Raw genomic sequence first — 55,538 nt, 5'->3', positions numbered from 1 at the left:
CTGGCGAAGGAAGCCAAAGAGAGTTCCCCAAAGGGCGACGTTCCAAAGGGCCTGATCCGGCTATTCGACGCTCTGATCGGCGAATTCGCAGAATAGGGTGCGGTATATCCGCCGATGTGTTGGGCAGAGTGGTTCGAAGAAGTGCTGCCATCCATGTACGACCCCAACTGCGAGCGGTGCTCAGAAAGGGTCCGCTGGTTGATCTCTGAATATTATGGAGAACTCGTCAACCGCCGCGCACGGCTCGAACCCGACTATTTCATAAAGAAGTTGGTATTGCAGGTTCTGCCGAGGGGAGCAGTCGATATCATGAGGCAGAACGGGCAGGTCAAGGTTTCGAGCTCTGAGATGTTCGATCTTGAGCACGGATTCAAAGTTCGAGTGATCGTCAGTGAGCCCAAATCCCGCGACGCTAAAATAACTTCCCGTTGGCTGCAGGAGCTTTAGCGCTTCGATCAGGAGCGCGAAACTCACGTTCAAGGGCTCCACCGAGCGGCCAAAAAACCGCTTGGTGGGCATCGACACTGGCTGGGGCCCACTGCCGTCTAGCTTGTGAAAAAGGGGGGCATCGACGGGACGTCACGCTGCCGCTGGTGGCTGATTTAAAGCGGGGGTCTTGACAATAGGTATATAGTCCTATATGCTATGCCGCATTCGGTCGGGCAATTTTGACCCTTAAAACCGCCGAAAGGTGAGCTGTTGGGCACTTTCGAAATGGGGCGTTATGCCCGGCTTTTGCCAGCAGTGGCCTCAGGCCCACACCGCCGATCATCATCTGAAATCGAAACCAAGGGCCCCATCTGGGGCCCTTTCCTTTTGGAGATCTGAAATGACTCATTTCGCAGGTTCCACCGGCGCGCCCGCTGCCGCTTTGCCCGCCCTTATCGTGCTAGGCCTCGATGAGGGGGGCAAGGCGCACGCGTCGTGGTTTGGCGAGGCCGAAGTCGGCTTGGCGGAGAAAGCCGCAGGGATGATGGGAATGGCTGCCCTGCCTGTTGCCGATGCCAGCGACTTGAAAGGTCTGGCCGATAAGCTGCCGCAGGGCCGCGTGTTCGAGAGCGGCCGCGCCTTTGTGCCGTTCGTGAAGCGCACGGTGTACGACGCCATCGCTACGCACCTGCCGCCCGGCTACCGCTTTCCAACCCGCGCCGCCGATGATCGGCCCGCGCCCGGCAAATCGAAGAAGGCCTCCGGCGGAGCCGCGCCAGAGGGCGGCCCAAAGCGACCTGAACCGCATCGGCCGACCGACTGGGACAAGATCGAGGTCGGCAGCCTTGTCCTAGCCACCGAGGGCGCGTTTCAGGGATGGTACGAGGCCACCGTCACCAAGATCAGCCCCGAAGATCTCACGCTGCGCTGGCGCGATTGGCTCGAAATGCCTGCCTTCACCCGCAAGCCGAACCACATCGCCTTGCTTCACCCAGATCACCGGGATTGAGCTATCGACCGGGCGGCATCGCTTAGGCTGCCGCCCACCCTCCCAACATTCATCGGCAGGAACACGGTCGCGGCAGCGGCCAGGATGAAGGATTCGCTTGATGGCAGCGGAATGCAATTTCAGCGGGACATGTGGACTGGGCAACCGGCAACAGCGTATCGCTGGCTTGAACGACAGCCTGCGTAAAACAGGGCAAGGCGGTCGCGTCGTGTTGACCGTCGGCATCACCGGCCTTCGCGCAGAGATCCGTGCCGCCATCATCGCGGCGGTCGCCAGCTTTGATCACTTCGACCAGAACAACGACCCCCACGGCGAGCACGACTGCGCCGTGATCGAAGTCGGCGGCAAGACGGTCATCTGGAAGATCGACTACTACGATAAATCCATGCAGTTCGGCTCGGATGACCCAGCCGACCCGGCAGTCACCACTCGCGTTTTGACCATCATGCTCTCGGAGGAATACTGATGCGCAGCCGCCTGTTGTCACGTCGGGCGTTAATCAGAGCATTATCGGCACTGGGGCTCGCGCCCGCTCTGCCCTTGATGCGCAGCCAAGCAAGCGAAGCTGCTACCAGCACCTTCGAGGAACGCTGGCAAGATGTGGCTCCGGCCCTAATGAAAGCCATGTGCGAGCACTGCGCCGCTTTCTCCGACCTCGCCCGAGTCAGCCGTGAAACCGACCCTGTCAAACTCCGGCGCGCTGCCACCTTGGATGAAATCCGGCGCTTGGATGCAGCAAGCGATCTTGAGGGAAAACTGTTGCTGGCAGTTTGTCGGTATCCAGCTGGTAACGACGCCGAGCAACACGACAAGGCGACATACTTGCTCGGGGTTTTCGACGGCAACGCGCCTGAGGCCGACTCGGTAACGGCTATTCTTTGGTCGATGACTCGGGAGGCGGCTCGGTCAACGAACCGGCCTGATCAATCGGTCTGACGAGTTCGACATGGCTAACGCCAAGCGCGCTCGCGATGGCCTGCAGAGTTTCGATGGTCGGGTTCCGCTCACCCCGCTCGAGGCCGCTCACATACTGCTGGCTGACATTGGCGCGCTCAGCAACCTGCTCCTGCGTGAGGCCACTGGCTGCGCGCAGGCGCGCGAAATTCTCCCCGACCAGTTTTCGCATCTCCATGCGGCCACCAATCGAGGAATTCGAGCGTTGAGTTTATCAATTATAATATGTAAATGGACCGAGGGCACAGTACGGGGATGGGAATGACTGAATGGTACTATGAGCAGGACGGCACTCATGTTGGGCCGGTGAGCGAGACAGACCTCAACCTGATGCTTGCGAACCGGTTGATCGATGCAGGTACGAGAGTTTGGACGGCGAGTTTTGGGCAGCAGTGGAAGCCCGCGAATGAGACGCAATTGCAGATACCCCAGCCGACTCCGCCACCGCCGCTCCCGCCGGTCTCGGGGCCGCCTCAATTGCCGGGCACGGCCGAAAAGAGACGTGCAGGGCCTAGTGCATCGGCAATACCAGAGCCAACTAAGGCCTATGCTTACCTCTTGGCGTTTCTTCCCCTCCTCGGCGCGGTCCTGGTCACCGCGATGGCCGTCGCAGGTGGCTCCGGTGACCTGCCTAGGATGATCAACGTAGTCCGATTTGCTACCTTGATTGTGTCGCTGCTGCTGGTTTTCCTCGACGCCAAAGAGCTGCGGCGGGTGAACATCGTCAGCCCTACCAAGGTTATGGTGCCATTTCTGCTCCTGATCCCAGTGGGCTATTTGCTTCATCGCAGTTTCGTGATGCGCCTGTCCTGGACACCCCTTTGGATTTGGCTGGGTAGTTTCGTGGTTTTGCTTGGCGTCACTAGGGCGCAGATGGGATCATGAACTTCAGAGGTATCTTCCCGCGCAAGGCAATCCTGCCCGCTGTTGTTCTAGCGGTCGCAACATCGACCCCCGTCTACGCGGCCGACGACAACCTCGATGCAGGAATCGCGTTTATCATTTTCTTCCTCATACTGGCAATCGTTTATGAGCTACCAGCGATCATCGCGTTCGTGCGGGGCCACCCGAATAGGTGGCTGATCCTAGTCCTCTGCACAACGCTCTCTGGCACCGGCATTGTCTGGCTGGGTTGCCTCATCTGGGCGTTTATGGCCGTCCACATCAGCAAAGACCCCGGCTGGTCCAATGGCGGCGAGTCTGGACTCAACCTTGTCGCCAACGATGTTCAACGGGTTCGGATTGAGAACCTTTCAGGCATCCAGCGATCAATCGTTCAGCCAGCGCACCTTGATCCAGTCGACAAACTGGAGCGCTTGAAAAAGCTCCTCGATGATGGCGTCATTGACGACGCCCAGTTTCGGCGCATGCGCGACCTAATCGCCGGGGGCTGACGCGCAAGGTTGTAATATGCATCAAGGCACGTGAAGGTTGCAAGCGTTGAAAGGCGAAAAATCACCCCCGGCTTAGCGCCTCGATAGGTGTTTTTCAGGCCGTACAGGGGCCGCCAGTGCGCGAAACGGCCTCAGGGGGTGTTCGGTTAGTCGAGCCGAAGCGCTCGCTGGGTCACGCCTCGCCATCGCTAATCGAAAGTGAGCCAAATTGCAGCCTTGGGCAGGCCCTAGTTGACCGGCCTGCCTAGAGGTTTGCATGCTGTTAGTTGGGGTCCGAAGCTCATTTGACAATCTCTGGCCAGCCGGTTTCGGCACCCGCCGTCCTGCAGATCAGTTCTCTTTGATTGCCCACAGCTCGCGTGCGTTCCGCCGATGTGCCCACCCGAGAGGCCGAGACTGATAGGTGGCCCATATTGACCCCTCTAGAATCTCATGATATTAGAGGGCCTAAATTTCGCACCTAAAGGAGATCGCCCAATGCCTCAACCGAAGTTTCGCCTTGGAAGGGACCCTCTCGGCAAAATGACTTGGATCGAAGTCATTTCACGGCTTCATGAATTGTCGGGGACGTACGCCGATCACGTGCTTGACGACGATGACATTGCTCCCGCTCGTGTTCAGGTTTGGGTAGTGTCAATGGGCATGGCAGGCAGGACCGAGTTTGCCTCGGCGAAGATGCTTGGGTATGGCTCCAGTGTTGCAAAGTACCTCAAAGCGAGAGAGCGTGGCGACGCGATGACGGGCGTGGATGCCGTCACAGCATTGCGGATGAGGGGCTTTGTCGATTGCGAGCATGCTGCCTTTCCGAAACTCGATAAGCAGTTGAGAAACTGGTTGGGCAGAATGAATAGCCATCCTCGCTCCGCTTACCGGTTCATGATCCACCGCGTTGATCTTGCTCGCATGTCGAAACGACTTCCGAAGATCTGCACTCTTGTCGAGGCGCTAGACGGGGCCGAGAAAAAGGTGTTTGCGGACCTGCTTGCCAACGACGAGGTCTCAAGCGTTCTGGAAACGTATCCCATCCTTTAGGTCGTATCTTCACCAGAGCGCAATCTGCCCGGCTTCAACGCGCAGATGGGAGTGGATCGACGATGGTCAGACTGCTCGGGGAACGTTCTCGGCAAAAGCCACCCTTCCGTCGTCGCTCACCTGAAATACTGAAATGCTGAGGTAGTCCAGCGCTGGCAGTATCCGACCAACGTGTATGTCAACCACCGAGAGGATGGGATGCCGATAGCAAAACGGTCGCCGGGAATGTCTTTCTGAAACCGCCATTCGGCGGTCATTTGGAACGCTGCACCGGTCCTTGACCAAGCGTCGTTCGAGCTATCGGCTCCCGAGTACGCGCCGCCCTTTGCCTCAATCAGCCAACGCTCACCTGTGGCCGTACGCTTAGCAGCTATATCATAAACCACGAGCTCCGGCCTTGAGAGCTTTCAGGTCCGAGAGCCGTTTCCCCGCAAGCATGTCTCAATAGCGTCGACGACGCCCTGTTCCTTTAGCGGCATCTCTTCCCCTTTTGCCTTTTAGAACCTCTGATAGAACCCGGCACTCACAGCCGCTTTGAACTACGGCCGAGCCTAAAACCGACACCTTACCGAGACGCGTCGATCAGCTTTTGCAACTGCTCAATGGTCAGAATTGGTTCTCGACGGTGAATCATTGCGTGGCAGTTCGCACACACCGGACGCAAATCCTTCGTGGGCCTCACTTGATACTCGCGACCTATCTTTTTCAGGGGCACTAGATGATGGACATGGATGAACCCCTGTCCGTGCGCTCCGTATTTCTTGCCGAAATCCTCCCCACACGCGACGCAAGCCAGACCAAAATGCCGCAGACACGCAGCCCGAGCCTCAGGGTTTCGTTCGTAGGCGTTTACAAACACCTTTGTTCGAGCGCCCTCCCAAAACTCATCATCATCGCCTACCTCATTGGGGAAGAGCTGGCCGTCAGACCCAAAATGGGTTGTCCAATAGCGGATCACGGGGCTACCGTAGCCTCTCGGAGCCGGTCGGTAATCCAATTTTTCGAGGAGTCCCTTGCGAGCAAACTTCGCCAGCGTGTGCGCTATCCGAGAATAGGCACTGAAGTGAGTTTTAGCGCCGACGCCACCAGCGCCATACCGTTGCTCAATCTCTTGCCAAGTCGCAGGGTGGTGCTGACCCAGCTTACGAATAAATTCGAGCGTCGAGAACGGCCGGGGCGTAAGATGGTCGAGTACGTCGTGAAATTCGTTTTCGGTCATGTCAGCGGCCAAGGTGCGTCCCTCTCCAGACTCGAGCGAAGCGCCGTTCCTGACGGTGCCTGAATGCCGCCAGCATTGTTGGGAATTAGATCGCAACTACCACACAACAGGATCGAACGTGATCCCGCGGCGTTCCAATTCGGCTTCGATTTCGTCGCGGATCTGTGCCCAATCGGCATACTCCGACACCCCGTAGTACGGATCGCTCTTCTGCGGGTTCGCTGCGTCGGCTTCGGCTACTTTCTGAACAGACAGATGAAACGACTTCAGACCGTTCTCACTGAGTTTTGTAATATCCACTGGCACACTCCCGCTGAAACCCAGCCGAAAGTAAACACACATGGAGCCGGACCACAAGCCGCGCAGGTGGCAGAATTTACAAGAATTTTGCTTTCAATAATACCGTAAACTTATCGTACTTCGAGCATTGTTTGAGCTTGCCCGCTTGTCTCCCATGTGCATACCTTCAATGGCATGTACTCAATAGGAGCACACGGATGGCTAAAGAACCAAAGAACAATGGCAAACCATGGTCCCAGGAAGACATAAGAGAGCTCAAGCAGTTCGTAAAGGAAAACACACCGACGCGCGTCATTGGGATTAAGCTCGGTCGATCACCCGACGCGGTCTACAGCAAATCTGCCAGCGAAGGCATCTCGCTAAAGCCGACTAACCAACGGCCTTATGGAAGCAAGAAAAGATAGGTGCTGATGCGAGCCGACAACATTGTGGCGCGGCCAGAAGGTGGTGGCCGCCACTTTCAGCCCCTTACCTAGGCCATTCGCGCTGAAGCCACTGGGTGGCCCCGATGACTACAGGCTTCGCCCGGGCCGGGTCGAGGCTGGCCGGGCGCAAAGTGGCGCTTTTAATCAAATTCGTGTAGCATGGTTGGGATATCTTTAACGGAGAATCGCTATGCGATTGACTGTTTCGGCAAGTGTGAATGGTCGTTGGGAAATCAGAGAGGCGGCGAGCTTTACACAGGCAGCCCAGATTGCCGACCACTGGCACAGTCTCGGTGCCATGCCAGTGCGCTTCAAGCGCGATGGCGTCGTGATGGACGATGCGGACGAGTTGGATCGTCTCATCGCAGAAGAAGCCGAAGCGGACGCTGCCTAACCTCGAGCCGCTATCAGGCGGCGTAGTGTGCGAACACAGCCTCCATTATGTCTGCGGCGTGTCCCTTCTGCTTGTCGGTGGCAGGCCTCGCATCCTTGAAGTCGATTTGGCTCGATAGTCCGTCTTTGTTGACCACCAAGAACGTTATGTCGGGCGTCTCTTCCCGGCTAATTTCATCAAGAAGTGACTTCCAAGGTCCTTGTGCAGGGATACCCACAGCCTTTCCAAGCACCCCGTACCGAACTGTCTGATGTTGCATCGCACAATATTTGAGAACGGCTCGAACCGCCTCTTTCCGATCAGCATAAGAAACCATGCTCAACCCCCTATTATTGGATTAGCTCCCACCCTGCGTGCTCAAAATCTTTGAGCGAGCTGACCGGATGACCGCGACAATGCACGGCATATCGGAAAGCTGCAGGTCATCCATGCCTATAACGAGCTAGTGCAATTCGGTCTTCAGCGTCGATGCGAATCGTAATCCCGTTGTGTCCGCCGTCCGAAATCGCCCCTCGGACGACCTCGACGCTTACGCCGAGGTCACGAGCAATGTTGGCGAAGAAATACTGCTGAAGCTCACGAGGATCATCGGCGATGAGCTTGTTAACATGCTCGGCTACGCGCTGAGCAAGTGCGTTGGCTTGGGCGTTCTTGAGCTGAAGGTCGCGCTTGCCGCCTCGGTACCTACTCACGTGCGGAACTAATGGCAGGATTGGCATTGTCCTTTGCCCCCAGTCCTCCAACAATCAGACCTGCGCCTTGCTTCGACGCTTGGCTGGCTTAGCCGCTGCTTTTCGTCCAAGCCCGCTGGACTTGGCCATCGCCGACCGCTGGGCCGCGTAGTTTGGCGCTACCATAGGATAGTCCGACTTCAATCCCCACTTGGCCCGGTACTCATCGGGCGTCAGGTCGTACCGCACACTCAGGTGGCGCTTAAGCGATTTGAACTTCTTCCCATCTTCAAGACAGATGATGTAGTCGGGGAACACAGACCGCTTCGGGTTCACCGCGGGAGGCTGAAGTGGCTTCTCGGGCTCGACCGGATGCCCAATTTTCGACAGTGAGGAATTCACGCTTTGAATCAGTTCGGGGAGTGATGCGACCGGTACAGCATTCTTGCTGACATAAGCAGAGACAATATCTGCTGTGAGTTCGAGCAATTGGGTTTGTGGGTTCAAAACGTTATCTGTCACAGATGGCTCCTAAGGTGCGTAGCTTCGGAGATCCTTTACGCACTTTGCTCCGAAATACCAGTCCACGCGTGAGCTTTAGCGCGTCGAGACGGAAACCCTAGGTGCAGCAGCGTAAACGCTCCTCCCTTCTTCTTGAGTTTTCGCCTAACGCGGCGCATTCTCGTCTCGGGAGAGATGGGCATGCAGCAGAAGTCTTGGTCCAAGGGGTTGATGGAAAGTGGCGAACCGAATGGGCTAGTTAGCTCGAATGCCCGGGCTGCCAGTTAGGGCATACGGGGTGCAGGCCGCATCGGGGTTCGCCCAGTGCGGTATTGGCCGCCCGAACCGGGCGCAACCTTGTGATGGCGTGATTGAAGGCGGCCGAGGACCGCTACCTCGAAAGCTATGAGAAGGACCAACGTCATGAAAAGAGAAATCACGGCCGACATCAGCAGCGGCAACGTGTTTGCGGACTTGGGTTTTGACGATCCTGAAGAGGAACTGCTCAAAGCCGAGCTGACCCGCAAGATCCGCGCCATTATCAAACGCCGCCGCCTGACTAAGGCGAAGTCGGCTGAGATGCTTGGTATGAAGCAGCTCGAGGTGTCCGCGATTGTCACCGGCGGCACGGGGAAGTTCTCTATCGACCATCTTGCCCGCTGCCTTGATCGACTTGACCACAAGGTCGGTGCGGAGAACAAATGGAATTAATTAAACACCCTTTCTTATTTGAAACGCGTGGAGGCCTGTAGCTTCCCTGCTGACCTTTTTCGCGTCGGAGGTTACCCGTATGAGCGCTGCCGAGATCAACTCAAAGTGGGGGCGGGGCAAGCCTGCCAAACACAGGCGGTACTCGTTTGCCAATCGGATAGAAAAACCTGACCAAGGTAGCGCGGGGCCAGTATTTGCACGACACAGATATCGATATCCAGTGATCAGAATGGTTCCACAAGCCAAGTTCACTTGCGCTTGCTCTGGCGTTCAGCAGCCTCTAAAAGCTCCCTCGCTCTTTTCCGCGCCGCTGAGCGTGACTCTGATCGGGTAGTTGGGAAGCCTGCCAACGCATAGGCCTGGAGTATCGAGCCAAACCGCGATCTGAACACACCAGCAGCAGGAAGATCTGGATCCGAATTGATGAGCGAAGAGGTGATATACCCAAAATTCGCGTGTAGGCGTCGGAGTCCATCGAGAAGTTGGTCATTCGTAAAACCCCACTTAAACTTGCTGTGAGGTTGTGCCGTCGCCCTTTTCATACCTGCACGAACGGACTCATATACAGTTGAAGGAAAGCCCGCCAGCGCATAGGCCCGGATTAACGAACCAAATCGGAACGTGAACACACGAGCCACTGGGAGGTCTGGGTCTGCATTGATCATTTTAGCTGTGACATATCCAAACTCGGCATGGAGTCTTCGTATCCCGTCAATTAGATAGTCATCCGTATATCTAAGGCCTTGCTGCCACAGGCATTTATATCCAACGAGTTCATAGGATGCAACGAGACTACCAAAGTGATTAACATACGAACTCGAAGAAGCCGTGTATGAACAGGCATCAATTATTCCCTGAGAAAGCTTTCCCTTCTCCCTGAAAAGCCGCCTCAACCTATCGATCATGTCCGTCTTCGCATAGGCATTGCCGACTTTGCGCCTCATCTCCTGTTGAACCTTCGCGAAGCGTTTCGTATCAACAATCGGGTCCATCACCCGTGTTCTGATCCATAGGTCTGGAGGATTTGGTCGGGATGGTCCTTTCATCCGCCGTGTTCGTACGTTGTAGACGTAGTATCCTACCATCAACTCGCTTGTGAGCAGGGTTCTGACGCGGGTTTGGGTCCAAGCCTGACCGTTTGTTGCAGGGACACCTTCAACGTTCAGTTTTCGTGCGATAACTGTCGTTGTTAGATGCTGGCTAACGAACATCCGGAAAATGCGGCGCACGGTTGTGATTTCATCCGGAGGACCGGGCACAAAGACAACGCGATCTGTGCTTAGGCCTTTTTGCTCGCCTGGACCGAGGAGAAATCGATGCTCTCCATCTTCGCTGACCAACAGGCGTCTTATCCCGTAGAGCACCCCACCGCCCTGTCTAAATCCAAGTCGTGCTTGCTGTGTTTGCGCCCTTGAGACTTTTGTAGACAGTTCGCGGCTGTACTCACCGGCCATCACCCGCTTCAGGTTCTTAACTATCATCGAGACCATACTGCCGTCGTTCTCGAATGGTTCGCCGCAATACTCGACCGCGACCCCGGCGTCCCGACAGATGAATTCGTAATGGGCGGATTGGTCCGAATCCTGAAATCGGCCCCATCGGCTGACGTCCAGGACCAAGATCGCTGAATAAGAATGCTGTCCGGTCACTACGTCGGCCAACAATTGCTGAAGTCCGTCTCTGCCCTTCAGGCTCAGGCCGCTTTTGCCCGCATCGGCATAGGTCTGGACGATGGCGTACCCTCTTTGGGCGGCATATTCCGCAATGGCGGCGGCCTGATTTTCAAGAGAATAGCGCTGGTGCTCGGTTGACATACGAACGTACTGCGCCGCCGGGACACGGAGATCGCTTGTAAGCTCAGTCACAATAGTGCCTCCGCGCGAGCCGATTTCTATTGCGGCGGGAACGACGCTGATGACTACAAGCGCATGATACTCCACAACGTGTTTGAGCAAAACGTTTTGAGCGGTCAATTCAGGTGTGCTCGCCGTAGCCGAGGATAGCGCACCCTGACGGCGGAAGGCGATGCCAGCGCCGTAAGCGTAAGCCTTTAGCCGTGGCAGGGCCTCGATGCACCTGAAGGCTTCATGATGCTGCCACCGCAGGCGCATTGAGGATACGGTAAACCTGCATCCTTGAGCAGCCGACTACTTTCGCGATCTGCGTCGGGCTCTGGCCGTCATCGCGAAGGGCCAGCACCTTATTCCTGTCAAGACGCTGCCTGCCCCCTTTGTAGGCACCTACAGCCTTTGCCCTCTCAATTCCCTCGTGCTGCCGGTCTTTTATGAAACGACGCTCCATCTGCGCGACCATGCCAAGCACTGTCAGCACGATGTGGCCCATTTCTCCGCGCGTGGAAACGTGCGGGTCGAGCACGGTGACGAAAGCGCCCTTCTGCTCACACTCGTAAATCAGGTTCAGAACGTCGCGCGTATCGCGGCCTAGCCGGTCGAGGCGCGTGACCATCAACTCATCACCAGGACGAAGGAATTCCAAAACCGTTGCCAGTTCGGTCCGGCCGTCACGGCTGCAGCCCGACACCTTCTCCGAGCGGATGACCTCGCACCCCTCAGCTTTCAGCTTGACGAGCTGCGTTTCGAGGTCTTGGTCAGCAGTGCTGACGCGAGCGTAACCGATGCGAGCCATAGCCTGTCACCTCAAGGTTTAGGCCTGACGCTACCCTGTCACAAATAGTCGATGTCAACCCAGATGTTACGCCTGATGACTACAGCGGTGTTACGTCACGCGGGGGTATACCCTGAGGTTCGCCATCGCCCGTTGCTCAAAACGAGGCTTAACCTCACTCTCCCGGCATCGTAAGGTAAGCGCTGTTCCGGCGGCACCTTTCGGAGGTCGGCCTGAGCGAGGATGTTGGAGCCTTTGAGGGCTTCGACACATGACGATTTCAGAGCTTACGCTTAAATCCAGCGATCCCGAGCCTGCGCGCCGGTTCGAGGTGTTCACGGGTTCCGGTCGTCGGCGCGAATGGCTGCCGGAGGAGAAGGCGCGGATCGTAAGCGTCTTGAATAATGGTAGAAATCGCGCTGCGGCGCACTGGGTTCGGTCTTGCACCCGGAAGCGATATTGATAAAAGTACCAAAGGTCAGCGTCTTATGCGCTGCGGGGTGGGCAATGAGTTTTCTTCATAGAGTCGGGGCGTCGACCCGTTCTCTCGTGCGACTTGATCGCATTGTGAGAGTGTTCATATGTTCAGCGCTCGCATGGTTTGCCTATCGCCTTTTCGAAAATAACGACGGGATGTCTATCAGGTTTGCCTCTCGACAGGCATTTAACCTATCACTTACGTTCATCGTATTCGCTTCTTGCTCGATAGCATTCTGGCACGCCGCGCTTTATCCGATAGTGCTGGGGCGTTTCAGGCCGAGATGGAGGATCCCCCTTCTACGCTCCATCGACTATGTGTGGTATGTCGCAGCGCTGGTCTCTGCCGTTCTAATTGTCAACGAACTTCAAATCAATGAGCTAACGCGGCAACGGGATTATCTTGATCGAGATTTCGATTACAACGTTGAGTTAGGAAGGAAATATAACGCTGAGATGAGGGAGAAAGACTGCCCTTTCCTCCTCAAAGGCATGACGGCGCAAGACGAAACGACGTTTGATATCGACAAAATGCAACTGGCGACAATGTGCCACGGCGATGTCCAGCGAGAGCAAGACGAAACATTATTCGTACGTGCTTGCGACGCCGCTGCAATGGTATCGCACAGCAATGATGCCCGCTTTTATTCTCCAGAAAAAATAGACCAAAAGCGCGATGCGTTGAATGAGTTGTCGATGATATGCACCGTATTCCACGACCATTCCTCTATTCCGAAAGATCGCGACGAAATTGACAATATTATAGAGCAATCTAGCCTTCTCCCTTCCCAGAAATCTGGGTCTTGGCTTTACATTCTGGCTACGGTGATCGGTTTGCGGCTAACCCGTACAACCGCAGAGTTCGTGGAAGCGTTGCGTGAGTCGTCGATTAGCACGCCTGTCAACCGGTTGCCGCTCTTGTCCGATCCCGAAGCGCATATCAGCTAACGCGCTGCACGCCGTTTGGACCAACAAAATGAAAATTGGCTACACTGAATTCTCTTTCGGTTATGCTTTTACTGAGAACCTTATCCGATCTTCGGCGACACCTCCCGTCGGCGCGCCGCAATTTCCCAACTTGATCCAGGAAGCTCAATTAGGTTTCGACATAAAGCTAAATTTTCCAGCGACGCCTCTTTTTTTTCAGTTCAAGCTGCCAGAGTTAATGAAAAGAAACAGTGCGTTCGAGATTACTTGCGGGCAGTGCCCCGGATTGACAACGCCGTTCTTCCGAATTGGCCTGATGAGAAAGGACCTATCCAAGCAACATGCGCTGCTTATAGACTTGGAGAAGCAGTACCCAGCCGGGGTCTACTATGCGGCTCCTGCGCTGTGGACGGTGGCAGCGTTTGATCAAGCTTACAATGCTGCCAAAGTGGCAGCGCGGTCTGTATTCTTTTCACCTCGCGACATCGGTCCTTTGCCCGATAACAAACAACATAACGTAGCTTACGACGATGCCCTTCCGGTCGGGTTCTTTTGCTCGCAACCGCGCAAAGTAAAAACCCTGTCGTTCGAGGCTTTAAGCGATATAATTAATCATCGACTGGAGGCGAAGGCAGTTCCGGACATTCAACAGGTTGCGTCGAGCGTCAACGAGGAAATTCTGTCCCTAGTTCCACTATCGATGCGAAGGGCAGTAGGCGCAATCCGGGACCGCACGAGAAGCCGTCGCCTCAACGCAGAAGCAGCTACTCCGATCCCGCCAGAGATAGCAGAAGTAGAAATTGAACTCTTGGTCGCCCGAGAGGTCGCTCGGGTAGGGCTTGGCGTTGACTTCGTAGTAGCCCAACCGGCCTAATGTGCGCTTTTTACCCGCCTCCAATCACACCGGGAGAGAACGTTGACAATCGCTTGCTTAGGTTGGGGCTCGCTCTGCTGGAAACCCGGAGATCTACCCCTGCAAAGTGATTGGAAGACTGATGGTCCGCTTCTCCCGCTCGAGTTTGCTCGTGAGTCCAGCTACCGTCGGATGACCCTTGTCGTTGTAGACGCCCAAGAAATGTCCCAAGCGCTTTGGGCGTCAATGAAAGCGAATACGCTGGAGGCAGCCAAGCGTGATCTCGCCAAGCGTGAGGGCATCGATGAACCCAACATCAGGTATGGCATTGGCTGGTGGGATCGAGCGTCCAATAGACGTTACGGCCGGTGTTCCGGGCGGGTCGCTGAATGGGGCGATCAGAAGGGCATAGATGCGGTCGTCTGGACTAACTTGAAGCCGGGGTTCCGGACAGAAAGAGGAATCGTACCGACATATATCGAGGTCTTGGCCCACTTTCGCAGTCTCAATAGCGAGGAATTCTCGCTTGCCGAGGAATATGTTCGTAGGGCTCCCGCGCAGGTTTCCACCCCATATCGCAAAGCCCTTGAGGGCGACTTGGGGTGGCATTTCATCCGATCCTAAGCGAAGAGGTCGGCAATCTCCGGCCCTCCCCAGTATGGACGCGGCCATCCCGACATAATTCGCTCGCCTCCTCCTTTTCTCATCCGGTCAACCCTTGCGTGACGTAGGCAAATCACGACTGGCAGTTATTGGAGCGGCGTAGTCGCACTGTTAGCGCAGTGGTTCGCCGCGAAGCGCAGTACTTTCCTGCTTGATAACAGCGACGTCTGACCGAACATAGGTTGGTAAGGTGATCGAAAGGCAATGGTAAATCGGAGAGAACCGGCTTTCGATAGAAGCGCCTTGATCCGGTCGCGAGGTATCTCCGTAATTACTTCAGATACGGACAGGTCCGCCTGCCAGATCGTCGGCGCGCCGTCATCCCATTGGAAGCTATCAGTCTGAACACGCAATCCTAGGACGGCATCTGATAGCTTTGATACCGGCGCAGTGACGTACATCGAGAGGAAGAGACGACCTTGGAGCCTTTCCACGCAGAACAGGTTGATCTGCGCCTCTCGTTCATAATCTGACGCAGTTCGGGAAAACGCCTCGAAGCCGTCATCTCGAAAGTCAAGTCTCCAAGCCGATTGCGTCAGCGGCATACGGCCTGTCAGCATCTTGAGTACTCGCGGCTCGCTCTTTTGAAACCCGCTTTCTGCTTCTCCGGGGTAACGCGTGATCCCCCACCCTTCGGCATCTTGTCGGGAGAACCAAACGATTTTGTCGGGTGCAACGTAGGTGATGAAGGCGGAGATGCTGCCATAGGAGACGCCGTGGTCAACCGCGTGACTGCTGATCCTGTCGTTGCACGCTTGATCGGCCTGTCCGCCTAGAGAACATGAGTGCTGTCCGAGGAGACCACCCTCTTCAACTGTGCGATATGCGCCCGCCACGAACACTATCGACGCACAAGCAGATGCACAGTGCGCCCCGTCGGGAACAACTGTGTGCATTGGATGCAAATCCATCAACGCCGATATCCTGAAAGCCTCGTCAACCAATCCGCCGGGGCTATCAAGGAGCAACACAGGCATACCATGGGGCAAACTAGGAACAGTCGGAATGAGCCTAGCGAATTCATCGGCCGCTCCTTCCTTGATTGGACCGGACAAGCGCAACACGGTGTGCCCCCGCCACTGTTCGAGCTGCAAGCCGTCCGCGTTGGCTTGGGAAGTCGACAAAAAAAGCCAGATCAAAGCAAAACATGCGCAAATATTATGCGACGAATTGACATCAGTTCTTCGAGGTTTTGGAAGGAACATTTTCGGGCTGTTTCAATGCTGCGTCTCTGCATGTCTTGAACCAATGTCGTATGACGACGCCGACAATCGCGTCAACGGCCTCCCTCCCAGACACATACTTCTCAGCACGTTCACGCGCCGCCGTTCGCAGCTTGGCTTCGCACGCCTCGAACAAGGCCACAATTGCGGCGCATCGGATATGCGATACAGGAATCTCATAGAGGCCTGCAAATCCGAGGGTCCGAAGCATTCTCGCATAAGCGACCCGCCCGTAGTGCTTGAGATCGAGTCTCTTCTTCTTTGTGGTAATGATGCCCGACTCAATTAGAGGCTCTGTAGTGGGTATGTACGCGTCGACCGGGATGTTGACCATTTCAACCACCTCGTCCGCGGCAATGAAGTCGCTAGGAAAATTGGCAGCTTCATGTCGAATTTCATCCCAAACCCTGCGGCCTGTCGCTTCGACTGGAGTTATCGTGCGGGTCTGCCCCGACGCGTTCATGGCTCGCCGATTTGACCGCATCTTCGCTTCGACGTTTTCGACACCGCCGCGCCAGCGCGCGTAGCTTGCGTAGATTCGATCTAGCAGTGCGATTGCCTGACCGGTGGTCATCCCGAGCGCATACAGCACCGCAATATCCAGACGATTCCGAAGGGGGCTCACTTGCCCGCCAGTTGATGGCGCAGGTGGCATCACATTTGCCTCACGCATCTCTTCAAACGCGTCGAGTACCGAGGTAGCACGCGCCGCTTCAAACCTGCGTATGTCGGGGACATTCATCTTCCTCGCAGCCGGAGGCCCGACATCGAACGCGCCTTCCACGCCGGTAGCAACGCCTTCTAGGAGGCGACACATCGCTGTCATTGTGGAGTTTAAGACCGCGCCAAGAAGCATCTGGTAGCGATCCTCAATCGCTTCCGCACCTACGAAACGGCCGTTAAGAATCGCACCAAATTCATTGTCCCAAGCGCCGTAGTCGTAAGCTGAATTGTAGGGAAGCGCCCATCGACTGGTGACGCGCGATCTGCTCTGGCGGTACCACACGTCTTCGGCATTTGCCGCTACTAGCTTTTGCTGCGGTAGGCCCGCGATCTCACCCAGCCTCACATAATCTTTTAGGTCTTCCCGAAGCGCGCCGGGCCGGGGTGACAAATAGACATGCTTGGTTTGCTTCCCGATACGCAGCGTTCGCTTGTCGCCGTCGTAAAGCTGATGGGGATTCAGGATGGCTGGGATAAGATCCTTTGAGGAAACCACGCCGTGCCAGTTGTCTTTCCCCACAACGCTAAGGCTACCTCGAGACGATACGAGTTGTCCGTGGGTTGGCTCGGCACCGCGCTCAAGAAAGAAAAAATCGTCGGATCCAGTCTTGATGCCAAGCTTCACATTGGCCAGACTGTCAAGTCTGGTAAAATCGTTTCGCCCAGCCAGTTCCAATGCTATTTTGGGCGCGCGCAGAAATCGCGAACGCCATGCCGATCCTCGATAGTTTGTGACATTTTGAGAATATTCGAGATCGAGCATTGGCATCGTTTTCAGTGAGCCCCAAGTTGGATCAACTCGCTTTGAGGTAGAGCACTCCAATCGAGATCGTCAGTCTCGTTTGCGCCCGTCAACTGTAGAATCCGGTCACGAAGCCGGTCGACTGCCGATAGATGTGCGGCTTCGTTCTCGCTAATTCCAACCAAGTCCCGGATGGTGCGCCTTAGCGTTACGAACCGCACTACATTCGCGTCCCGCTCTTTCTGATCTGGGCAGTGGCTGGCCACGGTTACGACGGTCCCGACGCGCGCTTCTGAGAACCACGCTTCCGCGCCGCTCTCAATGAACGCGTGTATTTTGAAATTGTCGAGCAGCCAGAGTTGGAGCGCCGCACCGTAGTCACTATCAAGCCATTCGCCCGAGGTTAGGAACGCAATCGTCCCGTTTGGTTGCAGAAACTGCGCCGCGTGAAACCAAAAAAATAGGTGATAGTTGGCGAGGCCAGAGATACGCTTCGGCGCGCGTATACGCACGCCACGACCAAGGATCTTCTCTACTTCGCGCTGCCGGTCGTCGCCGAGCTTGTGCATTCGGACATATGGCGGATTACCTACCACCGCGCGCATAAGGGGTAGCATTACCGGTGATTGCTGGGTTGGCTCGTCTGAACCGGCAGGCAAGCGCATGAATTCTTCGTCTGGCTGAACTAGAAAGAAGCTCCGCGCCTTTACACGTGGATAGTTGTCCTCAAACTCAAGTTTACGTATCGCAAGGTTGACTGTCGCCATGGTTGCTGCGAAGTGCGACACGTCCACCCCAAAAAGTTCTCGCAACCGGTCTTGGTGGGTCTGCTCGGGAACGAGGTACTTTTTACGCGCGTAGGCGCGAACTAAGAATGTACCCCCTCCGGTCGCTGGGTCCAGAATAGGTCCTTTGCCATCGGGCATAGCGAAACTAAGCATCAAATCGACTACATCCGAAGACGTGTAATGCTGTCCCCATTCATATCGCTCATGCGGTTCGATCAGCCTTTCAAAGAGCCTCCCAAGGATATCATGGTCTATCGCGCTCACGTCGAAATGTTCGATGTGCTCGATCAACCGCCTCCAGTGTGGTACACATGAATCAGACATCATCGCGTATTCAGAAACCTGATCCCATGTAAATAAGGTTTCGTAGTCTCCAGAGATACGCCGTGCCTCGCCGAAAAGGAAGGTTAGAGTATTCGCCGCAAGCTTCGCACTCGACAGCGGTGCGGGCGGCATCACAAGGGGATCAAGTTGTGGTTTTGTTCGGCGGAGCGCCTCGTAGAACATAATGCGAGTTACGAACACGTACGCCGTCAACTTAGCGGCGCGCGTAACTTCGTCGTTCCAGCGAGCCGGATTGTGCGTCCATCCTTGGTCATCAACCATCCATTCGATGAGCCGCCCGCTGAACTCCGGATCGGACTGGCGTCTCTCGTTCATGGCGTCACGGATCGCTGAAACGGGCGCGGCCATCAGTTCGCGGAGAGCGTCAACGAATAACGCATCCGCTGCCATGCCCGCAGGCTTTACGGCACCGGTTATGATTGGCGCGAGGCTATTAAACGCCTCTCTCCAAGTGCTGCTGACCCTTTTCAGGAAGTTCGGGTCGTCCAAGTCTGCACGAGAGAAGGGCGACCCGACTTCTTCACGATGAACGATGCGAGTGATGAGTGAGCCGGTTTGTTGGGTGTCGATAAGCAATAGAGTCCGCGCGTCGGATGTGAACGCCCATCGGCACCCCCGCGCCTGAGCCTTGTAGACAGCGTCTTTCAGATTGTCGAAATCAAGTGGCGATGAACGGGGATGGTCTGGCAGCCGTATCTCACCACAGAGCGCCGCGTTGTCGCCGAATACAATCAGGTCGCTACGCTGTCGGCTGCCGGGAACATGCTCTTCCACCCGAACGGAGTTGAGACGCCAAGATGGATTAGCTGCTGCTGCCTGCTCCCACCACTTGCTGATTTCCGACGCAAATCCCCACTCATTCAAAATAACGGCCCCTTGAACACACCCGAAAAGGGAGTGTAGCCAGCATACTATTGACCGACCGTTAACCATTCCGTCTTCGTTGGCGTGTTCAACTGAATTCGACCACACCAGCAATGCGCCTAGTGTAGCGGGAGGATCGGTTCACTTGCTTCGTAGTGCTCAACGGTTTGGAGAACGTCAGCTAGTCTGGTCTCGGGTGGGGCCATATCGAGGACGCGCATCATTGATTCAATGGTGTCTGACAGCCCAAATTTCATGGTCGTTTCCGAGTTGGAGAACTCCCACCATTGTCCCTGCCCACTCTTCAATTCAGCGAAGAGCTCCTCAACGGTACCGGCGGGTTTGTAAAGCGTTGTGGCATCAGCTCCAACAGGGCCAAACAAACACCAAACGAAACTCCTTCCGTCATCGGTTTTCGCTATCGGCGTGAACGCCACATTCGTTGAGCCTTCACCGAACTTCACACGCCGAACACCAAAGACTTGCTTTTCCTCGCCGTTGTCGAGCAGCTTCGAGCCCTCGATAAACTCTTCTCGGACCGATGCCGCCGTTCCGTACCCGAGGAGACTGCTTCGGCGTCGGAGATGATAGTACCTATTTACGCAGGCATTCAGGACCATTGTTGGTGTTATACCGTGAAGGCTGCGAATTTGCAGGGTGTAGTCGATGTAGTCGATGCCGAGGAACCTGACCGCATCAACATTGTCAGCCATATAGAGGTCATCGCGTGTTGGCTTGAGAAGCTTAGGTAACTCGGCAGTTGAGACATACAAATGGTCGGCAATTGCTATAAAGCGCGAGATTCCCAAGACGGCTGCGGTATATGCCTCCGACACGTTTTCAGCCGTGTAGGATGATCCGCTCAGGGCGAGATATGGGGCGTGAAATCCAAGTTGAGCGTCGCGTTCAATTGATCGGTCAGGAAGCTGGTCTGGAATGGGTCCATCATCCGATGCAGGTGTCGGATCGGTTGCCCGCTGGGTGCCCCCAAGGAACGCTAGCGCACAGGCAGAAAAGCAATGGTCGTCAGATTTAACAACTGTCGCCAATCCCAATCTGCGGAACAGCAGCGCCAAATCTAGGCCAGCCTGATAAGATCCACCGGAACTATTAAGTTCGACGACAATGATCGGCCAGACGTCGCCATCATTCCCTAGCCCGGCTTGCGCCAATGCCGCCTTCACCCCAGCGGGGTCAGTTTCATTAATCTCGCCTTCAAGCCGGAGTGCTAGCGCCTCGCTTCCCTTGTGCTCTACCTTCCCTTCGAATTTTACATCGGCGGCATGCGCCATTGCGGTCAGACTGAGACAGATACCGAGCGAAAGCCACACGCGAAGCCAGCAGCCCATATTACTTCGCAATTCCGGGGCAGAGGTGCTGGAAAATGCCAAGTTCGACCCAATAACCTGAAGCCGTTGTGCCGTCGAGGATCTCGCCAGTCTTCACGCGCTTTATGGCGTAGTCGGCAAGCATTTCGTCTGATTTCTTAGCGGGGCCAAGGTACGCGAATTTCTCTTTCGATAGGTCTAGCCAAGTACGTTTCACGCAATTTCCGGTCAGGTAATTGTCAATTTTGACCAAGGCCATTGTTTGTTTTACGCACGCCATCGAATAGTCCGAGTTGTATTGAACACAGAAGGCCTTGGCGTCTTTTGGGGTATGTTTTACGTGAATCTTGGCGTTCGCGGTACCGATGCCCTCCTCGGACACCGTTGTAAGTTGCATACCGGCCCGGCTTCCATAGTAGATAGGATCCTGATCATCTGCCCATCCTGCTGAGGCGGATAGGGCTATGGCTAAGAATGCCGAGACACACCCGATGAGCTTCATAATCAACCCCCAAAGATATTCCGTATGCTTAAGTCGCCCGAGTTGACCCTATCGGCAAGACCGCGGCTCAGCTTGTTCCATAGCTGAAGGTACCACAGAGGCTTGGGCTGTTGATGTCGTGTGGCGCGTCCTTCTATCCAAAAACGGCCATTCCTAGCAGCTGAGAAGCGCCATACGACGATCTTTCGAGGAACACGACGTAGCGGGCCGCTCAGTTTCGACTCCGTCGCCCAAATTCGCCTCCCACGATACGCGCAACATAAGTCGTTTCGCCGTGCTTTTTGATCATTTCAGCGTCGCAGCTATCGCAACAGGCCGTATGGCGCGTCTTTGGGGCACGCGTCGCAAAAACCGATTCAAGGATTCGCTCGGATAGACTTAGATTGGCTCGCCCTTCGGCCTCGCCGAAGTATCGGCGGATCGACTCGCGAAAACAGGACGTCGAGCGGAGCATTCCGGCCACTTGATCGATGTTCCCGTTCCGCTGCGCCAGCATGAACGCTTTTTGCAGATCATCGCCCGGCGCGTTCAAAACCGTCAACTCGGCCATGTATCTGAGTCGCCCTGCGTCGCCCCGACCCGGACCATCGTGGAAAATGACTGAAACCGACGGCTTCCGATCCCGGCCAGCCCGGCCGAATTCCTGCAGCAAGTCCTCCACAGATGCCGACTGCTGCCAGTGAACCACCAGCCGCACATTCGGGACATCGAGACCCATGCCGAATGCATTGGTGCAGATGATCTGATCGACAACCGGACGGCTCTGTCCGAGAAACCGCTTGACGAGTTCCTGCCGCTCCCACGCGTCTCCAAGCTTGGAGTGATAGAATGGGAGGTCCAGCCCAAGGCTCGAAAGGGACGCTTTAAGGTCCTCCCCGACTTTTACGGTAGGCACAAAGACCATCACCTTCTGCCCCTTCAACTGAGGCAGAGAAAGCATCGACGCGATCTCTTGCGCTCGCCGTTCAGGTCGGCACTGCCGCCGCAACATCGCGATATTTGGCCTATCGACATCGCGGACGAAAACCTTCGCGTCGGGGATGCCAAGCGATGAAAGGATTCGGTTCTGCATCTCCTTTCCGGCGGTAGCAGTGAAAGCCAAGACTGGGGGAGCCCCGAGTTTTTCTCGAACCTCGCTCAGTCGCCCGTATTCGGGGCGGAAGTCCTCTCCCCAACGGTCTACGCAGTGGGCCTCATCAATGACCAAAAAGGAGGGCTCGCTTCGTTTGAGTTGACCGCGCTCGGCATCGCTACGAACGAAAAAGCGTTCCGGCGCAACGTAGAGGAGCTTAATTGCCTTGTGGCCAAGCAGGGAAAATCGGGTGGCCTTTTCCTCGCGGCTGAGATCGCTGTTGATGAACGTAGCCGGTATCTTCTTCGCCAAAAGGTCAGACACCTGCTCGGCCATCAGTGCCTTCAGGGGAGACACAACAAGGGCAACCCCACGCCTCAGCACCGCAGGAAGTTGAAAGCACAGGGTCTTGCCAGAGCCTGTAGGGCTGACCAGCAATATGGATTTCCCTGAAAGAGCCGCCAGAATGATTGGGAGCTGACCGTGACGAAATCTTTCAAGTCCAAACAGCCTTAGAGCGGGTCCGAAGTTGCCCGCCGCTTCGGTCACCACCCCCTCACGGTCTAGCCATTTGGCAAGGCGTACTGCCCATCTTTCAATAGTCCGTCTTGCGAGGCCACCGGCCAAGTTGGGGTGATGGCTCGCATGGCAGCCGTCGCAGAGAGTGACTAAGTTCGACATTTCGTCGGTGCCACCCATAGAGCGCGGCAGCAAGTGGTGAATGTCCGCGCTTGCCGATATGAGTTCGACGCCGCACGAGACGCATCGAAAGCCGTCCCGTTGCAACACCTGCTGTCGGACAGCAGACCAACTATTCGATGGCGGGTTCAGACCGTACTCTCCTCATTCTGGCCAGCATCAGCTGGCTGGTGTTTCACGATGCTTGAGGAAGAGTAAGATGCCTCCGTTAAAACTGGGTGCAGGGCTGTTGGCAGGGTCCAGCTATTTCAGACCACGGGGTACATAGGATGCGGTATTGGTTGCTTTATCTTGCGGCACTGCCGAGTTTCGCTCACGCGCAGAACGTCTATGAGGTCCAGAGGGTTTGTTGGCTGGCTGGGCAGCAGTACTCCCCGGGTGCCGTCATTCTAGCCGCGGATGGTCCGATGTTATGCAGCCCGGATTTCGTGTGGGTAGATACGAAGAAGGCACCTGCCGGATGTCTGAGGAACGGACAGCTATCTGCCGTCGGCACTATTGCAAAAGGTGAAACCAAAGACTCCATCCAAACGGAGTGTCGGCCGGACGGGACGTGGGAGCGGGTCGAGTGATCGATGCTCACTGCTGCCAGTGACAACGGTCGGGTTGGCTTGGCGCAACACCTAGTGATTGACGGTTGCGGCCACCCGCATTCATAGCGATCACCACCGAAACGAACAGAGATTCTCATGGTCGCGATTAGACTCACGGGGGCGGCAGTCACGTTGATTGCGTTTACCCCTATCGCCCACGCTTTTGATTGGCCCGCCCAGCTGCAGAAGTCACCGACCGCCCTTCAGGCGGCCCTCGGATCGAGTGCCAGCTGCAAGGAAAGCGACTTCTCCGTGCCAGTCGATTTAGTAGACCAAAGTACCAAGGTTCAGGCCGACCTGCTAAACCCGATTACTACCAGCGCAGGAGCGTTCAGTCTGGGAGATCTCTCCATCGACTACGACCAGTACCGTCGTTTCCGTTCCGATAGCGTGACGCTCACGACGTGCATCCTTGGCCGCGAGGCAACGGCCATCGCCTATGTCTACAACGCGAGAATCTTCCGGATCGCAATTCGATATGATCGCTGTCAGGAACGTCGAGAAGAGAACCTTCTCCTGTCTAAAGAGACCGAATTCGTTTGTTCGGGCGTCGATTTGACTGAAAAGCCCTTCGACACCTCGCTCTATGCCGAGATCAAGAAGATCCCCCACGGGTATCAGACAGCCTATGAATGGATCCCTTCCTCACACAAGGGTTACGGTCCAGCGGAGGAGCGGCTTTTATTTAGCCTCGAATGCGACGGCTACAACGAACTCACGGGAGTCCTTCGGGCCAGTAAGGGGTCAAAGCGATGCCTTCTCGCGGTTGACAACAAGGACATCGAGCACTGGTCGGGAGCCGCGATCTACGAACGCTACGAAGACGGTTATCTGGCCGATGAGGTGACAGCGCATTTGGCGGCATCTCGGCTTTTCGTGGACCTTCCGGCCGAGCAGCGAGCGCTTGAGGCGATGCTTCCTGAGGCGCAGACTATGATCAGCGGCATCCAGAACAGAATAGAAGAGCGGCTGGCGGCAAAGAAATCCAAGGAAGACGCGGTTTCAGACCTCCTCGGCGCTGATAAGTGACGTGACTACAATGGAAAGAGGGGGATTTTCGCCATCTCGCTCACCATAGTTTTGAGAGTGACTTCACAGTGTGTCTCGCCGACGTGCGCGGCGCTTGGCCCAATCGCATCGAGAATACGGGGCGGAATACCAGAACCTTTGACCCCTTGACTGGATTGCTGACCAATAGGCCCAAGTTCCACGGCATGGGTGAGGACACTCCGAGCAAGCCCACTGCTCGCGCACACGAGACTCGCTTACTGCTCCTCCACATACGCCAAGCATCCTTCGATAAAGCTTTTCGACTTCCCCCGGCAATCGGACGCACTTGTGATCCCACCCTGTTCTGCCCAAGCGTAGCCCGCTTTATGGCCCGAACAATCGCCAGTGCAACGGTAGCTACCGAATGTCGCCGAATTGGTCTCATCGGGCAAACTAGACGAATTTCCCACGGGCTCCTTAAGCCCCTCTTGGTGAATCAGCTGGAACTTCCCATCCAAGAGAACATAGTAGTTAGTGACCTTGGGGCCTTCTTCATTGGCTACGCCACGAAATATTACGAGATGACTGTCTTGCTGAAACTGAACCCTCTTTTCGTCCCCTTCATAGCAGCATGTGGTTTGCGGGTACTCGATCACCTTTCCGGAGTTCAGATCGACAACTCCACCCATCAGGCAACTCGTGCCGCATCCGAAAGTGACTCCGACATAATGTCCCGCCAAATTCGGGGGTGCGACGGCAGCCTCCCTCATCCTTGAGCGGAACTGCTTCGAGAACCCGGTTCGCTCAAGCACCGTTGGGTGCTTCCCATTCCACTGTTGTTCCGCCGGATATTGGCTGAACGTTGGTGCGCTATCTTTGGCGCTTGTTGGCCCTCCAGCAATCATCAGAAGAGCCGCCATAACCAGTACACACGGCTTCAAACGTGCGATCATTCCCGATACCCCATGAGCCCACCGGTTGGGTGCCCAATCAACATCATCGTGGTGTTCCCCCTCATATCGGAGCGCGGCACCTTACGCCTTCTCTGCCCCAATCAGTTACCATTGCCTCCATAGCCATCTGTTGGTCATATATTGCTCCATGGACAATCGAACGCGCATCGCTGACTTTATCAAGCGTTTCCCGGGAAGGGATGACGATCAGATCTCGATGGCCCCTCAAGATCACGCCGCGCCAAACTGTAAATCAGATTTGCCGCGCGCTGGCCACCGCAGGGGTGGTGGAGAGACGTCCAAATGCGAGCGGTAAACTAGCAAACTATCCCTTGGGGATTAAGGGCGATCCACTTCCTTCAGGGCAAGCCAAGGAGCAACCGCAGTCCAGCGGCGCTGTGGACGCCACCGCTGATTGGTTTTGGGAGGCAATGTCGCCAATGCGGTTGCGCATTGCCTGCGAAAGCAAGGCTGGTCGATCATGTCTCAAGCGGATACTGGTAAAGAGGAACGGGGCGTGGATATCCACGCCACCCGCCTCAACCAAGCGTTCGTAATTGAGGTGAAAGGATATCCTTCCCGAGGCTACCGCGATCCAAATCGGAGTGGCGAGACGAAGCCCACAAATCCTTCGCTACAGGCACAGCACTGGTATGCTCATGGTCTGTTAAAGGCGCTACGGATGCAGTCGGCGTATCCGACAGCTCAAGTTGCAATCGCGCTGCCCGATTTCCCGCGATATCGGTCTCTGTTTGGCGAAACAGCCCCAGCTCTTCAGCGGCTAGGAGTCGCCACATTCTTCGTTGCTGCGACGGGCCTTGTGGAGCCTACTGGGCTCTAACTGTTTCGCGCGAGACCGCTCCCGGTTCGCTAGGGGCACGTAATCCTAACTCTGGCGATTCAGCTGACCAGCGACCGGATCGCGCCGATCAGGCTGTTGCTATTCTGTAGCTATTGGTCAAACCAACCGCCAAATTAGCCAGGAGCTGAAACGCAAATTTCGCTTCGAAAACAATGTGGTGGGCGATGACGGACTCGAACCGCCGACATCTTCGGTGTAAACGAAGCGCTCTACCAACTGAGCTAATCGCCCGCTCCGGGCCGGACCTTTAAGCGGTCGGGACCTGCTTCGCAAGGCCAAATGAGTGCGGGATGCCCTGTTCGCAGGCCGGATTTGCGAACAAAATGCCGGCTGTCAAAAAACCTTCTCCTGTTTGGCGTTATGATGGTTTGGTGCGCTTGACACCCGGTAGCGAACCCCTTATCCAGCGCCCCAACGACGAACACGGCTGACACGTGCTCGTCAATGCGCGGGTGTAGCTCAGTTGGTTAGAGTGCCGGCCTGTCACGCCGGAGGTCGCGGGTTCGAGCCCCGTCACTCGCGCCATTTCCCCTCAAGGACGATGATCCTTGGCTCCGGGGAAATGCCGACAAAATTGTCAAAGACCTCTCCAGGAACAGCGTCCGAAGACCTTCTTCGGCCCCGTTCTTCTCGGCTCCAAAATCGCCCTTGCATGAGCGATGCCTTGGAATCCACGACGCGTTTCGTGTGGGTCGCCAAGCAACGGACGAAGAGGCCCTGCGGACAGCGGACGACTTGGTCGTTGCGAATCTGCTTGCGCAACCGCCCACAAAACGCTCGATTCATGCCGCAGGCAGCCACATTGCAGTATGCTGCCGGAATGGCATGGAGGACGTAATGTCAATTGCACCGAACATTTCCACGCGCACGATATTCACGCTGATTTGCCTGGGTGGCGCGACGACGGCCGCATCCGTCCTTTTTCCCGCCGCCGCGTCGGCCGACCGGCTGCAGCGATGCGCTCGCGAGGGTGAGATCTGCCGCCTGCCCTATCCCGCCGAGGTCGTCTACGGCGCCAGGGGCCGCACGACCTCGCGTTACATCGAGCGCAACGCGGTACCCTGTTCGAACCGCGTTTTCGGCGATCCCGCGCCGGGCAAGGAAAAGTTCTGCTTCATCGTGAAGCGCGACCGTGACGAGTCGAACGACGACTACGATCAGCCACGCCGCGAGAAGTGGGCGGTCTGCGCCGAGGAAGGCGAATTCTGCGATTTCTATGGCCGCAAGGTGGTCAGGTATGGCGCCCGCGGCCGGTTCACGCAGGACGTGTTCCGCAATGGCGTCCAATGCGACAACGATGCATTCGGCGATCCCGCTCCCGACCAGGGAAAGCGCTGCTACGTCATGCAGTAGCTCTCAACGCCCACTGACCCGGAGGCCAGAACGGTCTGGGCTCCGGGACCCCGCGAACCCTGAGCAGCCTCAGCGCTTGGCCAGCAACGCCTCGACCTCCTGCGATGTCGGCATAGACGGTGCCGTGCCTGGACGGGTCACCGAAATGCCGGCCACGGCGCAGGCGAAGCGCACCGCCTCCAGCGGCTCCACGCCGCGCGAAAGTGCTGCGGCCAAGCCGCCGTTGAAGGCGTCCCCCGCGCCGGTGGTTTCGACGACAGGGCCGGCACTGATGGCGGAAACATGCTCGGAGCGATCCTTCGTGTGCAGGAGCGCGCCCTTTTCGCCCAGCGTGACGATGACCGTGCCGACGCCCTTTTCGAGCAGCTTGCCGGCGGCGGCGCGAGCCTCCTCGACCGAAGAAACTTTCAGCCCGGTCAACTCCTCCGTCTCTGTCTCGTTCGGTGTAAGATAGTCGCAGAGCGCGTAGATGCGGTCGGGTAGCTTTGCCGCCGGTGCCGGGTTGAGGATGGTCGTCACCCCGGCCCCGCGTGCGATCTCCAATGCCCGCAGCGCGGCATCGATCGGCTGTTCGAGCTGCGTCACGAAAACACCGGCACCCCTGATAAGGTCGGCATTGGCTTCGATGTCCTCGGGCGTGATCAGCATGGCAGCGCCGGGGCTGACGATGATGGCATTGTTGCCGCTCCCCTCCTCGACGAAGATGTAGGCGGCACCGGTGTAGCTGTCCGGCGTGTCGATGGCAGCACTCTTCACGCCGGCATCCTTCCAGGTCCGCTTGGCCATGTCGGCGAAGGCATCGACACCGAGGCGGGTCAGGAACGCGACATCGGCCCCCAGCTTGCCAGCGGCCACGGCCTGGTTCGACCCCTTGCCGCCCGGCCCCAGCTTGAAGGAATTGCCAAGGATCGTTTCGCCCATGCGCGGCTGGCGCTGGGCCCTGTAGGCCGTGTCGGCGACAAACACACCGAGGATGACGACCGGCTTGCCCGAGGCCATGCCGCTACTCCGCATCCGGCGGCACGACGCCCTTGCGGAAGGCAAAGCAGCCGTAGAAGCGGCGTTCGCCGGTCTGGATGACGCAATAGGCCTGCTTGGCGCGCTCGTAGAAGGCGTAACGCTCGACCGGCACCATCGGCCAGGACTTGCCCTCCGCGGCGTCGATCTCTTTCTGCACTTCCTTCTGCACGGCTGGGATCTCGTCCGGCTTTCCGACGATCTCCATTCGGGCGGCGGAATCATCGACGAACGTGTCCAGCGGGTAGAGCGACAGAACCGCCTTGACCACTCGCGCCGCCGGCGCATCGATGCGGAGCACCCGACCGAGTGCCGTCTGGCGCGCCACCGAATCGGACGGGAAGTTGGTGTCGGCGATGATCAGGTCGTCGCCATGCCCCATCGCCCGCAATGCCTGGAGCACGTCGGCATTGAGCAACGGATCGATCCCTTTGAGCATGATGGTCCTCGTGAAGTGCGTTTGAGATCAGAGACGCTTGCCGGCCTCGGCGTCGAACAGATGGATATGGTCGAGCCTTGGCCGGAGCTTCAGCGTATCGCCGGGCTTGAAGTCATGGCGCTCGCGAAACAGCGCCACCATCTCGCCGTCGCCGAAGCGGAGGAACACCAGGGTTTCCGAGCCGGTCGGCTCGACCACGGAAATCTTCGCCGGCACGCCTTCGGGATGGATTTCGAGATGTTCAGGGCGCACACCATAGACGACGGAGCGCCCTTCCTCGACGGTGTTGTTCGGAGCGACCGGGAATAGCGTTCCGGCAATCTCGACGCCGCCCTTGCGCCCGGTACCCTTGAGCAGGTTCATCGACGGCGAGCCGATGAAGCCGGCAACGAAAAGGTTCGCCGGCCGGTCGAAAAGCTCCAGCGGCGCGCCGACCTGTTCGATGCGGCCATCGCGCATGACGACGATCTTGTCGGCCATCGTCATGGCTTCGATCTGGTCGTGGGTGACATAGATGGTGGTGGTCTTCAGCCGCTGGTGCAGTTCCTTTATCTCGGTTCGCATCTGCACGCGCAGCTTGGCGTCGAGGTTCGAAAGCGGCTCGTCGAACAGGAATACCTGCGGATTGCGCACGATGGCGCGCCCCATGGCGACGCGCTGACGCTGGCCGCCGGAAAGCTGGCGCGGGTAGCGCTTCAGATAGGGGCTGAGGTCGAGGATGTCGGCGGCGCGCTTGACCCGCTCGGCAACCACGGCCGGATCGGTCTTGCGCAGCTTGAGGGCGAAGGCCATGTTCTGCTCGACCGTCTTGTGCGGGTAGAGCGCATAGTTCTGGAACACCATGGCGATATCGCGTTTTGCGGGCGGCAGGTGATTGACGACACGGTCACCGATGGCGATTGTGCCGCCGGAGACGGTCTCCAGCCCCGCCACCATCCTGAGCAGCGTGGACTTTCCGCAACCGGACGGGCCGACAAGCACGACGAACTGGCCATCGGCAATGTCGACGCTGACTTCGTGCAGAACCTTGACGGTTCCAAACGCCTTGGCCACATTGCTGATCGCGACTTGAGCCATCGTTCCCCCATCGGCTCCACTGGCCGCAGGCGCAGAAGCTAACCAACGCGACCGGTCAGGGCAAGTCGGTCTCTTATAGATAAAAACCCGTCCTCGTTGACACGGCGTTTGGTTGTGAGAATAGTGACGAGCGCCAATCCGAACGCCGGTACTCTACCCGAAAAAACGGAACGCGAAGCGACGCAGGTCGGGGTCCTGATTTCGCTTCTAAAAAGGCCAGCGCCCGGCACGATTGGCACTTTCGATTCACGACTAACGTTCTGGGAGGAAATAGTCCATGCGAGTAGGTCTTTACGACAAACTGGTACGTGCCGGCGCCACAAGGCGCGACATATTGAAGGGCGCGGCCTCGATGGCCGCGATCGCCGCCGCATCCGGCGCCGGACTTGGCGCGCTGACGCGCCCGGCTTCCGCCGCAAGCGAACTGCGCTCGAAAATCCTGCAGATCCCCGGGGTTGGCAAAGGCCAGCCGACAGACGCCGACTTCCAGAAGGTCGGCGAGCTTTGCCTGGAGGCGACCAAGGCCAATGTCAAGGAAGGCGAGTTCGCCGGCGTCGAGCTCACCTTCATGGGCCTCAACAACCAGAACCTGCACAATGTGCTGTTCCGTGGTTTCCTGAAGCCATGGGAGACCTATACCGGCGCCAAGATCAGCTGGATCGACCTGGCGCAGGCCGACTACAACGCCCGCCTGCAGCAGTCGATCGCCACCGGCACCGTCGACTTCGACATTATCGAGATGGGCGCGCCGTTCGAGGGCGACGTCTGCGGCAAAGGCCTGACTTCGGAGATGCCCGACTGGGTCAAGAAGCAGATCGACTTCGACGATCTCGTCAACTACCTCAAGCCGCCCGTCGGCACGTGGGATGGCAAGCAGTACCGGGTCACCATCGACGGCGACGCGCACAATTTCAACTACCGCACCGACGTGTTTGCCGATGCCGACCTCGCCAAGCAGTGGAAGGATGGCGGGGCGACGAGCGAATGGGGCGTGCCTAAGACCTGGCAAGAGGTTCAGGCCGTGACCAAGTTCCTGAAAGGCAAGAAGTTCAAGGGCCAGGATGTCTACGGCTACCTCGACGCGCCCAAGCCCTGGGGCGGGTTCGGCTTCTACTTCCTGGGCAGCCGTGCCACCGCCTACGCCAAGCATCCCGACGACAAGGCCTGGCTGTTCGACGCCGACACGATGAAGCCACGCATCAACAATCCGGCCTGGGTACGCGCCATCCAGGACGTCATCGACGCCCTGCCGTCGGAGCCGGCCGACCAGATCAATGCCGACCCGAACACCACCGCCTTCCAGCAGTTCCTGGCCGGCACCGGCTCGATGATCCCCTGGTGGGGCGACGTCGGCTCGAACGTCAAGACCAATGACAGCTCGGTCATCGGCGATGTCACCGGCTTCTCGATCCTGCCGGGCTCCGACGATGTCTACAACTCCAAGACCGGCAAGTGGGAGAAGCTCGCCAGCGGCCCGAACTATTCGCCCAACTGCGCCTATCTCGGCTGGGGCGTCTATGTCATGGCCCGCGTCGATAGCGACGAAAAGAAGAAGAAGGCGGCATGGTCGGCCGCCGCCCATCTCGGCGGCAAGGACCTGTCGATCTGGACGGCGATGTATCCGTCGGGCTTCCAACCCTACCGCAATTCGCACTTCGACATTCCGGAGTGGGTGGCGGCCGGCTACGACGAGGCGTTCATCACCTCATATCTGAAGTCGGAAGGCGACAGCTACAATCATCCCAACGCGGCGATCGAGCCGCGCATCCCCGGCATCTTCCAGTATTACAGCGCCGCCGAGGATATCCTGGCCAACACCTTCGCCGGGAAGATGAAGGCGCAGGAAGGCGCCGATGCCATCGCAGCCGCCTGGGAGAAGCTGACCGACCAGATTGGCCGCGACAAGCAGATCAAGCTCTACAAGGCCTCGCTCGGCATGTAGGCTGCCCTGTGAACCGTGGTCCGGCGGCAACGCCGGGCCACAGCCTTCCCTTCCAAACGGGCGAGATTTGTGACTGACCAGACTTCGACCGCGACCCGGTGGCCGGCAGACGCCGCCCCCTATGATCTGATCCCGCCGGGCCGCAGGCGTCTGGGTTGGGCGCTGATGGCGATCGCCACGCTCGGCCTGCTGGCGATGATCGTGGTGCAGATCCTCTACAAGACCGAGGTCGATACGATCGGCTTCGAGACATGGCGGCCCGTGGTCTACGCCTATGTGCTGTGGGGTGTGGCGATCGGCATCGGCCAGGTTCTGACACGCGGCGAGGACGGCCAGCGCGCGCTGTTCCTGCTGCCGGCCCTTTTGTTCACCATTGCGATGGTGATCTTCCCGACCCTGTTCGGCTTCTACATCGCGCTGACCGATTGGAACCTCTCCTCCTTCAGCGGCCGCAGGTTCAACGGGCTCGACAATTTCTGGCAGATGCTCGCCGACCCCTACTACCGCAACGCCCTGTTCAACATGGTGCTCTATGTGCTGGCGGTGCTGGTCGAATATGTCATCGCCTTTGGCCTGGCACTGCTCCTCAACGCGCAGATCCGGGCTCGCAAGTTCTTCCGGGTGGTGTTCCTGATGCCGCTCATGCTGTCGCCGGTCGCGGTCTCGTGGATGATCGGCAAGTCGCTGATGGAATACCGCTTTGGACCGGCAGCCACGCTGGCGCGCCATCTCGGCTGGGAAGACCCGGCCTTCTTCTCGAACCCGATCACCGCCCGCATCTCGATCATGCTGCTGGACGCCTGGACCTTCATCCCGTTCATGATGATCATGCTGCTTGCGGGGCTGCAGGCGATGTCGCGCGAGGTGCTGGAGGCGGCACGTGTCGACGGCGCCACGGCCTGGCAAACCTTCTGGCAGGTCACTTTCCCGCTGATGCTGCCGGTGTCGGTGACGGCGGTGATCCTGCGCATCATCTTCAAGCTGAAGCTTGCCGACATCATCATCACGGTCACCTCGGGCGGTCCGGGCGGCGCCACCGATTCGGTCTCGAGCTTCATCTACCGCGAATACCGCGACCGCTCGAATGTTGGCTATGGCACCATGCTGGCGATGGCCTATCTCGTCATCATCGTGGTGTTCGTGACCTGGCTGTTGAAGTTCGCCGGTCGTTTCGTCCGCAATGTGAATTAGGTAGAGATGAGCGTTCAGACCACCGACTACGTCGCATCCGAAATCCGCTCGCCGGCGAGCTTCCTCGCCAGCCGCGTCTTCATCTATGGCGCGCTCGCCTGCTGGGGCTTCATCTGCCTGTTTCCGATCTATTGGACCATCACCACATCCTTCAAGACGGCGGTGGATGTCACCCAAGGCCACCTGATCCCGTTCGTCGACTTCCAGCCGGATTGGAAAGGCTGGCGATCGCTTGGCCTGTCGCCGGACTCGATCTTCCAGACATCGACGGTGCGCGACGAGTTCCTCAAGCGCTTCATGAATTCGGTCATCACCTCGGTTGGCGCGTCGAGCCTGGCGATCATCATCGGCAGCCTCGCCGCCTATGGCCTGACCCGCTACCGCTACCATTTCGCCTGGTTCAAGAACGAGGACATCTCCTTCTTCTTCCTGTCGCAGCTCATCCTGCCGCCGGTGGTGCTGGCCCTGCCCTTCCTGGTGCTCTACCGCGAAGTCGGATTGCTCGATACCCGCGTCGGGCTGATCCTGCTCTACACGCTGATGGTGCTGCCGATCGTCATCTGGATCATGCGCGACCAGTTCAATTCCATCCCCGTCGAACTCGAGGAAGCAGCCCTCGTCGACGGCTTGTCGATCTGGGGCGCCTTTTTCCGTATCGTCATGCCGATCGCGCTGCCGGGCATGGTGGCCGCCTTCATCCTGGCGATGGTGCTGTGCTGGAACGAGTACTTCTTCGCCGCCCTTTTGACGTCCACGGACGCCAAGACAATTCCCGTCATGGTGGCGAGCCAGACCGGCTCGCAGGGCATCAACTGGTGGTCGATGGCAGCCCTTGCCACGGCGGCAATCGCGCCACTGGCGGTCATCGGCATCGCCCTGGAGCGCTACCTGATCATGGGCATGACCGCTGGCGCGGTGAAGTGACCGGGCGTCTTCACCTCCCCTCGGTCGGAGAAAGGTCGCGCTAATCTAAGCCTTCAGGATCGCGCGCAGATGATCCATGATCATGGCGACGCCCTTCTGTCCAAGTGCTGCCGAGGCTTCCGCCGCAGTTGCCGTATACCAGCTTTTGTTGTCCGCGAAATGCGCGGCGTCCACCGCTTCCGGGCATAGCGCCAGCATCAGCGATGTCTCGCCGATGCCGGCATGGTCGAACGGATATTTGCCGTTCATGGCGGTCGGCATCAGCGGGTGCACCTGCACCCAGTTGAAGAAGTTTTCGCCCTCGGCATGTCCGGCATAATAGTCGGCCATCGTCTCTGAACCCCACCAGCCCTCGCCACGCTGCTTCTCGAGGAAGCGGAAGATCGCCTGTCTGCCTGCGGTCTTGAAGGCGAGATCCGTCGGCATGCCGGCGGCGAAATTCTCGGTCTGGTGATGAATGATGGCGTGGATGTTGCGAAACCCAATGCGCAGCAGGCTGTAGAACAGCGCCTCGCCGAATGGCGCCAGTTGATTGCCGCCGACCTGGACGGAGCCGCTGCCTTCCGGCGGTGCCACCGCGTAACTCGCCGCGCCATAGTAGAAGGGCGGCAGGATGACGACATCGCTCTCTTTTTCGAACAGCTCCAGCGTCTTGATGACTGCCAGCGTATCCATGCCGACGGCCATGTGCTCGCCATGGTATTCCAGCACGCCGAGCGGCAGCGCGACCGGCCAATTCTGGGCGATTGCCTTTCGGATCTGGTGCGGCAGCATCAGTTCATAGCGCATGATCTATTCCATGTTGGTGTGGCGGGCGCGCATGGCTTCCGGCGACGCCGCGGTCATCTCCCTGAGTTTCAGCACCATGATCTCGAACAGCACGAACAACGCGCCCTCGAACACCGAGCCCATCGGCAGCACCGACGTCTTTTGCGGCCCCTGGTCGTCGGCCATGGTCTGCGCCGGGATCAGCAGCGTCAAATCGGCCAGCCCTGCGGCGCTGCCGCCTGCCTGGGCGGTCAGGAGCAGGACGGTGGCGCCTGCCTCGCGCGCGATGCGCATCAGGGTGAGTACGGTCGAGGTTTCGCCGGGTCCGGAACTGACAAGCAGGACATCGCCCTGCCCTACAGGCGGGGTGGTCATGTCGCCGACGACCGAAACCGGCAGGCCCAGATGATAGAGCCGCATGGCGAAGCCCTTCACCTGCAAGGCCTCGCGGCCGCAGCCATAGACGACGATCTGTCTGGCACCGACCAGCATCCCACAGGCGGCGTCGATCCGATCGCCATCGACGCGCGCCAGCACCGCGCCAAGCTCGTCGAGCGCGGTCTTGAACATCTCCGAGCTGGAGTTGCTCACGGCCGCGCCGCCTGCGCGCCGGCAATCGAATTGGATTGGCAATTCCTGATCACGCTTTTCCCCGGAACAGCTTGATTTCGTTCATGCTAGCAACCGGGAAAATGCGTGTCCAACGCTCAGCGGCGCTTTTGCCAAGCCACGAGCGTGATAGTGTCATGTCAGACAAATCAATCCGGGAAAATTTCAAGATATGAAGACACGGCATTTCGACCGCATCGGCAATGGCGGCATCACCTTCACGGAGCTGGGTTTCGGTACAGCGCCGCTCGGCAATCTTTACCGCGCCGTCTCCGACGAGGATGCCAATGCGACGCTGGAGGCCGCCTGGGCGACCGGCTGCCGCTATTATGACACCGCGCCCCTCTATGGGCTCGGCCTATCGGAAACGCGCCTCAATCCGTTCCTGCGATCCAGGAAGCGCGACGACTACGTGCTGTCGAGCAAGGTCGGCCGCATCATGCGCGCCTGCCCGCCAGAAGAGCGCACCGGCATCGGCAAGTTCTTCGACACGCCGTCGCGCAAGGAGGTCTACGATTACAGCTATGACGGCGTCATGCGCTCGTTCGAGGCCTCGCTGGAGCGGCTTGGCGTCGACCGCATCGATATCCTGTTCGTGCACGATGTCGATATCTTCACCCACGGCAGCAAGGAGGCGTCCGACCGGCGCATCGAAGAGTTCATGCGTTCGGGCTATTATGGCCTGCTCGCCTTGCGCGACCAGGGCGTCATCAAGGCGTTCGGCGGCGGCATCAACGAATGGCAGGTGGCCCAGACCCTGGCCGAGCGCGGCGATTTCGACCTGTTCCTGCTTGCCGGGCGCTATACGCTGCTGGAACAGGAGGCGCTGACATCGTTCCTGCCGCTTTGCCAGAAACGCGGCATCGGCATCGTTCTCGGCGGCCCGTACAATTCCGGCATCCTGGCCACCGGACCGAAGTCCGGCGCTTACTACAATTATTCCGAGGCGCCGCAGGAAGTGCTCGATCGCGTGGCGCGCATCGAGGCCGTCTGCAAGCGCCATGGGGTCAGGTTGATCGAAGCCGCCCTGCAGTTCCCGCTGTTGCACCCGTCGGTGGTTTCGGTCATCCCCGGCGGTCAGCGGCCTGAAGAGGTCGAGAGCAACCGCTCGCTCCTGGACGCCAAACTCCCTGCAGCGCTCTGGGCCGACCTCAAGAACGAAGGCCTCATGCGCGCCGACGCCCCGACAGCTTGAGGAGCTACCGTCCGGCCCAATACGCCGAAAAAGAAAAGCCGGGCAAGCCCGGCTTTTCTGGTTTTTTCAAAAATAAAAACGCGCTTAGTTGACGGCGTCCTTGAGACCTTTGCCGGCCGAGAACTTCGGCACGGTGCGCGCCGGGATCTTCACTTCGGCGCCGGTCTGCGGGTTGCGGCCGGTGGATGCGGCGCGCTTTGACACGGTGAAATTGCCAAAGCCGACAAGCCGGACATCGCCGCCCTTCTTCAGTTCGCCGGAGATGACAGAAAACACTGCATCGACCGCAGACTGCGCGTCACCCTTCGAAATGCTCGCGGCGTCGGCGACAGCGGACACCAGTTCGTTCTTGTTCATAAAAATTCCCTTCCATGAGAACACCGGAACTCACGACTCATCCGGCAGGAAACGGACTTTAGAAAGAAGCGTTCCCGCAACCAAGTCGAAAAGGCAGGAAAATAGCGGAAAAAGCCCGGAATTCCGGGGTTTTTCACATGAAAAAGCCGGGCGCGAGGCCCGGCTTTCTGTTTGTGCGCTGCAACCTTAGAAAAAACTAATGCGCAAGCGACTTTCCAGCGTCATCGCTGGTGTCCGTGGAAGCCGGCGGATTGACCGGTTCGACCCATTCGATCGGCTCCGGCATCCGCACCAGCGCGTGGCGCAACACCTCACCGACGCGTGAGACCGGAATGATTTCCATGCCGTTCTTCACGTTGTCCGGGATCTCCGCCAGATCCTTGGCGTTGTCTTCCGGGATCAGCACCTTCTTGATGCCGCCGCGCAGTGCGGCGAGCAGCTTCTCCTTGAGGCCGCCGATCGGCAAGATGCGGCCGCGAAGCGTTATCTCGCCAGTCATCGCCACATCCGCCCGCACCGGAATACCCGTCAGCACCGACACGATGGCCGTGGCCATGGCGGCACCGGCGGACGGACCGTCCTTCGGCGTGGCGCCTTCCGGCAAGTGCACGTGGATGTCGCGCTTGTCGAACAGCGGCGGCTCGATGCCGAAATCGATGGCGCGCGAGCGGACATAGGAGGCCGCCGCCGAGATCGATTCCTTCATGACGTCGCGCAGATTGCCGGTCACCGTCATGCGGCCCTTGCCGGGCATCATGACGCCTTCGACCGTCAGCAGCTCGCCGCCGACTTCCGTCCAGGCAAGGCCGGTGACGACACCGACCTGATCGTCAGCCTCGACCTGGCCGAAGCGGTAGCGCTGAACACCGAGATAGTCGGCGAGGTTCGCCGCTGTGATGCTCACCGTCTTCTTCTTCGTCTTCAGGATCTCGGTCACCGCCTTGCGCCCGAGCTTCATCAGCTCGCGCTCCAAGCTTCTGACGCCCGCTTCACGGGTGTAGGTCTGGATGATGGCGCGGATCGCGTCCTCACCGACGGAGAACTCCTTTGGCTGCAGCGCGTGATCGCGAATCACCTTCGGCATCAGGTGCCGCTTAGCGATTTCGATCTTCTCGTCCTCGGTGTAGCCGGCAATACGGATGATCTCCATGCGGTCCATCAGGGGCGCAGGGATGTTCAGCGTGTTCGCCGTCGTCACGAACATCACGCTCGACAGGTCGTATTCGACCTCGAGGTAGTGGTCCATGAACGTCGAGTTCTGTTCGGGGTCGAGCACCTCGAGCAGCGCGGACGACGGATCGCCACGGAAGTCCTGGCCCATCTTGTCGATCTCGTCGAGCAGGAAGAGCGGGTTGGACTTCTTGGCCTTCTTCATCGACTGGATGACCTTGCCGGGCATCGAGCCGATATAGGTGCGCCGGTGGCCACGGATCTCGGCCTCGTCACGCACGCCGCCAAGCGCCATGCGGATGAATTCGCGACCGGTCGCCTTGGCGATCGACTTGCCGAGCGAGGTCTTGCCGACGCCGGGAGGGCCGACGAGGCACAGGATCGGCCCCTTCAGCTTCTTCTGGCGGCTTTGCACGGCAAGGTACTCGACGATGCGGTCCTTGACCTTGTCGAGGCCGAAGTGATCGGTGTCGAGCACGTTCTGCGCGTAGGCCAGGTCCTGCTTGACCTTGGAGTTCTTGCCCCACGGGATCGACAGCAGCCAATCGAGATAGTTGCGCACGACAGTCGATTCGGCCGACATCGGCGACATCGTCCTGAGCTTCTTCAATTCGGCATCCGCCTTTTCGCGGGCCTCTTTGGAGAGCTTGGTCTTCTTGATGCGGGCCTCGATCTCGGCGGCCTCGTCGCGGCCGTCCTCGCCCTCGCCGAGCTCCTTCTGGATCGCCTTCATCTGCTCGTTGAGGTAGTATTCGCGCTGCGTCTTCTCCATCTGGCGCTTGACGCGCGAGCGGATGCGCTTCTCCACCTGCAGGACGGAGATTTCGGCTTCCATGAAGCCCATCGCCTTTTCCAGCCGCTCCTTGACGGAAAGCGTGGCCAGCATTTCCTGCTTTTCAGGGATCTTGATGGCAAGATGCGAGGCAACCGTGTCGGCGAGCTTGGAATAGTCGTCTATCTGGCTGGCGGCACCCACCACTTCGGGCGAGATCTTCTTGTTCAGCTTGACGTAGTTCTCGAAGTCAGTGACGACCGAGCGGGCCAGGGCCTCGACCTCCACCTCCTCCTCTTCCGGTTCGACCAGCGCCGTGGCCTTGGCCTCGTGGAAGTCGGGACGGTCGGTGAAGGAGACGATTTTCGCACGCGAGGCGCCTTCGACCAGAACCTTGACGGTGCCGTCGGGCAGCTTCAGCAATTGCAGCACATTGGCAAGCGTGCCGATGTCGAAGATCGCATCGGGCTCGGGATCGTCATCGGCGGCATTCATCTGGGTGGCAAGCAGGATCTGCTTTTCCTGACCCATCACCTCTTCCAGCGCCTTGATCGACTTTTCGCGCCCGACGAAGAGCGGAACGATCATATGCGGGAACACCACGATGTCGCGCAGTGGGAGGACCGCGAAGACGCCGTCGCTGGGAGCCTTGGATATTTTGGCCATTGTCCAACCTTTCATGTCGCGGCCACCATCAGGCCAACCGCGAATCTCATATTAACGACCGGGGATCGTTCCGCCTACCACCGTTTATGACGGGAGTTTTACAGCACAGAAATCGGGCACCTCGGCCTTCTCGTGTTAGGTGGAGGCAGGCAGGGCAAAGATCAAGAGTTAACATCGTCCCCAATCCACTCCATCGCGACGCTGTGCCGGTTCCTCACAGCAAAACGGCGCCGCAGGGGCGCCGTTCCATAAAAATATAGGGCCAAGTGCCATATCAGGCGCTGACATTGCCCTTCTTTTCCTTCTGTTCGGAATAGATGTAGAGCGGCCGGGCACTGCCGGTCACCACCTCTTCCGAAATCACAACCTCGCGCACGCCTTCGAGCGCCGGCAGTTCGAACATCGTGTCGAGCAGGATCGCTTCCATGATCGAACGCAGGCCGCGCGCGCCGGTCTTGCGCTCGATGGCGCGCTTGGCGATCGCCGAAAGCGCGTTCTCGTGGAAGGTCAGATCGACATTTTCCATCTCGAACAGGCGCTGGTACTGCTTGACCAGCGCATTCTTCGGCTCGGTCAGGATCTGGATCAGTGCCGGCTCGTCGAGATCCTCCAGCGTCGCCAGAACCGGCAGACGGCCGACAAACTCCGGAATGAGGCCGAACTTCAACAGATCCTCGGGCTCGACCAGGCGGAAAACATCACCCGTGCGGCGATCCTCCGGCGAGGCGACGACAGCTCCGAAGCCGATCGAGGTTTTCCTGCCGCGATCCGAAATGATCTTGTCCAGCCCGGCGAAGGCGCCGCCGCAGATGAACAGGATGTTGGCGGTGTCGACCTGCAGGAACTCCTGCTGCGGGTGCTTGCGGCCGCCCTGCGGCGGCACGGAGGCGACCGTGCCTTCCATGATCTTGAGCAGCGCCTGCTGAACGCCCTCGCCCGACACGTCGCGGGTGATCGAGGGATTGTCGGACTTGCGTGAAATCTTGTCGATCTCGTCGATGTAGACGATGCCGCGCTGGGCGCGCTCGACATTGTAGTCGGCCGACTGCAACAGCTTCAGGATGATGTTCTCGACGTCCTCGCCGACGTAACCGGCCTCGGTCAGCGTCGTGGCGTCGGCCATGGTGAAGGGTACGTCGATGATGCGGGCCAGCGTCTGTGCCAGCAGCGTCTTGCCGCAGCCGGTCGGGCCGATCAGCAGGATGTTGGACTTGGCCAGCTCGACATCGTTGTTCTTGCCGGCGTGCGCGAGGCGCTTGTAGTGGTTGTGGACGGCCACCGACAGCACGCGCTTGGCGTAGGGCTGGCCGATGACATAGTCGTCGAGAACCTTGAGGATCTCCTGCGGGGTCGGCACGCCCTCGCGCGACTTCACCATCGAGGTCTTGTTCTCCTCGCGGATGATATCCATGCACAGCTCGACGCACTCGTCGCAGATGAACACCGTCGGACCGGCGATCAGCTTGCGCACCTCGTGCTGGCTCTTGCCGCAAAACGAGCAATAAAGCGTGTTCTTGGAATCACCGCTGTTGTTGCCGACCTTGCTCATTTTCATGTCCTTTCATGGCCGCCCGCCGATGGTCTGGCTGAAAGGGCGCATACTCTATTTATCGCGGGAATCCGCCGCCGCCAGTCTTCCGGCTCCCGCAACGTATTCCGTACGAAACACAAATCAGAAAACGTGGCAATGATTCGCAGCTTCCCCACGCAAAGCTAAGCCGTCGAAAATCAACATAGCCTTAACGTAGGCAATCCCGACCTCCGAGGGAACAGCCAATTGTGGCCGAAATGACGCAAGACACGCCAAAAGCGCGTGATGGTGCCATCCAACTGCCAACTAGCCTTTATGCCAACGCTCCCTCGGCCGCCTCGCGCGACGAAATGACCTTGTCGATCAGGCCAAAATCCTTGGCCTCGTCGGCGGTCATGAAATGGTCGCGGTCGAGCGTCTTCTCGATGTCCTCATAGCTCTTGCCGGTGTGCTTGACATAGACCTCGTTGAGACGACGCTTCAGCTTGATGATGTCCTGGGCGTGACGCTCGATATCGGACGCCTGCCCCTGGAAGCCGCCGGACGGCTGGTGAACCATGATGCGGGCGTTGGGCGTGGCGAAACGCATGTCCTTGTGGCCGGCGGTCAGCAGCAGCGAGCCCATCGAGGCCGCCTGGCCGATGCACAGCGTCGACACGGCCGGTTTGATGAACTGCATGGTGTCGTAGATCGCCATGCCCGAGGTGACGACGCCGCCCGGCGAATTGATGTAGAGGTTGATTTCCTTCTTCGGGTTCTCCGCTTCGAGGAACAGGAGCTGCGCGCAGACCAGCGTCGCCATGCCGTCCTCGACCGGACCGGTGATGAAAATGATGCGCTCCTTGAGGAGGCGCGAGAAAATGTCGTAGGCCCGCTCGCCGCGATTGGTCTGTTCGACCACCATCGGAACGAGGTTCATGTAGGTTTCGACGGGATTCTTCATCAGTTATCTCTTGTCTCGCGGTGGGATTCCGGCGCCGGACAGGCTGGCAGCTCGGGCAGAATCGGTTCTGGATCGTTAAGATGTAAATAGGATGCCGGCTCATCCTTGTGCAAGGCCGACCCGTCCTAGCCATCTGGGTAAGTCGAATCAAGCTTCCGGGCAAGAATTAGCAGCAGCTGATGCCACGCCGACCTCAAATACCGACCGGCCCCGCCAGGGTAGCAGTTTCTTAACCTCGTCACTTAACGAAATGCGCCAAAACCGCTTTTCTCCGCAACGGCTTCCCCTACAATTCAACGTTGAACTTGTGCCTACAGTTCAGACGGGGAGTGCCATGTCCGGGAAAACCGCATGCTTCACCATTGCAGGGATGACCATGCTCGGCTCGATTTCGCAAACGGCGGCCGGTGGTCGCGCCGTCGAATGCTACGAGCCCGTCCACACACCGGCCGTTTACGACACCGTCTACGAAGACGTCATGGTCAGCCCTCCCGGCCAGCAGATCGTCGACTATGATCCGCCGATCTATGGCACGCGCGAGCGAGTGGTGGTGACTGTGCCGGCCCAGGTTCGGTATGAAGTGGTGCCTGCGGCCACCAGGACCGTCTACCACACCGTCAGGGTCGATAGCGGCGGCTATTCCTGGAAATGGCGCGTCATCCATGGCCGCCGCGTTTTGTGCAAGGTTTGGCACAAGGCACGCTTTGAACGCGTCGCCGAGACGGTGGTGATACAGCCCGAGCGCACGCGGCGCGTCGTCATTCCGGCGCAATATGACAGCATCGCCGAGGAGGTGCTGGTGCGGCCCGAGCAAAGGCGCGTCATCGATATTCCCGCCGCGTACCAGACCGTCCCGCGCCGCGTGCTGGTGCGCGAAGGCTCATCCGGCTGGCGGCGGGTGCATATTCCAAGGCACTGCCAGGACTAGGCTTAGGCCACCTCGGCCCGCAGCCAGGCCTTAAGACCGACGACATCGCCATCGCCAATGGCTTTGGCCACACGACGCCCGACCGCCGCGCCGAACTTGTAGCCGTGACCCGAGCACGCCGAGACGACCAGGCACTTGCCGGTCTCATGCGCCAGGAATCTCTCGTCATCGGTGAACGTATAGGCGCAGGTGACCACTTCGGTCACCTTGTACTCCTCGATGCGGGCGATCGGCGGCGAAAACAGGTTGCGGATCGCCTCGCCCTCGCCGGGCACCGGCTCGCGGTTCCAGTCGGCGTCGCTGGTCGGCACCTTGTGCAGGCCCGAGCCGAATTTCATGCCGGCGCCCCGCGTAAGCGGGATCATATAGCCGTCGGTCGTGCCGCCGACATCGAGAATGACGGGCGCCGCCTCCCAAGCGGCCCTGAGATCGGCCGGCGGCTCGACATAGGCGAGCGCGGTGCGAAAGGTCTTCAATTCGCCGCCGAGTTCGGGGAACAGCTTCAGCACCCAGGCGCCAGCGGTAACGACGATGCGGTCGGCCTGCATCGTCTCGCCGGATTCGAGCACGATATGGCCGGCCTCGGCATCGATCTCCGTCACCTTGCTGTGCTCGTAGACGTTGGCTCCATTGGCACGCAGCCATTTGGCCAGCCCGGCCGCTATTTTGCGGCAATGCAGCGCGCCGCCCTCGGGCGAAAAATAGGCGTAGCGGAACGAGCCGGCCTCAAGGAACGGCCAGCGCTCTACGGCTGCTTCCGGTCCCAGCAATTCGAAAGGGAATTTTCCCTCTTCCAGGCCCTCGCGGTATTCCTCGGCCTCGTCGCCGGGCTCGCGCGAAACGCAGACGAAGCCCCGCGCGTCGAGGTGGTTCTCGCCGAGATCGGCCCACATCTCGTCCCAGGCCTCGTAGGCTTCGGTGATCAGCAGCCCATAGCCGGTTCCAGCGCGGTAGGCGCGGCGGATGATGCGGTGATGGTCGCCCGATGCCGCCAGCGGATTGGGGATCGGCCCCTGCTCGACAACCGACACGGCGTGGCCCGCCTTGACCAGCGACCACGCCGTGGACAGACCGGCGATACCCGCGCCGACAACGATCACATTCATCCGTTCAGACCTTCCGCAACCCTACTGCCTGGCTCAATGCATCGGGCTGTCGGACGCAACATACGGTCTGGAACCGGGCTGGCAAGCCGCGCTATGGGTCTGGCATGACCAAATCGACGCTCTCCTATCTGGCCTTTGATCCAGCCACTCGCCAGCTCAGACTCGACCCGCGCGAACCGGCTTTCTTCCTGAACCCTTACGAGGCCTACGGCTTCCTGCACGAAGCCTCGAATGCGTTTTTCTGGGAAGAGTTCGGCTTCTGGTGCTTTGGCGGCTTCGGCGACGTCAACCGGCTGTTGCGCGACCGCCGTTTCGGCCGCCAGAACCCGGCCGGCATCCCCGACAGCCGCGGTGTCGGACAAGACAGGACCCATCTCAAGGCATTCGACGGCATCGAAGCCAATTCGATGCTCGAGCTGGAGCCACCGGTCCATACGCGGCTGAGAACACTGGTCAACCGGGCTTTCGTCTCCCGTCAGGTCGAACGGTTACGGCCGCGCGTCGAGGCGCTCGCCAACGAATTGATCGATCGTTTCGAACCTGGCAAGGCCGTCGACCTCCTGCCGGCCTTCGCCTCCCCGCTGCCAATCACCATCATCGCCGAAATGCTTGGCGTGCCGGTGGAGATGGGGCCGCGACTGCTCGACTGGTCGCATCAAATGGTCGCCATGTATATCCACGGCCGCACCCGTGAGACCGAGGAGACGGCCAACCGTGCCGCGGGCGAATTTTCCGATTTCCTGCGCGGCTACGTGACCGAACGGCGCAAGAAGCCGGGTGATGACCTGCTGTCGCTGCTGATCTCGGCCCAGGAGGACGACCAGAAACTGTCAGAGGACGAACTGGTCTCCTCGGCCATCCTGCTGCTCAACGCCGGCCACGAAGCAACCGTGCACCAGACCGGCAATGCCATCCACTCCATCCTGGCACAAGGCGGCGACCCGCGCCGCTTCTTTACCTCACCCGAAGTGACGGCAGCAACGGTCGAGGAATGCCTGCGTTTCGATGCGCCGCTGCACATGTTCATGCGCTATGCCTATGAGGAAATCCAAATCGCGCCCGGCATCGTCGTGCGGCCGGGCCAGACGATCGGACTTCTGCTTGGCATGGCCAATCATGATCCGCATGCCTTCGCCGAACCGCAGACCTTCCGGCCGGAGCGCACCGACCAGAAGAATGTATCATTCGGCGCCGGCATCCATTTCTGCATCGGTGCGCCGCTGGCCCGCCTCGAACTGCAGGTTTCGCTGAGGACCTTGTTCGAGCGGCACCCGCAACTGCATCTCGCCGAACAGCCACGCTTCCGCGACACTTACCATTTCCATGGGCTGGAACGACTTGCCGTCGATTTTTAGCTAGCGAGTTGCCCGGAAATCCGATCGGATTCTCGATATGTGATCAAGCTTCAAACCTTGATCACATACTCCTTGCGAGTCGTTTCAAGCACTTCCCAGCTTCCCTTGAAGCCCGGCCGCAGCACGAAGCTGTCACCGGCTTTGACGGTGCGCGCTTGGCCGCCCTCTTCGGCGATTACCGAAACACCTGAGAGAATGTGGCAGAACTCCCATTCTTCATAGACGATGCGCCACTTGCCCGGGGTCGATTCCCAGATGCCGGCATAGAGGCCGCCGTCGCGCTCCTCGACATTCCAGGTGCGGAATTTCGGATCGCCCGAGATCAGGCGATCCGGCGCCGGCGCGCCGGATTGGGGTTCGACGCCTTTGGTGTCGACGGAAAGAAACGCGGTCATATCAGGTCAGACCTTGGCGAGCGCCTGTTCGAGGTCGGCGACGATGTCGGTGACATCCTCGATGCCGATGGACAGCCGCACCGTGTCCGGCCCGGCACCAGCCTTGACCTTCTGTTCGTCGGAAAGCTGGCGGTGCGTGGTCGATGCCGGATGGATGACCAGCGACTTGGTGTCGCCGACATTGGCCAGGTGCGAGAACAGTTCGAGTGCCTCGACGAATTTGATGCCCGCCTCGTAGCCGCCCTTGAGGCCGAAGGTGAACACGGCGCCGGACCCCAGCGGCGAATATTTCTTCTGCAGCGCGTTGTTCTTGTCGCTGGGCAGGCCGGGATAATTCACCCAGGCGACCTTGGGGTGGTTGGACAGCCAGCCGGCGACCGTGATCGCATTGTCGCAATGACGCTGCATGCGCAGCGGCAAGGTTTCGAGGCCGGTCAGGATAAGGAAGGCATTGAACGGCGAGATCGCCGGGCCGAGATCGCGCAGACCGAGCACGCGCGCGGCGATGGCAAAAGCGAAATTGCCGAAGGTCTCGTGCAGCACGAGGCCGCCGTATTCGGGGCGCGGTTCCGACAGCATCGGGTATTTGCCCGACTTCGACCAATCGAAGGTGCCACCATCGACAATGACGCCGCCAATCGAATTGCCGTGGCCGCCCATGAATTTGGTCAGCGAGTGGACGACGATGTCGGCGCCATGCTCGATCGGCCGGATCAGATAGGGCGAGGCCAGCGTGTTGTCGACGATCAGCGGCAGGCCGTGCTTGCGGGCGATGTCGCCGATCTTCTCGATATCGACGAAGGTGCCGCCCGGATTGGCCAGGCTCTCGATGAAGATCGCCTTCGTCCTGTCGTCGATCTGGCTTTCGAAGGTCGAGATGTCGTTGGTTTCGGCCCAGCGCACCTCCCAGCCATAATTCTTGAAGGCATGGCCGAACTGGTTGATCGAACCACCGTAAAGCTTGTTGGCGGCGACGAAATTGTCACCGGGCTGCATCAGATTGTGGAACACGATGACCTGCGCGGCATGGCCGGAAGCGACCGCAAGGGCGGCCGTGCCGCCCTCGAGGGCCGCGACGCGCTCTTCGAGCACTGCCTGGGTCGGGTTCATGATGCGGGTGTAGATGTTGCCGAAAGCTTTTAGCCCGAACAGCGAAGCGGCGTGGTCGGCGTCATCGAAAACAAAGGAAGTCGTCTGGTAGATCGGCGTGGCGCGCGCGCCGGTGGCCGGATCGGGCTTGGCGCCGGCATGGACGGCGAGCGTGTTGAAACCTGGCGAACGGGTCACTGAAACCTCCCTTTGAACTTCCTAAATTGGCCGCGCATTCTTGGCGAAGGCGACGTGCGAATGCAAAGAAGAAAATACCTTTCGGCGCCGATCCTTCGATCACACCGCAGGATAATGCGGCGTTCCGCGGAATAATTTTGCGCCTCTGCGCCGCGCCTATTTCTGGCGCACGCCGAAACTCTGAAAACCCTGGCGCATCAGCGGCTTCTTGGACGACAGCACGCCGGAATTGACGCCGGTCCAGCCGATCTCGCCGGAGAGCTTGCCATACTCGATCTTGGGGCAGCGGTTCATCACCACCTTGATGCCGGCCGCTTCGGCACGGGCGGCTGCCTCGTCATGGCGTACGGCAAGCTGCATCCAGATGACTTTCGGCAAGGGATCGAGTTGCAACACCTCGTCGACGATGCCGGGGACCGCCGCGGCATTGCGGAAAATATCGACCATGTCGATCGGCTCCGGTATGTCGGCCAGCCTCGCATAGGTCATTCGGCCGAGGATTTCCTTGCCGGCCTGGCCAGGATTGATCGGGAACACCGAAAACCCCTTGGCCAGCAGGTATTTCAGGACGAAATAGCTCGGCCTGACATCATTGGCCGACGCCCCGACCATGGCGATCGACTTCACCGAATTGAGGATGCCGCCGATATAGGCGTTGTCGTAGCTATCGTGATTCATGCGTCGTCCTCATACAACGCCTCGGCGAGAAAACCATCCGGGTCATTGCTGAAATCGCGCAGCATGCGGAAGTGGTCCGTATCGCGAAAGTCGGCAGGCTCGAGCCCAAAGCGGCTGATGCGGAACAGCTGCGCGCCGGGACAGGCCATCAACAGCGGCGAATGGGTCGCCATGATCACCTGCGCGGTGCCCGATTGGTCCATGCGCCGCAGCATCTTCAGCAATTCGATCTGGCGCGTCGGCGAAAGCGCGCTCTCGGGCTCGTCGAGGATATAGATGCCTTGCCTGCGGCAGCGCTCCTCGAAGAAGCGGATGAAGCCTTCGCCATGCGACCAGGACAGGAAATCCGGCGGCGGTGGCTTGAACGGATCTTCCAGCGCTGCCTGGTCGAGGTAGCGGGCCACCGAGTAGAAGGATTCGGCGCGAAAGAACCAGCCGGCGGTGACTTTTGGCAACCAGTGGCCACGGAAGGTGTTGGCCAGTGCGGCGCCACTCTCGTCGATGGCGCCAGAATGGTCGACCGGCCGGTAGCCCTTGCCGCCGCCCGCTTCGTCATAGCCGGCCAGCGCGCCGATCGCCTCGAGCAGCGTGGATTTACCGGTGCCGTTCTCGCCGACGATGATGGTGATGGGCGTGGTGAATTCGAGCTCGAACGCGTGGCCGCGAAACAGCGGCAGGTTCCACGGATACTTTTCCCAGTCCGTAACCCGCTCCCGGTCGAGCAAAATCCGTTTGAGGTACGGTGCCTTGAGCCGTGTCAGTTGCTTGCGGTAGGCCATCAATCAGGCAGCGAAATCGTGCCGTCGTCCGCGATCGGAAAGGCCGGGTTATGAGCCACCTCCCAAACATGCCCGTCGGCATCGGCGAAGTACCCATACCAGCCGCCCCAGAAGGCGCGGCCGGCCGGCTTGATGATGCGCCCGCCGGCCTTTTCCGCCTGCGCCAGCACTTCGTCGACCTCGGCATCGGAGCGGGTGTTGTAGGCGAGATAGACGGCCGAGGGCGCCTGGGCGAAGGTGATACCGGAGTCCTCCTCGGCGCTGGGGCGCGGGAACAGGCCGAGGATGGCGCCGCCCATCTGGAAGAAGGCGACACCGTCGGTGATCCCCGCGTGGCGCTTCAGACCCATCGCCTCGTAGAAGCGCACGGCGCGATCCAGATCTTCGGTGGCGATGGTGATGATGGAAATGCGCGGTTCCATGATCCTATTCGTCCGTCCATTCCGGCTTGCGCTTGCCAATGAAAGCGCCGATGCCCTCTTCCGCGTCCCGCGCCAGCATGTTCTCGACCATGACGCGGCCGGTATAGGCATAGGCATCGGCCAAGCCCATCTCGGCCTGCGCGTAAAAAGCTTCCTTGCCGGTCTTGATCACCAAAGAGGATTTGGAAGCAATGGTTTGCGCGTATTTGGTGACAATCTGATTCAGGTACTCGCGCGGCACGACCCGGTTCACGAGGCCAAACTCCTTGGCGGTCGCGGCGTCGATCGTCTCGCCGGTCAAGAGCATCTCCATCGCCTGTTTGCGCGAGACGTTGCGCGACAGCGCAACCATCGGCGTTGAGCAGAACAGGCCGATGTTGACGCCCGGCGTGCAGAAGGTCGCCTCATGCGAGGCGATCGCCAGGTCGCAGCTGGCGACCAATTGCAGGCCGGCGGCTGTCGCCAGGCCGTCCACCTCGGCGATGACAGGCAAGGGATGGCGCACGATCGTCTGCATCAGCATGGCGCAAGCGGCAAAGGTCTCTTCGAAGAAGGCCTTGCCGCGATCGGCATCGGCACGCCGCGCGGTCATTTCCTTGAGGTCGTGGCCGGCGCAGAACACCTTGCCGGCCGCCGACAGCACAATAACGCGAACGGCCTTGTCCGCCTTGGCGCGTTCCAACTCCGCCACGAGCGCCGCCATCACCGAAAGCGACAGGGCATTGGCGGGCGGATTGGCGAGCGTCAGGCGCAGCACGCCCTTCTCCCGTCTTGTCGTGACCGGGCCCTCGTCGGCGGCAGCAGGCTTGATGGCAAGGATTTCGGCCATGGCTAAGGTCTCCGCGATTCCGGTGGTGCCGGCAGAGTATCTAATATCGGATCGGGTTTCGTCCAACACCCATCGCTTGCGCCAGCATGATGTATATGTTGCCAGAAACACCCGGCTGCGCCCATACAGGCTTGGCGCAGAACGAGAGACCGATATGCCCGCCCAGACCAACCTCAAGCCGGTGCTGACCGCAACGCAGATCAATTTGTTGATGGAAACCGTCTTTCCCCAACTCAACGAGAGTGCCGCCGCCTACGAGGCGATCGACGTGTTTCCAGGCGGCTGCATCGTACGGCTCAATGCCGGTGAACGGCATTTGCGTCCCGGCGGCACGGTGTCCGGCCCTGCCCTGTTCACGCTGGCCGACATTGGCGGCTATGTCTGCGTGCTCAGCCATGCCGGGCCGGATGCGCTCTCGGTCACCACCAACCTCAACATAAATTTCGTGCGTAAGGCCGAGGTCGGGCCGATCGATGGCCATTGCCGCATCCTGAAGCTCGGCAAGAGCCTGATGGTGTTCGACATTGACATCGTCGCCGGCCCGGAAGGACACACGATCGCGCATGCCACGGGCACCTACTCGATCCCGCCGCAGCGCGCCGCCAATGTGGTAAAATAATACCTTTAGTCCAACATGCTGTTTCTACAGCCTTTTCTGCGCTACAGGACTTTTCCGCTACCTTGACGCAGTTACTCCGCTCGCCTATAAGCCTTCACGAAGCAGCGGCCCGCAAAGGCCGCCGTTTTGTTATTGGCTGATGACAAGCGTCTTTCGCCAATCCAAGCAACAAGAAACGCCTTCACTCCCGAAGGTCAGAACCGAGAGCAGAAAACATGACAACCTTTTCGCAGAAGCCTGCGGATGTGGTGAAGAAGTGGATCCTGATCGACGCCGAGGGTCTCGTCGTCGGCCGTCTCGCCACTGTCATCGCCAATCATCTTCGCGGCAAGCACAAGCCGACCTTCACCCCGCATGTCGACGACGGCGACAATGTCATCGTCATCAATGCCGACAAGGTGGTGTTCACCGGCAAGAAGTTCACCGACAAGGTCTATTACTGGCACACCGGCCACCCCGGCGGCATCAAGGAGCGCACCGCGCGTCAGCTGCTCGAGGGCCGTTTCCCCGAGCGTGTCGTCGAGAAGGCCGTTGAGCGCATGGTTCCGCGTGGCCCGCTCGGCCGCCGCCAGATGAAGAACCTGCGCGTCTATGCAGGTGCCGAGCATCCGCATGTCGCCCAGCAGCCAGAAGTCCTCGACGTGGCCAAGCTGAATTCCAAGAACAAGAAGGTCGCATAAGATGGCTGAGCTTTCCTCGCTCGCAGAACTGGGCGCCGCCACCGGCAACACCAACACGCAGGCCGCCGCCCCCGTCCACGTCCAGAAGCTCGACAAGTCGGGCCGCGCCTACGCCACCGGCAAGCGCAAGAACGCCATCGCGCGCGTCTGGGTGAAGCCGGGTTCCGGCAAGATCGTTGTCAACGACAAGGAATTCGCGACCTATTTCGCGCGTCCGGTCCTGCAGATGATCCTCAACCAGCCGATCATCGCGTCCAACCGCTCGGGCCAATACGACATCATCGCCACCGTCGTCGGCGGCGGACTTTCCGGCCAGGCCGGCGCGGTGCGTCACGGCATCTCGAAGGCGCTGACCTATTACGAGCCGGCGCTGCGCGCCGTGCTCAAGAAGGGCGGCTTCCTGACCCGCGACAGCCGCGTCGTCGAGCGCAAGAAGTACGGCAAGGCGAAGGCCCGCCGTTCCTTCCAGTTCTCGAAGCGCTAACCGTTTCGAATTTTCGGACAATCGAAAAGGCCGCCTCCGAGCGGCCTTTTTGCTTGGACGCGGCGGATCAATTGATGCTGGCGGTCGCGGCTGGCTCGATGCGTTCGCTCGTGCCGGCATAGGGCACCCGATAACCATTCGCCGCCAGCCAGCCGATCGCCGCTTTCGGCTCGTCGGTCTGGATGATGGTGGCGCCACGATCGGCCCAGAAGCCCCAGGCTTCGCGCGGCAGGCTGGCCTGGACCGCCAGTTCGTCGCCACGGCCGCCGGCGAGGAAACCGCCTGGTTTGTTGACGATGGCATAGGTGTCGGCCCAGATATGCCAGTCGCCCCTTACCGCCTCGGCGCGCATGCGCGTGCTGAACAGCGGCCCGCCGGTTTCGGTCAGCGTCTCGGCGCCCGCCCGCCAGTTGATCAGTTCGATCGCGCGCGGCGCGAAGACGTGGTCGACCGTCGAGGCGAAGCCCGCATCATGGACCGCGTCATCGGCGATGATCGGCATGAACTGGAAGCCACCGCCTGCGGCAGTCATGGCCGCCTTCACCGTGCTGATCCTGTTCTGGTCCCAAAGGTTTTCCTTGACGATGACTTGCTCGGCCATGCCGAGTTCGCGCGCTATCGCGATCATGCCCGGGAGGTCGCCGACTTCGAGCTTGTTGTCGAGATTGATGAGGATTCTGTCCCGTGTCGCCATCAGCATCTCGCGCAATGTCGAGACGGTCTCGTTGGTGACGGCATGGGTGCCCTCGATCACCAGCCGGCATCTCTTCAACTCGGCCAGCGTGTAGTTGATGACCTCGCCCTTGCAGGTGGTCGTGCGGTCGAGCCAGCTGTCATGCATGACGATGAACGCGCCGTCCTTCGAGCGCCGGATGTCGACCTCGACGATTTCAGCGCCGATCGCGATCGAGCTTTCCACGGCGGCAAGCGAATTCTCCGCATAGAGCGTCTTGCCGGCCTGCATGCTGCCGGCGCGATGGGCGGCCACCATGACATGGTCGCGCCACTGGTTGGCATGTTCGAAGCGGTCGAGGACCTGCCTGGCGCGGGTTTCGCCGGCCAAGGCTTGACCGCAAGTGGCAGAGAGTGCCGTGGAAAGCAGAAGGCTCAGCCAGATCGTCCGCATCGAGAATCGCTCCTTGCCGGATCGAGCCGGGGATAAGCGACATCGGTGACATCCCGGTGAACGAAGCCGGCTAAAGCGCGTCGCGTCGAAACGCATTTAGGCGCCGCGCTTTACAGCGTCGCGGCGAATCGGATTCGCCCGACCGCTGTAAGCTCCTGATTTTATGCATGTCGTCTTGCCCAAACCGAGCTCAATTTGGGCGACATGCATTAGCGGTTGGACGGATGCGGGTCAGATGCGCTTCGACAGCCGGCGGAACCAGGCCATCGCAGGCATTTCGACCAGGCGCCATGTCACCCACGACACGGCGATGGTGGCGGCGAACATGACGACGATCGCCACGGTCCCCGTCCAGCCGGCGCCAAAGCCGGTCGCGGGCTCGCCACGCAGTACGATGTCGCCAACCAGGCCGAGGCCGAGTTTGCGCTCGACCAGCCCGGCGACATTGATCAGGCGCGCCTGAACGAAGATGTGGACCATGTAGATCGAATAGGACAGCGCGCCGAGCGTCAGCATGAACGGCGTCCTCAGCAACGCGCTGATCCAGCCGCCTTCATGGGCGAAGAGAAACAGCGCCAAGGCGAACACCAGGGGCGCGGCGATGCCGGCGTCATTGTCGCCCGCCAGCGAGACAAAGAGAGCGATGACGACCACCATGACGATTTCGGCAACAGTCCAGCTCATCCTCGGGCCGTTTGCGGCCAGAACCTGTCGCGCTCCTGCAATGGAATCATGCTGAAACCAGGCCAGCAGGGCGCCCAGCGAGAAGCCGTAGAGGCAGCGGATGAAGCCGAAATCATAGGACACATCCATATGATGCGTGGAGAAGCCGAGCAGGAACAGCGGCGCGGTGACAGCGGCGGCGACCAACCATATCCAGGCGCGCGCGCCGGCGATGAAGAGCACGCCGGCAAACAGGAGATAGGCAAAGAACTCGGCCGAGATGCTCCAGCTCGGAGCGTTCCAGGTCAACCGATCCTCGAAGCCGACACCTTGCAGCAAAAGGAGATTGGCAGCCAAGCTCCTGAGGTCGAAGCCACCGGTGAAAGGAGCAGCGCCCGTGCCATGCAGCTGCGGCAGCACGAGCCGCAGCAGCTCGAAGGCGGCAAAGGCGGCAATCATGACCAGATGCAGCGGATAGATGCGGCCGAAACGGACCAGCGCGAAGCGGCAGACCTCCTGCGTGCGGCCGAGCCGATCGGCATAGCTGGAGGCGATGACGAAGCCGGAAAGGACGAAGAAGAAGTCGACGAAGAGATAGGACGAACCGATAAAGCTGCTCTGCGAGACCGTCGAGGCGGTCGGGAAATGAAACAGCGCCACCAACAACGCGCAGATGCCGCGCCACGAATCGAGAACCCGGAACCGATCGCCGGCGATCGTACCGGTGTGGGTCGACACCACGGCATCCGACGGATTAAGAAACGCGGTCTGCGTCATGATGATACAAGTCCTGTCTTGCCGTGGCACCCGGGCGGCGCGGTTTCGTCTCCCCAAGCCGTGACTGGCATCTTCCATGCCGGTTCTGTAGTTGTTGCACCCCGATGAAAACGAGGACCCGTAATGGCGACCAACACCATCGACCATGCCTTCACCGCCCGCTCCAAAACGGGTGGCGCCCTCGAGCCGACCTACTCCGGCGCGCTGTCTTTCATGCGGCGCAAATACACCAAGGACGTGAAGGGCGCGGATGCGGTGGTGTGGGGCATTCCCTTCGACGCCGCCGTCACCAACCGACCGGGCGCCCGGTTTGGGCCGCAGGCGATCCGCCGCGCCTCCGCGATCCTCGACAACGACCCGCAATACCCGTTCTCGCGCGATCTGTTCGAACACCTTGCCGTGGTCGATTATGGCGATTGCCTGCTCGATTCGGGCAACCATCAGAAGACGCCCGGCACGATCGAGCGCGAGGCGGCCAAGATCCTGAAATCAGGCGCCTTCCTGCTGACGCTCGGCGGCGACCATTTCGTCACCTGGCCACTGCTCAAGGCGCACGCCGCCATCCACGGACCGCTGGCCTTGGTGCAGTTCGACGCCCATCAGGACACATGGCCCGATGACGGCAAGCGCATCGACCATGGTTCCTTCGTCGGCCGCGCGGTCAAGGAAGGCATCATCGATCCCGATCGCTCGATCCAGATCGGCATTCGCACCCATGCGCCCGACACATTCGGCATCAAGATTCTCCATGGCCATGAAATCGAGGAAATGCGCGCCTCCGACATCGCCTACGCGATCGTCGATCGCACCGGTGGCAAGAAGACCTATCTGACCTTCGACATCGACTGCCTGGATCCGGCCTATGCGCCGGGAACCGGCACGCCGGTTTCGGGCGGCCCGTCGTCGGCGAAGATCCTGTCGACGCTGCGCCAGCTGAACCAGGTCGATATTGTCGGGGCCGATGTCGTGGAGGTTGCGCCGGCCTACGATCACGCCGATATAACGGCGATCGCCGGCTCGATGGTGGCCATGCAATATCTCGGCCTGCTGGCCGAGCGAAAGGCCCGGCTCGAGGAGCTGAACAACGGCAACCACAATGGTGCCACGGTCAATCATGGCAACGGCATATAATTTCGAGATATCAGGGAACTTGATCAGGCAATGAAACCGAAAATCTTCATCGATGGC

57 protein-coding genes and 2 tRNA genes (2 of these 59 cut by a window edge) are annotated in these 55,538 nt (G+C 59.3%); 26 read left to right on the top strand and 33 right to left on the bottom strand.

Going from position 1 to position 55,538, the window contains the following annotated elements; translation table 11 throughout:
- The 4 genes from LB571_RS11085 to LB571_RS11070 form a co-directional block, all read left to right on the top strand.
- On the top strand, positions 1-96 hold the 3' portion of the coding sequence (locus tag LB571_RS11085) for a hypothetical protein (protein ID WP_224594411.1). The gene continues 75 nt to the left of window position 1, outside the view; the window shows 96 of its 171 coding nt (coding positions 76-171); the start codon falls outside the window, past its left edge; it ends in the stop codon at positions 94-96.
- A gap of 57 nt (positions 97-153) precedes the next feature.
- The gene (locus tag LB571_RS11080; protein WP_224594409.1) at positions 154-447 is read left to right on the top strand and encodes a hypothetical protein; all 294 of its coding nucleotides are present in this window, start codon (positions 154-156) and stop codon (positions 445-447) included.
- 382 nt (positions 448-829) lie between these two features.
- Positions 830-1,438 carry a hypothetical protein gene (locus tag LB571_RS11075; RefSeq protein ID WP_224594407.1) on the top strand — a complete coding sequence of 203 codons (609 nt, stop codon included), beginning with the start codon at positions 830-832 and terminating at the stop codon, positions 1,436-1,438.
- Positions 1,439-1,538: 100 nt separating this feature from the next.
- Positions 1,539-1,904, top strand: coding sequence for a DUF3768 domain-containing protein (locus LB571_RS11070; protein WP_224594404.1), 366 nt, complete (start codon positions 1,539-1,541; stop codon positions 1,902-1,904).
- Positions 1,905-2,309: 405 nt separating this feature from the next.
- Here the strand turns inward: LB571_RS11070 and LB571_RS11065 are convergent, their stop codons facing one another.
- Positions 2,310-2,570 carry a helix-turn-helix domain-containing protein gene (locus LB571_RS11065; RefSeq protein WP_224594401.1) on the bottom strand — a complete coding sequence of 87 codons (261 nt, stop codon included), beginning with the start codon at positions 2,568-2,570 and terminating at the stop codon, positions 2,310-2,312.
- Between the two features lie 83 nt (positions 2,571-2,653).
- On the opposite strand from LB571_RS11065, the gene LB571_RS11060 reads away from it, so the two are divergent.
- From LB571_RS11060 to LB571_RS11050, 3 genes are all read left to right on the top strand, one after another.
- Positions 2,654-3,277: a DUF4339 domain-containing protein gene (locus LB571_RS11060; RefSeq protein WP_224594398.1), complete on the top strand. Its 624-nt coding sequence runs from the start codon at positions 2,654-2,656 to the stop codon at positions 3,275-3,277.
- Entirely contained in the window at positions 3,274-3,786 is a 513-nt protein-coding gene (locus LB571_RS11055) for a superinfection immunity protein (RefSeq protein WP_224594396.1), read from the top strand. The genes LB571_RS11060 and LB571_RS11055 overlap by 4 nt, the downstream gene beginning before the upstream one ends.
- Positions 3,787-4,263: 477 nt before the next feature.
- Entirely contained in the window at positions 4,264-4,818 is a 555-nt protein-coding gene (locus LB571_RS11050) for a hypothetical protein (protein WP_224594393.1), read from the top strand.
- Positions 4,819-5,383: 565 nt separating this feature from the next.
- Here LB571_RS11050 and LB571_RS11045 read toward each other — a convergent pair.
- The gene (locus LB571_RS11045; RefSeq protein WP_224594391.1) at positions 5,384-6,037 is read right to left on the bottom strand and encodes an HNH endonuclease; all 654 of its coding nucleotides are present in this window, start codon (positions 6,035-6,037) and stop codon (positions 5,384-5,386) included.
- A gap of 96 nt (positions 6,038-6,133) precedes the next feature.
- Positions 6,134-6,337, bottom strand: coding sequence for a hypothetical protein (locus LB571_RS11040; RefSeq protein ID WP_224594389.1), 204 nt, complete (start codon positions 6,335-6,337; stop codon positions 6,134-6,136).
- A 615-nt stretch (positions 6,338-6,952) separates the two neighbouring features.
- Here LB571_RS11040 and LB571_RS11035 point away from each other — a divergent pair.
- Positions 6,953-7,156, top strand: coding sequence for a hypothetical protein (locus tag LB571_RS11035; protein WP_224594387.1), 204 nt, complete (start codon positions 6,953-6,955; stop codon positions 7,154-7,156).
- A 13-nt stretch (positions 7,157-7,169) separates the two neighbouring features.
- Here the strand turns inward: LB571_RS11035 and LB571_RS11030 are convergent, their stop codons facing one another.
- From LB571_RS11030 to LB571_RS11020, 3 genes are all read right to left on the bottom strand, one after another.
- On the bottom strand, positions 7,170-7,472 hold the full coding sequence (locus LB571_RS11030) for a hypothetical protein (RefSeq protein ID WP_224594384.1): 303 nt from the start codon (positions 7,470-7,472) through the stop codon (positions 7,170-7,172).
- 106 nt (positions 7,473-7,578) lie between these two features.
- Positions 7,579-7,875: a hypothetical protein gene (locus LB571_RS11025; protein ID WP_224594382.1), complete on the bottom strand. Its 297-nt coding sequence runs from the start codon at positions 7,873-7,875 to the stop codon at positions 7,579-7,581.
- Positions 7,876-7,902: 27 nt separating this feature from the next.
- Complete coding sequence (locus LB571_RS11020) at positions 7,903-8,349, bottom strand: MucR family transcriptional regulator (protein WP_224594380.1); 447 nt, start codon at positions 8,347-8,349, stop codon at positions 7,903-7,905.
- Between the two features lie 402 nt (positions 8,350-8,751).
- Between LB571_RS11020 and LB571_RS11015 the strand changes: the two genes are divergently transcribed.
- Entirely contained in the window at positions 8,752-9,039 is a 288-nt protein-coding gene (locus LB571_RS11015) for a helix-turn-helix domain-containing protein (protein WP_224594378.1), read from the top strand.
- A 248-nt stretch (positions 9,040-9,287) separates the two neighbouring features.
- On the opposite strand, the gene LB571_RS11010 is transcribed toward LB571_RS11015, so the two are convergent.
- On the bottom strand, positions 9,288-11,012 hold the full coding sequence (locus tag LB571_RS11010) for a recombinase family protein (protein ID WP_224594377.1): 1,725 nt from the start codon (positions 11,010-11,012) through the stop codon (positions 9,288-9,290).
- A 112-nt stretch (positions 11,013-11,124) separates the two neighbouring features.
- On the bottom strand, positions 11,125-11,685 hold the full coding sequence (locus LB571_RS11005; protein ID WP_224594375.1) for a recombinase family protein: 561 nt from the start codon (positions 11,683-11,685) through the stop codon (positions 11,125-11,127).
- A gap of 486 nt (positions 11,686-12,171) precedes the next feature.
- On the opposite strand from LB571_RS11005, the gene LB571_RS11000 reads away from it, so the two are divergent.
- Together LB571_RS11000 and LB571_RS10995 are read left to right on the top strand one after the other, a co-directional pair.
- The gene (locus LB571_RS11000) at positions 12,172-13,089 is read left to right on the top strand and encodes a hypothetical protein (protein WP_224594370.1); all 918 of its coding nucleotides are present in this window, start codon (positions 12,172-12,174) and stop codon (positions 13,087-13,089) included.
- Between the two features lie 28 nt (positions 13,090-13,117).
- Positions 13,118-13,942, top strand: coding sequence for a hypothetical protein (locus tag LB571_RS10995; RefSeq protein ID WP_224594365.1), 825 nt, complete (start codon positions 13,118-13,120; stop codon positions 13,940-13,942).
- A 728-nt stretch (positions 13,943-14,670) separates the two neighbouring features.
- On the opposite strand, the gene LB571_RS10990 is transcribed toward LB571_RS10995, so the two are convergent.
- From LB571_RS10990 to LB571_RS10965, 6 genes are all read right to left on the bottom strand, one after another.
- The gene (locus LB571_RS10990) at positions 14,671-15,789 is read right to left on the bottom strand and encodes a hypothetical protein (RefSeq protein WP_224594362.1); all 1,119 of its coding nucleotides are present in this window, start codon (positions 15,787-15,789) and stop codon (positions 14,671-14,673) included.
- Positions 15,761-17,293 carry a hypothetical protein gene (locus LB571_RS10985; protein WP_224594359.1) on the bottom strand — a complete coding sequence of 511 codons (1,533 nt, stop codon included), beginning with the start codon at positions 17,291-17,293 and terminating at the stop codon, positions 15,761-15,763. The genes LB571_RS10990 and LB571_RS10985 overlap by 29 nt, the downstream gene beginning before the upstream one ends.
- Before the next feature lie 11 nt (positions 17,294-17,304).
- Entirely contained in the window at positions 17,305-19,269 is a 1,965-nt protein-coding gene (locus LB571_RS10980; RefSeq protein WP_224594356.1) for a class I SAM-dependent DNA methyltransferase, read from the bottom strand.
- A gap of 119 nt (positions 19,270-19,388) precedes the next feature.
- Complete coding sequence (locus LB571_RS10975) at positions 19,389-20,660, bottom strand: hypothetical protein (protein WP_224594355.1); 1,272 nt, start codon at positions 20,658-20,660, stop codon at positions 19,389-19,391.
- Entirely contained in the window at positions 20,620-21,099 is a 480-nt protein-coding gene (locus tag LB571_RS10970) for a hypothetical protein (protein ID WP_224594352.1), read from the bottom strand. The genes LB571_RS10975 and LB571_RS10970 overlap by 41 nt, the downstream gene beginning before the upstream one ends.
- Before the next feature lie 211 nt (positions 21,100-21,310).
- Complete coding sequence (locus LB571_RS10965) at positions 21,311-22,960, bottom strand: RecQ family ATP-dependent DNA helicase (RefSeq protein WP_224594351.1); 1,650 nt, start codon at positions 22,958-22,960, stop codon at positions 21,311-21,313.
- A gap of 179 nt (positions 22,961-23,139) precedes the next feature.
- Between LB571_RS10965 and LB571_RS28960 the strand changes: the two genes are divergently transcribed.
- Together LB571_RS28960 and LB571_RS10955 are read left to right on the top strand one after the other, a co-directional pair.
- Positions 23,140-23,442 carry a DUF1496 domain-containing protein gene (locus LB571_RS28960; protein WP_224594350.1) on the top strand — a complete coding sequence of 101 codons (303 nt, stop codon included), beginning with the start codon at positions 23,140-23,142 and terminating at the stop codon, positions 23,440-23,442.
- A 117-nt stretch (positions 23,443-23,559) separates the two neighbouring features.
- Positions 23,560-24,492, top strand: a complete 933-nt coding sequence (locus LB571_RS10955) for a hypothetical protein (protein WP_224594349.1) — start codon at positions 23,560-23,562, stop codon at positions 24,490-24,492.
- Between the two features lie 1,931 nt (positions 24,493-26,423).
- Here LB571_RS10955 and LB571_RS10950 read toward each other — a convergent pair.
- A tRNA-Val gene (locus LB571_RS10950) sits at positions 26,424-26,499 on the bottom strand.
- Positions 26,500-26,716: 217 nt separating this feature from the next.
- On the opposite strand from LB571_RS10950, the gene LB571_RS10945 reads away from it, so the two are divergent.
- A tRNA-Asp gene (locus tag LB571_RS10945) sits at positions 26,717-26,793 on the top strand.
- A 312-nt stretch (positions 26,794-27,105) separates the two neighbouring features.
- Complete coding sequence (locus LB571_RS10940; protein WP_015318186.1) at positions 27,106-27,621, top strand: hypothetical protein; 516 nt, start codon at positions 27,106-27,108, stop codon at positions 27,619-27,621.
- 69 nt (positions 27,622-27,690) lie between these two features.
- Here LB571_RS10940 and rbsK read toward each other — a convergent pair whose 3' ends face one another.
- Genes rbsK through LB571_RS10925 form a run of 3 tightly spaced genes read right to left on the bottom strand, consistent with a single transcriptional unit; the run spans position 27,691 to position 30,154 of the window.
- Positions 27,691-28,620, bottom strand: coding sequence for a ribokinase (gene rbsK / locus LB571_RS10935; RefSeq protein ID WP_015318187.1), 930 nt, complete (start codon positions 28,618-28,620; stop codon positions 27,691-27,693).
- 4 nt (positions 28,621-28,624) lie between these two features.
- The gene (locus tag LB571_RS10930) at positions 28,625-29,077 is read right to left on the bottom strand and encodes an RbsD/FucU family protein (RefSeq protein ID WP_015318188.1); all 453 of its coding nucleotides are present in this window, start codon (positions 29,075-29,077) and stop codon (positions 28,625-28,627) included.
- Between the two features lie 27 nt (positions 29,078-29,104).
- On the bottom strand, positions 29,105-30,154 hold the full coding sequence (locus LB571_RS10925; protein ID WP_015318189.1) for an ABC transporter ATP-binding protein: 1,050 nt from the start codon (positions 30,152-30,154) through the stop codon (positions 29,105-29,107).
- Between the two features lie 277 nt (positions 30,155-30,431).
- On the opposite strand from LB571_RS10925, the gene LB571_RS10920 reads away from it, so the two are divergent.
- From LB571_RS10920 to LB571_RS10910, 3 genes are all read left to right on the top strand, one after another.
- Complete coding sequence (locus tag LB571_RS10920) at positions 30,432-32,096, top strand: ABC transporter substrate-binding protein (protein ID WP_015318190.1); 1,665 nt, start codon at positions 30,432-30,434, stop codon at positions 32,094-32,096.
- 69 nt (positions 32,097-32,165) lie between these two features.
- Complete coding sequence (locus LB571_RS10915) at positions 32,166-33,287, top strand: carbohydrate ABC transporter permease (protein ID WP_224594348.1); 1,122 nt, start codon at positions 32,166-32,168, stop codon at positions 33,285-33,287.
- 6 nt (positions 33,288-33,293) lie between these two features.
- Positions 33,294-34,211 (top strand): carbohydrate ABC transporter permease, encoded by a 918-nt coding sequence (locus tag LB571_RS10910; protein WP_023773222.1) that lies wholly within the window; start codon positions 33,294-33,296, stop codon positions 34,209-34,211.
- A gap of 45 nt (positions 34,212-34,256) precedes the next feature.
- Here the strand turns inward: LB571_RS10910 and LB571_RS10905 are convergent, their stop codons facing one another.
- Both LB571_RS10905 and LB571_RS10900 read right to left on the bottom strand, forming a co-directional pair.
- Complete coding sequence (locus LB571_RS10905) at positions 34,257-35,000, bottom strand: creatininase family protein (RefSeq protein WP_140617022.1); 744 nt, start codon at positions 34,998-35,000, stop codon at positions 34,257-34,259.
- Between the two features lie 3 nt (positions 35,001-35,003).
- Positions 35,004-35,549, bottom strand: a complete 546-nt coding sequence (locus tag LB571_RS10900; RefSeq protein ID WP_263484424.1) for an SIS domain-containing protein — start codon at positions 35,547-35,549, stop codon at positions 35,004-35,006.
- 211 nt (positions 35,550-35,760) lie between these two features.
- Between LB571_RS10900 and LB571_RS10895 the strand changes: the two genes are divergently transcribed.
- On the top strand, positions 35,761-36,783 hold the full coding sequence (locus LB571_RS10895; RefSeq protein WP_140617024.1) for an aldo/keto reductase: 1,023 nt from the start codon (positions 35,761-35,763) through the stop codon (positions 36,781-36,783).
- A gap of 84 nt (positions 36,784-36,867) precedes the next feature.
- On the opposite strand, the gene LB571_RS10890 is transcribed toward LB571_RS10895, so the two are convergent.
- The 4 genes from LB571_RS10890 to clpP all read right to left on the bottom strand — a co-directional run bounded on the left by LB571_RS10890 (position 36,868) and on the right by clpP (position 42,222).
- Positions 36,868-37,140 (bottom strand): HU family DNA-binding protein, encoded by a 273-nt coding sequence (locus LB571_RS10890; RefSeq protein ID WP_015318196.1) that lies wholly within the window; start codon positions 37,138-37,140, stop codon positions 36,868-36,870.
- Positions 37,141-37,336: 196 nt separating this feature from the next.
- Positions 37,337-39,748: an endopeptidase La gene (lon, locus tag LB571_RS10885; protein ID WP_015318197.1), complete on the bottom strand. Its 2,412-nt coding sequence runs from the start codon at positions 39,746-39,748 to the stop codon at positions 37,337-37,339.
- Positions 39,749-40,022: 274 nt separating this feature from the next.
- Positions 40,023-41,297 (bottom strand): ATP-dependent Clp protease ATP-binding subunit ClpX, encoded by a 1,275-nt coding sequence (gene clpX, locus LB571_RS10880; RefSeq protein ID WP_013532190.1) that lies wholly within the window; start codon positions 41,295-41,297, stop codon positions 40,023-40,025.
- A 295-nt stretch (positions 41,298-41,592) separates the two neighbouring features.
- Entirely contained in the window at positions 41,593-42,222 is a 630-nt protein-coding gene (clpP, locus tag LB571_RS10875; protein WP_015318198.1) for an ATP-dependent Clp endopeptidase proteolytic subunit ClpP, read from the bottom strand.
- A gap of 334 nt (positions 42,223-42,556) precedes the next feature.
- Here clpP and LB571_RS10870 point away from each other — a divergent pair, with 334 nt between their 5' ends.
- Positions 42,557-43,150 (top strand): hypothetical protein, encoded by a 594-nt coding sequence (locus tag LB571_RS10870; RefSeq protein ID WP_140661971.1) that lies wholly within the window; start codon positions 42,557-42,559, stop codon positions 43,148-43,150.
- Between the two features lie 2 nt (positions 43,151-43,152).
- Here the strand turns inward: LB571_RS10870 and LB571_RS10865 are convergent, their stop codons facing one another.
- Positions 43,153-44,256, bottom strand: coding sequence for an NAD(P)/FAD-dependent oxidoreductase (locus tag LB571_RS10865; RefSeq protein WP_224594347.1), 1,104 nt, complete (start codon positions 44,254-44,256; stop codon positions 43,153-43,155).
- Positions 44,257-44,360: 104 nt separating this feature from the next.
- Here LB571_RS10865 and LB571_RS10860 point away from each other — a divergent pair, with 104 nt between their 5' ends.
- A complete protein-coding gene (locus LB571_RS10860) occupies positions 44,361-45,611 on the top strand; it encodes a cytochrome P450 (protein ID WP_140787594.1) in 1,251 nt (416 codons plus the stop codon).
- A gap of 50 nt (positions 45,612-45,661) precedes the next feature.
- Here LB571_RS10860 and LB571_RS10855 read toward each other — a convergent pair whose 3' ends face one another.
- The 6 genes from LB571_RS10855 to LB571_RS10830 all read right to left on the bottom strand — a co-directional run bounded on the left by LB571_RS10855 (position 45,662) and on the right by LB571_RS10830 (position 50,001).
- Positions 45,662-46,006, bottom strand: coding sequence for a cupin domain-containing protein (locus LB571_RS10855; RefSeq protein WP_224594346.1), 345 nt, complete (start codon positions 46,004-46,006; stop codon positions 45,662-45,664).
- Positions 46,007-46,012: 6 nt separating this feature from the next.
- Positions 46,013-47,293 carry an O-acetylhomoserine aminocarboxypropyltransferase gene (locus LB571_RS10850; protein ID WP_023773229.1) on the bottom strand — a complete coding sequence of 427 codons (1,281 nt, stop codon included), beginning with the start codon at positions 47,291-47,293 and terminating at the stop codon, positions 46,013-46,015.
- A gap of 156 nt (positions 47,294-47,449) precedes the next feature.
- Positions 47,450-47,971, bottom strand: coding sequence for a CoA-binding protein (locus LB571_RS10845; RefSeq protein ID WP_015318204.1), 522 nt, complete (start codon positions 47,969-47,971; stop codon positions 47,450-47,452).
- Positions 47,968-48,750 carry an AAA family ATPase gene (locus tag LB571_RS10840; RefSeq protein ID WP_224594345.1) on the bottom strand — a complete coding sequence of 261 codons (783 nt, stop codon included), beginning with the start codon at positions 48,748-48,750 and terminating at the stop codon, positions 47,968-47,970. Before LB571_RS10840 ends, LB571_RS10845 begins: the two co-directional genes overlap by 4 nt.
- Positions 48,750-49,172: a VOC family protein gene (locus LB571_RS10835; protein WP_140717524.1), complete on the bottom strand. Its 423-nt coding sequence runs from the start codon at positions 49,170-49,172 to the stop codon at positions 48,750-48,752. The genes LB571_RS10840 and LB571_RS10835 overlap by 1 nt, the downstream gene beginning before the upstream one ends.
- Positions 49,173-49,176: 4 nt before the next feature.
- A complete protein-coding gene (locus LB571_RS10830) occupies positions 49,177-50,001 on the bottom strand; it encodes an enoyl-CoA hydratase (protein ID WP_224594344.1) in 825 nt (274 codons plus the stop codon).
- Between the two features lie 154 nt (positions 50,002-50,155).
- Here LB571_RS10830 and LB571_RS10825 point away from each other — a divergent pair, with 154 nt between their 5' ends.
- The 3 genes from LB571_RS10825 (at position 50,156) to rpsI (ending at position 51,784) form a co-directional block, all read left to right on the top strand.
- Positions 50,156-50,620, top strand: coding sequence for a PaaI family thioesterase (locus LB571_RS10825; protein WP_224594343.1), 465 nt, complete (start codon positions 50,156-50,158; stop codon positions 50,618-50,620).
- Positions 50,621-50,835: 215 nt separating this feature from the next.
- Positions 50,836-51,300, top strand: a complete 465-nt coding sequence (gene rplM, locus LB571_RS10820; protein ID WP_010915638.1) for a 50S ribosomal protein L13 — start codon at positions 50,836-50,838, stop codon at positions 51,298-51,300.
- 1 nt (position 51,301) lies between these two features.
- Positions 51,302-51,784 (top strand): 30S ribosomal protein S9, encoded by a 483-nt coding sequence (gene rpsI, locus LB571_RS10815; protein ID WP_015318209.1) that lies wholly within the window; start codon positions 51,302-51,304, stop codon positions 51,782-51,784.
- Positions 51,785-51,851: 67 nt separating this feature from the next.
- Here rpsI and LB571_RS10810 read toward each other — a convergent pair whose 3' ends face one another.
- Both LB571_RS10810 and LB571_RS10805 read right to left on the bottom strand, forming a co-directional pair.
- On the bottom strand, positions 51,852-52,910 hold the full coding sequence (locus LB571_RS10810) for a glycerophosphodiester phosphodiesterase family protein (protein WP_224594341.1): 1,059 nt from the start codon (positions 52,908-52,910) through the stop codon (positions 51,852-51,854).
- 231 nt (positions 52,911-53,141) lie between these two features.
- Positions 53,142-54,350, bottom strand: coding sequence for an acyltransferase family protein (locus tag LB571_RS10805; RefSeq protein ID WP_224594338.1), 1,209 nt, complete (start codon positions 54,348-54,350; stop codon positions 53,142-53,144).
- A 123-nt stretch (positions 54,351-54,473) separates the two neighbouring features.
- Between LB571_RS10805 and speB the strand changes: the two genes are divergently transcribed.
- Together speB and argC are read left to right on the top strand one after the other, a co-directional pair.
- Positions 54,474-55,481: an agmatinase gene (speB, locus tag LB571_RS10800; RefSeq protein ID WP_015318212.1), complete on the top strand. Its 1,008-nt coding sequence runs from the start codon at positions 54,474-54,476 to the stop codon at positions 55,479-55,481.
- A 30-nt stretch (positions 55,482-55,511) separates the two neighbouring features.
- Positions 55,512-55,538, top strand: partial view of an N-acetyl-gamma-glutamyl-phosphate reductase gene (gene argC / locus LB571_RS10795; protein WP_224531457.1) — the start only. 900 nt of this gene lie beyond the right edge of the window; only the first 27 of its 927 coding nucleotides appear in the window; it begins with the start codon at positions 55,512-55,514; the stop codon falls past the right edge of the window.

Source organism: Mesorhizobium sp. BR1-1-4 (assembly GCF_020165375.1).
GTDB lineage: Bacteria > Pseudomonadota > Alphaproteobacteria > Rhizobiales > Rhizobiaceae > Mesorhizobium > Mesorhizobium australicum.
This window is presented reverse-complemented; position numbering and strand designations above follow the sequence as displayed.

Bases quoted from the DNA above. Each gene is read 5' to 3' on its own strand.
- LB571_RS11080 (WP_224594409.1), top strand. From the start codon at position 154: ATGTACGACCCCAACTGCGAGCGGTGCTCAGAAAGGGTCCGCTGGTTG.
- LB571_RS11075 (WP_224594407.1), top strand. From the start codon at position 830: ATGACTCATTTCGCAGGTTCCACCGGCGCGCCCGCTGCCGCTTTGCCC.
- LB571_RS11070 (WP_224594404.1), top strand. From the start codon at position 1,539: ATGGCAGCGGAATGCAATTTCAGCGGGACATGTGGACTGGGCAACCGG.
- LB571_RS11065 (WP_224594401.1), bottom strand. From the start codon at position 2,570: ATGGAGATGCGAAAACTGGTCGGGGAGAATTTCGCGCGCCTGCGCGCA.
- LB571_RS11060 (WP_224594398.1), top strand. From the start codon at position 2,654: ATGACTGAATGGTACTATGAGCAGGACGGCACTCATGTTGGGCCGGTG.
- LB571_RS11055 (WP_224594396.1), top strand. From the start codon at position 3,274: ATGAACTTCAGAGGTATCTTCCCGCGCAAGGCAATCCTGCCCGCTGTT.
- LB571_RS11050 (WP_224594393.1), top strand. From the start codon at position 4,264: ATGCCTCAACCGAAGTTTCGCCTTGGAAGGGACCCTCTCGGCAAAATG.
- LB571_RS11045 (WP_224594391.1), bottom strand. From the start codon at position 6,037: ATGACCGAAAACGAATTTCACGACGTACTCGACCATCTTACGCCCCGG.
- LB571_RS11035 (WP_224594387.1), top strand. From the start codon at position 6,953: ATGCGATTGACTGTTTCGGCAAGTGTGAATGGTCGTTGGGAAATCAGA.
- LB571_RS11030 (WP_224594384.1), bottom strand. From the start codon at position 7,472: ATGGTTTCTTATGCTGATCGGAAAGAGGCGGTTCGAGCCGTTCTCAAA.
- LB571_RS11025 (WP_224594382.1), bottom strand. From the start codon at position 7,875: ATGCCAATCCTGCCATTAGTTCCGCACGTGAGTAGGTACCGAGGCGGC.
- LB571_RS11015 (WP_224594378.1), top strand. From the start codon at position 8,752: ATGAAAAGAGAAATCACGGCCGACATCAGCAGCGGCAACGTGTTTGCG.
- LB571_RS11005 (WP_224594375.1), bottom strand. From the start codon at position 11,685: ATGGCTCGCATCGGTTACGCTCGCGTCAGCACTGCTGACCAAGACCTC.
- LB571_RS11000 (WP_224594370.1), top strand. From the start codon at position 12,172: ATGAGTTTTCTTCATAGAGTCGGGGCGTCGACCCGTTCTCTCGTGCGA.
- LB571_RS10995 (WP_224594365.1), top strand. From the start codon at position 13,118: ATGAAAATTGGCTACACTGAATTCTCTTTCGGTTATGCTTTTACTGAG.
- LB571_RS10990 (WP_224594362.1), bottom strand. From the start codon at position 15,789: ATGTTCCTTCCAAAACCTCGAAGAACTGATGTCAATTCGTCGCATAAT.
- LB571_RS10985 (WP_224594359.1), bottom strand. From the start codon at position 17,293: ATGCTCGATCTCGAATATTCTCAAAATGTCACAAACTATCGAGGATCG.
- LB571_RS10970 (WP_224594352.1), bottom strand. From the start codon at position 21,099: ATGAAGCTCATCGGGTGTGTCTCGGCATTCTTAGCCATAGCCCTATCC.
- LB571_RS28960 (WP_224594350.1), top strand. From the start codon at position 23,140: ATGCGGTATTGGTTGCTTTATCTTGCGGCACTGCCGAGTTTCGCTCAC.
- LB571_RS10955 (WP_224594349.1), top strand. From the start codon at position 23,560: ATGGTCGCGATTAGACTCACGGGGGCGGCAGTCACGTTGATTGCGTTT.
- LB571_RS10940 (WP_015318186.1), top strand. From the start codon at position 27,106: ATGTCAATTGCACCGAACATTTCCACGCGCACGATATTCACGCTGATT.
- rbsK (WP_015318187.1), bottom strand. From the start codon at position 28,620: ATGGCCTCGGGCAAGCCGGTCGTCATCCTCGGTGTGTTTGTCGCCGAC.
- LB571_RS10930 (WP_015318188.1), bottom strand. From the start codon at position 29,077: ATGCTCAAAGGGATCGATCCGTTGCTCAATGCCGACGTGCTCCAGGCA.
- LB571_RS10925 (WP_015318189.1), bottom strand. From the start codon at position 30,154: ATGGCTCAAGTCGCGATCAGCAATGTGGCCAAGGCGTTTGGAACCGTC.
- LB571_RS10920 (WP_015318190.1), top strand. From the start codon at position 30,432: ATGCGAGTAGGTCTTTACGACAAACTGGTACGTGCCGGCGCCACAAGG.
- LB571_RS10910 (WP_023773222.1), top strand. From the start codon at position 33,294: ATGAGCGTTCAGACCACCGACTACGTCGCATCCGAAATCCGCTCGCCG.
- LB571_RS10905 (WP_140617022.1), bottom strand. From the start codon at position 35,000: ATGCGCTATGAACTGATGCTGCCGCACCAGATCCGAAAGGCAATCGCC.
- LB571_RS10900 (WP_263484424.1), bottom strand. From the start codon at position 35,549: ATGTTCAAGACCGCGCTCGACGAGCTTGGCGCGGTGCTGGCGCGCGTC.
- LB571_RS10895 (WP_140617024.1), top strand. From the start codon at position 35,761: ATGAAGACACGGCATTTCGACCGCATCGGCAATGGCGGCATCACCTTC.
- LB571_RS10890 (WP_015318196.1), bottom strand. From the start codon at position 37,140: ATGAACAAGAACGAACTGGTGTCCGCTGTCGCCGACGCCGCGAGCATT.
- lon (WP_015318197.1), bottom strand. From the start codon at position 39,748: ATGGCCAAAATATCCAAGGCTCCCAGCGACGGCGTCTTCGCGGTCCTC.
- clpX (WP_013532190.1), bottom strand. From the start codon at position 41,297: ATGAGCAAGGTCGGCAACAACAGCGGTGATTCCAAGAACACGCTTTAT.
- clpP (WP_015318198.1), bottom strand. From the start codon at position 42,222: ATGAAGAATCCCGTCGAAACCTACATGAACCTCGTTCCGATGGTGGTC.
- LB571_RS10870 (WP_140661971.1), top strand. From the start codon at position 42,557: ATGTCCGGGAAAACCGCATGCTTCACCATTGCAGGGATGACCATGCTC.
- LB571_RS10865 (WP_224594347.1), bottom strand. From the start codon at position 44,256: ATGAATGTGATCGTTGTCGGCGCGGGTATCGCCGGTCTGTCCACGGCG.
- LB571_RS10860 (WP_140787594.1), top strand. From the start codon at position 44,361: ATGACCAAATCGACGCTCTCCTATCTGGCCTTTGATCCAGCCACTCGC.
- LB571_RS10855 (WP_224594346.1), bottom strand. From the start codon at position 46,006: ATGACCGCGTTTCTTTCCGTCGACACCAAAGGCGTCGAACCCCAATCC.
- LB571_RS10845 (WP_015318204.1), bottom strand. From the start codon at position 47,971: ATGAATCACGATAGCTACGACAACGCCTATATCGGCGGCATCCTCAAT.
- LB571_RS10840 (WP_224594345.1), bottom strand. From the start codon at position 48,750: ATGGCCTACCGCAAGCAACTGACACGGCTCAAGGCACCGTACCTCAAA.
- LB571_RS10835 (WP_140717524.1), bottom strand. From the start codon at position 49,172: ATGGAACCGCGCATTTCCATCATCACCATCGCCACCGAAGATCTGGAT.
- LB571_RS10830 (WP_224594344.1), bottom strand. From the start codon at position 50,001: ATGGCCGAAATCCTTGCCATCAAGCCTGCTGCCGCCGACGAGGGCCCG.
- LB571_RS10825 (WP_224594343.1), top strand. From the start codon at position 50,156: ATGCCCGCCCAGACCAACCTCAAGCCGGTGCTGACCGCAACGCAGATC.
- rplM (WP_010915638.1), top strand. From the start codon at position 50,836: ATGACAACCTTTTCGCAGAAGCCTGCGGATGTGGTGAAGAAGTGGATC.
- rpsI (WP_015318209.1), top strand. From the start codon at position 51,302: ATGGCTGAGCTTTCCTCGCTCGCAGAACTGGGCGCCGCCACCGGCAAC.
- LB571_RS10810 (WP_224594341.1), bottom strand. From the start codon at position 52,910: ATGCGGACGATCTGGCTGAGCCTTCTGCTTTCCACGGCACTCTCTGCC.
- LB571_RS10805 (WP_224594338.1), bottom strand. From the start codon at position 54,350: ATGACGCAGACCGCGTTTCTTAATCCGTCGGATGCCGTGGTGTCGACC.
- speB (WP_015318212.1), top strand. From the start codon at position 54,474: ATGGCGACCAACACCATCGACCATGCCTTCACCGCCCGCTCCAAAACG.